This window comes from Neisseria bacilliformis, from assembly GCF_014055025.1.
GTDB classification, from domain to species: domain Bacteria; phylum Pseudomonadota; class Gammaproteobacteria; order Burkholderiales; family Neisseriaceae; genus Neisseria; species Neisseria bacilliformis.
The window spans coordinates 1,928,139-1,985,809 of record NZ_CP059571.1 but is presented as its reverse complement, the minus strand read 5'-3'; the positions used below and the strand labels follow the sequence as shown (position 1 = coordinate 1,985,809).

At 59.1% G+C, this 57,671-nt stretch carries 49 protein-coding genes and 2 pseudogenes (2 of these 51 cut by a window edge); 26 read left to right on the top strand and 25 right to left on the bottom strand.

Going from position 1 to position 57,671, the window contains the following annotated elements:
* From H3L91_RS09610 to H3L91_RS09595, 4 genes are all read left to right on the top strand, one after another.
* Window positions 1-3,169 carry the 3' portion of a DUF2339 domain-containing protein gene (locus tag H3L91_RS09610; RefSeq protein ID WP_182109830.1) on the top strand. Its footprint begins 263 nt before the window's first position, so the window shows 3,169 of its 3,432 coding nt (coding positions 264-3,432); the start codon falls outside the window, past its left edge; the stop codon is at window positions 3,167-3,169.
* The gene (gloB, locus tag H3L91_RS09605) at window positions 3,162-3,923 is read left to right on the top strand and encodes a hydroxyacylglutathione hydrolase (RefSeq protein ID WP_007343618.1); all 762 of its coding nucleotides are present in this window, start codon (window positions 3,162-3,164) and stop codon (window positions 3,921-3,923) included. Before H3L91_RS09610 ends, gloB begins: the two co-directional genes overlap by 8 nt.
* A 230-nt stretch (window positions 3,924-4,153) precedes the next feature.
* Window positions 4,154-4,876, top strand: coding sequence for an AzlC family ABC transporter permease (locus tag H3L91_RS09600; RefSeq protein WP_007343616.1), 723 nt, complete (start codon window positions 4,154-4,156; stop codon window positions 4,874-4,876).
* Window positions 4,873-5,172, top strand: coding sequence for an AzlD family protein (locus H3L91_RS09595; RefSeq protein WP_007343615.1), 300 nt, complete (start codon window positions 4,873-4,875; stop codon window positions 5,170-5,172). The genes H3L91_RS09600 and H3L91_RS09595 overlap by 4 nt, the downstream gene beginning before the upstream one ends.
* A 5-nt stretch (window positions 5,173-5,177) precedes the next feature.
* Here the strand turns inward: H3L91_RS09595 and H3L91_RS09590 are convergent, their stop codons facing one another.
* Window positions 5,178-5,816 (bottom strand): class I SAM-dependent methyltransferase, encoded by a 639-nt coding sequence (locus H3L91_RS09590; protein ID WP_007343614.1) that lies wholly within the window; start codon window positions 5,814-5,816, stop codon window positions 5,178-5,180.
* 186 nt (window positions 5,817-6,002) lie between these two features.
* On the opposite strand from H3L91_RS09590, the gene H3L91_RS09585 reads away from it, so the two are divergent.
* The 3 genes from H3L91_RS09585 (at window position 6,003) to H3L91_RS09575 (ending at window position 10,203) form a co-directional block, all read left to right on the top strand.
* A complete protein-coding gene (locus tag H3L91_RS09585; RefSeq protein WP_007343612.1) occupies window positions 6,003-8,186 on the top strand; it encodes a LysM peptidoglycan-binding domain-containing protein in 2,184 nt (727 codons plus the stop codon).
* 245 nt (window positions 8,187-8,431) lie between these two features.
* The gene (locus H3L91_RS09580) at window positions 8,432-8,788 is read left to right on the top strand and encodes a hypothetical protein (protein ID WP_007343610.1); all 357 of its coding nucleotides are present in this window, start codon (window positions 8,432-8,434) and stop codon (window positions 8,786-8,788) included.
* Window positions 8,789-8,826: 38 nt separating this feature from the next.
* On the top strand, window positions 8,827-10,203 hold the full coding sequence (locus tag H3L91_RS09575; RefSeq protein WP_007343609.1) for a phosphomannomutase/phosphoglucomutase: 1,377 nt from the start codon (window positions 8,827-8,829) through the stop codon (window positions 10,201-10,203).
* A gap of 583 nt (window positions 10,204-10,786) precedes the next feature.
* Here the strand turns inward: H3L91_RS09575 and H3L91_RS09570 are convergent.
* Window positions 10,787-11,353: an adenine phosphoribosyltransferase gene (locus H3L91_RS09570; RefSeq protein ID WP_007343606.1), complete on the bottom strand. Its 567-nt coding sequence runs from the start codon at window positions 11,351-11,353 to the stop codon at window positions 10,787-10,789.
* A gap of 106 nt (window positions 11,354-11,459) precedes the next feature.
* Between H3L91_RS09570 and gmk the strand changes: the two genes are divergently transcribed.
* The 3 genes from gmk to H3L91_RS09555 are packed head-to-tail and all read left to right on the top strand — an operon-like array spanning window position 11,460 to window position 14,510.
* Complete coding sequence (gmk, locus tag H3L91_RS09565) at window positions 11,460-12,080, top strand: guanylate kinase (protein WP_007343605.1); 621 nt, start codon at window positions 11,460-11,462, stop codon at window positions 12,078-12,080.
* 44 nt (window positions 12,081-12,124) lie between these two features.
* Window positions 12,125-12,331 carry a DNA-directed RNA polymerase subunit omega gene (gene rpoZ, locus H3L91_RS09560; RefSeq protein ID WP_007343604.1) on the top strand — a complete coding sequence of 69 codons (207 nt, stop codon included), beginning with the start codon at window positions 12,125-12,127 and terminating at the stop codon, window positions 12,329-12,331.
* Window positions 12,332-12,353: 22 nt separating this feature from the next.
* Window positions 12,354-14,510 (top strand): RelA/SpoT family protein, encoded by a 2,157-nt coding sequence (locus tag H3L91_RS09555; protein WP_007343603.1) that lies wholly within the window; start codon window positions 12,354-12,356, stop codon window positions 14,508-14,510.
* Between the two features lie 372 nt (window positions 14,511-14,882).
* Here H3L91_RS09555 and H3L91_RS09550 read toward each other — a convergent pair whose 3' ends face one another.
* Entirely contained in the window at window positions 14,883-16,061 is a 1,179-nt protein-coding gene (locus H3L91_RS09550) for a phosphoglycerate kinase (RefSeq protein WP_007343602.1), read from the bottom strand.
* A 395-nt stretch (window positions 16,062-16,456) separates the two neighbouring features.
* Here H3L91_RS09550 and H3L91_RS09545 point away from each other — a divergent pair, with 395 nt between their 5' ends.
* The 4 genes from H3L91_RS09545 (at window position 16,457) to H3L91_RS09530 (ending at window position 22,578) form a co-directional block, all read left to right on the top strand.
* On the top strand, window positions 16,457-19,537 hold the full coding sequence (locus H3L91_RS09545; protein WP_007343600.1) for a TonB-dependent siderophore receptor: 3,081 nt from the start codon (window positions 16,457-16,459) through the stop codon (window positions 19,535-19,537).
* A gap of 241 nt (window positions 19,538-19,778) precedes the next feature.
* Window positions 19,779-20,486, top strand: coding sequence for a L,D-transpeptidase family protein (locus tag H3L91_RS09540; RefSeq protein WP_007343598.1), 708 nt, complete (start codon window positions 19,779-19,781; stop codon window positions 20,484-20,486).
* A 184-nt stretch (window positions 20,487-20,670) separates the two neighbouring features.
* Complete coding sequence (locus tag H3L91_RS09535) at window positions 20,671-21,459, top strand: Cof-type HAD-IIB family hydrolase (protein WP_007343596.1); 789 nt, start codon at window positions 20,671-20,673, stop codon at window positions 21,457-21,459.
* Window positions 21,460-21,912: 453 nt separating this feature from the next.
* Window positions 21,913-22,578 carry a TenA family protein gene (locus tag H3L91_RS09530; RefSeq protein ID WP_007343594.1) on the top strand — a complete coding sequence of 222 codons (666 nt, stop codon included), beginning with the start codon at window positions 21,913-21,915 and terminating at the stop codon, window positions 22,576-22,578.
* Window positions 22,579-22,963: 385 nt separating this feature from the next.
* Here the strand turns inward: H3L91_RS09530 and metW are convergent, their stop codons facing one another.
* Window positions 22,964-23,548, bottom strand: coding sequence for a methionine biosynthesis protein MetW (gene metW / locus H3L91_RS09525; RefSeq protein WP_007343592.1), 585 nt, complete (start codon window positions 23,546-23,548; stop codon window positions 22,964-22,966).
* On the bottom strand, window positions 23,545-24,681 hold the full coding sequence (gene metX, locus H3L91_RS09520; RefSeq protein WP_007343591.1) for a homoserine O-succinyltransferase MetX: 1,137 nt from the start codon (window positions 24,679-24,681) through the stop codon (window positions 23,545-23,547). Before metX ends, metW begins: the two co-directional genes overlap by 4 nt.
* 90 nt (window positions 24,682-24,771) lie before the next feature.
* Here metX and H3L91_RS09515 point away from each other — a divergent pair, with 90 nt between their 5' ends.
* The gene (locus H3L91_RS09515; protein ID WP_007343590.1) at window positions 24,772-24,951 is read left to right on the top strand and encodes a protein MIGRI; all 180 of its coding nucleotides are present in this window, start codon (window positions 24,772-24,774) and stop codon (window positions 24,949-24,951) included.
* 79 nt (window positions 24,952-25,030) lie between these two features.
* Here the strand turns inward: H3L91_RS09515 and H3L91_RS09510 are convergent, their stop codons facing one another.
* The gene (locus H3L91_RS09510) at window positions 25,031-25,495 is read right to left on the bottom strand and encodes a hypothetical protein (protein ID WP_007343589.1); all 465 of its coding nucleotides are present in this window, start codon (window positions 25,493-25,495) and stop codon (window positions 25,031-25,033) included.
* A 69-nt stretch (window positions 25,496-25,564) separates the two neighbouring features.
* The gene (gene adk, locus H3L91_RS09505; protein ID WP_007343588.1) at window positions 25,565-26,212 is read right to left on the bottom strand and encodes an adenylate kinase; all 648 of its coding nucleotides are present in this window, start codon (window positions 26,210-26,212) and stop codon (window positions 25,565-25,567) included.
* 241 nt (window positions 26,213-26,453) lie between these two features.
* On the opposite strand from adk, the gene metF reads away from it, so the two are divergent.
* Window positions 26,454-27,299, top strand: coding sequence for a methylenetetrahydrofolate reductase [NAD(P)H] (metF, locus tag H3L91_RS09500; protein WP_040659649.1), 846 nt, complete (start codon window positions 26,454-26,456; stop codon window positions 27,297-27,299).
* 441 nt (window positions 27,300-27,740) lie between these two features.
* Window positions 27,741-28,106 (top strand): hypothetical protein, encoded by a 366-nt coding sequence (locus tag H3L91_RS09495; protein ID WP_007343585.1) that lies wholly within the window; start codon window positions 27,741-27,743, stop codon window positions 28,104-28,106.
* A 218-nt stretch (window positions 28,107-28,324) separates the two neighbouring features.
* Here H3L91_RS09495 and sbcB read toward each other — a convergent pair whose 3' ends face one another.
* From sbcB to H3L91_RS12385, 3 genes are all read right to left on the bottom strand, one after another.
* The gene (gene sbcB, locus H3L91_RS09490) at window positions 28,325-29,881 is read right to left on the bottom strand and encodes an exodeoxyribonuclease I (RefSeq protein WP_244958460.1); all 1,557 of its coding nucleotides are present in this window, start codon (window positions 29,879-29,881) and stop codon (window positions 28,325-28,327) included.
* Between the two features lie 170 nt (window positions 29,882-30,051).
* Window positions 30,052-30,258 (bottom strand): hypothetical protein, encoded by a 207-nt coding sequence (locus H3L91_RS09485; protein ID WP_154647219.1) that lies wholly within the window; start codon window positions 30,256-30,258, stop codon window positions 30,052-30,054.
* A gap of 191 nt (window positions 30,259-30,449) precedes the next feature.
* A complete protein-coding gene (locus tag H3L91_RS12385) occupies window positions 30,450-30,611 on the bottom strand; it encodes a hypothetical protein (RefSeq protein WP_244958459.1) in 162 nt (53 codons plus the stop codon).
* Window positions 30,612-30,775: 164 nt separating this feature from the next.
* Here H3L91_RS12385 and H3L91_RS09475 point away from each other — a divergent pair, with 164 nt between their 5' ends.
* The gene (locus H3L91_RS09475; RefSeq protein ID WP_007343580.1) at window positions 30,776-31,810 is read left to right on the top strand and encodes an ACP S-malonyltransferase; all 1,035 of its coding nucleotides are present in this window, start codon (window positions 30,776-30,778) and stop codon (window positions 31,808-31,810) included.
* Window positions 31,811-32,322: 512 nt separating this feature from the next.
* On the opposite strand, the gene H3L91_RS09470 is transcribed toward H3L91_RS09475, so the two are convergent.
* From H3L91_RS09470 to H3L91_RS09450, 4 genes and pseudogenes are all read right to left on the bottom strand, one after another.
* Window positions 32,323-32,730: an REP-associated tyrosine transposase gene (locus tag H3L91_RS09470; RefSeq protein ID WP_244958458.1), complete on the bottom strand. Its 408-nt coding sequence runs from the start codon at window positions 32,728-32,730 to the stop codon at window positions 32,323-32,325.
* Window positions 32,731-33,204: 474 nt separating this feature from the next.
* Window positions 33,205-34,628 (bottom strand): annotated as a pseudogene (locus tag H3L91_RS12640) (P-loop ATPase, Sll1717 family).
* 25 nt (window positions 34,629-34,653) lie between these two features.
* Entirely contained in the window at window positions 34,654-37,503 is a 2,850-nt protein-coding gene (gene uvrA, locus H3L91_RS09455) for an excinuclease ABC subunit UvrA (RefSeq protein ID WP_040659643.1), read from the bottom strand.
* Between the two features lie 179 nt (window positions 37,504-37,682).
* A complete protein-coding gene (locus H3L91_RS09450) occupies window positions 37,683-38,171 on the bottom strand; it encodes a dihydrofolate reductase (protein WP_007343573.1) in 489 nt (162 codons plus the stop codon).
* 135 nt (window positions 38,172-38,306) lie between these two features.
* Between H3L91_RS09450 and H3L91_RS09445 the strand changes: the two genes are divergently transcribed.
* The 7 genes from H3L91_RS09445 (at window position 38,307) to H3L91_RS09420 (ending at window position 44,213) form a co-directional block, all read left to right on the top strand.
* Window positions 38,307-38,765 (top strand): Fur family transcriptional regulator, encoded by a 459-nt coding sequence (locus H3L91_RS09445; protein ID WP_007343572.1) that lies wholly within the window; start codon window positions 38,307-38,309, stop codon window positions 38,763-38,765.
* The gene (locus tag H3L91_RS09440; protein ID WP_007343571.1) at window positions 38,756-39,688 is read left to right on the top strand and encodes a CobW family GTP-binding protein; all 933 of its coding nucleotides are present in this window, start codon (window positions 38,756-38,758) and stop codon (window positions 39,686-39,688) included. Before H3L91_RS09445 ends, H3L91_RS09440 begins: the two co-directional genes overlap by 10 nt.
* A gap of 108 nt (window positions 39,689-39,796) precedes the next feature.
* On the top strand, window positions 39,797-40,879 hold the full coding sequence (recA, locus tag H3L91_RS09435; RefSeq protein WP_007343570.1) for a recombinase RecA: 1,083 nt from the start codon (window positions 39,797-39,799) through the stop codon (window positions 40,877-40,879).
* Between the two features lie 92 nt (window positions 40,880-40,971).
* On the top strand, window positions 40,972-41,100 hold the full coding sequence (locus H3L91_RS12515; protein WP_256998607.1) for a hypothetical protein: 129 nt from the start codon (window positions 40,972-40,974) through the stop codon (window positions 41,098-41,100).
* 86 nt (window positions 41,101-41,186) lie between these two features.
* Window positions 41,187-41,591: an NfeD family protein gene (locus H3L91_RS09430; RefSeq protein WP_040659092.1), complete on the top strand. Its 405-nt coding sequence runs from the start codon at window positions 41,187-41,189 to the stop codon at window positions 41,589-41,591.
* 9 nt (window positions 41,592-41,600) lie between these two features.
* Window positions 41,601-42,566, top strand: a complete 966-nt coding sequence (locus H3L91_RS09425; protein ID WP_007343567.1) for an SPFH domain-containing protein — start codon at window positions 41,601-41,603, stop codon at window positions 42,564-42,566.
* Between the two features lie 324 nt (window positions 42,567-42,890).
* Entirely contained in the window at window positions 42,891-44,213 is a 1,323-nt protein-coding gene (locus H3L91_RS09420; RefSeq protein WP_007343565.1) for an MFS transporter, read from the top strand.
* Window positions 44,214-44,623: 410 nt separating this feature from the next.
* On the opposite strand, the gene H3L91_RS09415 is transcribed toward H3L91_RS09420, so the two are convergent.
* The 7 genes from H3L91_RS09415 to H3L91_RS09385 form a co-directional block, all read right to left on the bottom strand.
* Window positions 44,624-45,445 (bottom strand): symmetrical bis(5'-nucleosyl)-tetraphosphatase, encoded by an 822-nt coding sequence (locus tag H3L91_RS09415; protein WP_007343564.1) that lies wholly within the window; start codon window positions 45,443-45,445, stop codon window positions 44,624-44,626.
* A gap of 62 nt (window positions 45,446-45,507) precedes the next feature.
* Complete coding sequence (gene recX / locus H3L91_RS09410; RefSeq protein ID WP_007343563.1) at window positions 45,508-45,987, bottom strand: recombination regulator RecX; 480 nt, start codon at window positions 45,985-45,987, stop codon at window positions 45,508-45,510.
* A gap of 213 nt (window positions 45,988-46,200) precedes the next feature.
* Window positions 46,201-46,917, bottom strand: coding sequence for a phosphoglycolate phosphatase (locus H3L91_RS09405; RefSeq protein ID WP_007343561.1), 717 nt, complete (start codon window positions 46,915-46,917; stop codon window positions 46,201-46,203).
* A gap of 80 nt (window positions 46,918-46,997) precedes the next feature.
* Window positions 46,998-47,702 (bottom strand): 5'-methylthioadenosine/adenosylhomocysteine nucleosidase, encoded by a 705-nt coding sequence (locus H3L91_RS09400; RefSeq protein ID WP_007343560.1) that lies wholly within the window; start codon window positions 47,700-47,702, stop codon window positions 46,998-47,000.
* Window positions 47,699-48,151, bottom strand: a complete 453-nt coding sequence (locus H3L91_RS09395) for an S-ribosylhomocysteine lyase (RefSeq protein WP_040659641.1) — start codon at window positions 48,149-48,151, stop codon at window positions 47,699-47,701. Before H3L91_RS09395 ends, H3L91_RS09400 begins: the two co-directional genes overlap by 4 nt.
* A 136-nt stretch (window positions 48,152-48,287) precedes the next feature.
* Entirely contained in the window at window positions 48,288-48,815 is a 528-nt protein-coding gene (locus H3L91_RS09390) for a cytochrome b (RefSeq protein WP_007343558.1), read from the bottom strand.
* A gap of 764 nt (window positions 48,816-49,579) precedes the next feature.
* On the bottom strand, window positions 49,580-50,446 hold the full coding sequence (locus tag H3L91_RS09385) for an ATP-binding protein (protein WP_007343555.1): 867 nt from the start codon (window positions 50,444-50,446) through the stop codon (window positions 49,580-49,582).
* 115 nt (window positions 50,447-50,561) lie between these two features.
* Here H3L91_RS09385 and H3L91_RS09380 point away from each other — a divergent pair, with 115 nt between their 5' ends.
* Window positions 50,562-50,963, top strand: coding sequence for a hypothetical protein (locus H3L91_RS09380; RefSeq protein ID WP_040659089.1), 402 nt, complete (start codon window positions 50,562-50,564; stop codon window positions 50,961-50,963).
* A gap of 85 nt (window positions 50,964-51,048) precedes the next feature.
* On the opposite strand, the pseudogene H3L91_RS09375 reads toward H3L91_RS09380, so the two are convergent.
* The 4 genes and pseudogenes from H3L91_RS09375 to alaS all read right to left on the bottom strand — a co-directional run.
* A pseudogene (locus H3L91_RS09375) lies at window positions 51,049-51,545 on the bottom strand (YbhB/YbcL family Raf kinase inhibitor-like protein).
* Window positions 51,546-51,670: 125 nt separating this feature from the next.
* A complete protein-coding gene (locus H3L91_RS09370; RefSeq protein ID WP_007343552.1) occupies window positions 51,671-52,492 on the bottom strand; it encodes a CPBP family intramembrane glutamic endopeptidase in 822 nt (273 codons plus the stop codon).
* Between the two features lie 420 nt (window positions 52,493-52,912).
* Complete coding sequence (locus H3L91_RS09365) at window positions 52,913-54,715, bottom strand: GmrSD restriction endonuclease domain-containing protein (protein WP_040659637.1); 1,803 nt, start codon at window positions 54,713-54,715, stop codon at window positions 52,913-52,915.
* 80 nt (window positions 54,716-54,795) lie between these two features.
* Window positions 54,796-57,671 carry the 3' portion of an alanine--tRNA ligase gene (alaS, locus tag H3L91_RS09360; RefSeq protein WP_040659087.1) on the bottom strand. It continues 13 nt past the right edge of the window, so the window shows 2,876 of its 2,889 coding nt (coding positions 14-2,889); the start codon falls outside the window, past its right edge; the stop codon is at window positions 54,796-54,798.

The window sequence follows — 57,671 nt, the reverse complement described above, 5'->3', positions numbered from 1 at the left end:
TGCGGGCAATCCGCCCGAGCCCGCCGCCGCCAGGGCGGACGCGCCGCAATCCGCGCCGCAGTCGGCATTGGCGCGGCTGCGGGCGGCGCGAGAAAACACGGCTTTGCCGCAGGCACGCGGGGATGACGTTTCCGAAACCTTTGCCGCACCGGCGCAACAGGGTTTTCAGACGGCCTCCGAGCCGCAAACACGCGGGGCGGATGCTGCCGCGCAGCAAGGTTTGCAACAGGATTTTCAGACGGCCTCTGCGCCTGCGCGTGAAACGGCTGCGCTGTCTGACGGCGCGGATTTTGCCGCAGCCGCCGAAGCCGCTGTTCCGCAAGGTTTTCAGACGGCCTCCGAGCCGCAAGCGCGCGGAGCGGATGCTGCCGCGCAGCAGGATTGGCAACGCGGTTTTCAGACGGCCTCTGCCCCGCGCAGGCCGTCTGAAAACGTGCCCACCGCGCCGCAGGATGCCGGAAACACGCTTTGGGCGTGGTTTGTGCGCGGCAATCCGCTGTTGAAAACGGGCGTGGTGGTGCTGTTTCTCGGCCTGGCCTTTCTGCTGCGCTACGCTTCGGAGCGGGTGCAGATTCCGGTGGGGCTGCGTTATCTGACAGTGGCGGGGGCGGGTTTGGCCGCCGCGCTTGCGGGCTGGAAGCTGCAAGGCCGCCGCCGCGAGTACGGCTTGGTGCTCGAAGGCTTCGGCATGGCGGTGATGTACCTCACCGCGCTGGCGGCTTTGAAGCTGCATCCGCTGTTGCCTGCGCCGGTGGTGTTTGCGGCGATGGCGGCTTTGGTGGCGGCTGCGGCGGCGATGGCGGTGAAACAGGATGCGCAGCCGATGGCGCAGGCCGCGCTGGTCGGCGGTTTGGCCGCGCCGCTGCTGGTGTCGGACGGCAGCGGGCAGTATGTGGTGCTGTTTTCCTATCTCGCGCTGTTGAACGCGGGCGTGGCGGCGGTGGCGTGGTTTAAGGCGTGGCGGCCGCTGAATCTGACCGGTTTCGCGGGCACGTTTCTGATTGGGGCGGCGTGGGGGCTGCGCGATTACGCGCCGCCGCTGTTTGCTTCTGTCGAACCGTTTTTGCTGTACCACTGGCTGTTGTACACGCTGGTGGCCTTGTTTTTCGCCCGCCGCCGCCTGCTGGATGCGGAGGCGGACGACGCGCCGCCGCTGGCCGACAATGCGACGCTGGACGAAATCTTCACGCGCATCGCGGCGCACGGGATGCGTGTGCCGCTGCCCGACCACACGCTGCTGTTCGGCACGGCCTTTGCCGCCTTCGGCCTGCAATGGGCGATGGTGAAACACTGGCCGCACGGGGCGGGCTGGTCTGCGCTGGGCTTTGCCGCCGCCTACGCGCTCTTCGCGCTGCTGCTGCGCGGCGAAGGCGGGCTGCGGCCGCTGCGGCAGGCGTTTGCCGCGCTGGCTCTGGTGTGGGCGACGCTGGCGGTGCCGCTGTTTTTCAACGGCGCGGATACGGCTTCGCTGTGGACGCTGGAAGCCGCGCTGGTGTATTGGTTCGGCCTGCGCCAAAGGCTGCCGCATCTGCGCCTGAGTGCGCTGGCGGTGTATCTGCTCGCGGCTCTGGCGCAGCTTGCCGCGTTCCGCGTCGGCGCGGGTGTTTCCGGCGGCCTGATACAGGGTTCGCCCACCGCCGCGCTGCTGGCGGCGGCCGGCGGCGGGCTGCTGTATTTTTCATGGGCGCAATACCGCCGCGAGGGTTCGGCAGCGTGGGAACGCGGTTTTCAGACGGCCGCTGCCGCCGCCGCTCTGTTTTACGCCTCGCTGCTGCCGCTGTTGCTGTTTGCCTCGGCCAAGCCGCTGATGACGGCCTACGCGCTGCTTGCCCTGGCGTGGGCGGCCTGCCGCTACCGGCAGGGGCAGGCCGTGTTCGCCGTGTTTGCGCTCTTGTGCGCGCTGGTGCTGCCGCTGGCGTATCTGGCCGACCCGTTCTGCTGTTTCGCCTTTCTGCCGCTGGGCGCGAGACACGCGCTGCCGCTTTTTGACGCGGCGCATTATCTGCTGCTGTCCGCCGCGCTGGCCGCCGCCGCGTGGCTGTTGTCGCGCCCGCAGCGGGGCGGGGCGGGGCAGGCGGCGGGCGCGGTGGTGCTCGCCATTGCGCTGGCTCTGGCCGACGCGGCCTGGCGCGGGGTGTTGTGGCCGTCTGAAAACGCCGCCCGCTGGCTGCATCCCGTGCTGCTGCTCGCGCCTTTCGTGTTTGCCGCCCGCTACCTGCGCCGGCGCGGGGCGCAGTATCTGCTGCTGGCCGCCGCGCTGTTTTACGCCGCGCTGCTGCTGCCGGAAAACTTCCGCGCCGCGCCGTTTGCCGCGTGGGGCATCCTTGCGGCGCACACCGCGCTGGCGGCGTGGCTGCTGTCGGACGAAGGCGCAGACACAGAGGACGCGGATGGTGGTTTCACCGCCGCCGTGCACGCCGCCGCGCTGCTGCTGTTCGGCCTGCTGTGGCAGAAACTGGTTTTTCAGACGGCCTCTTTATGGCTGGGCGGCGTGTGGCTGCAACTGACCTGGCTGGCCGTGCCTGCGGCTTATCTGCTGCTGTCGGCCAAAGCCCGCCCCGCGCTGTTTGCACGCCATCCGTCGGCCTACCGCGCCTTCGGCGGCGCGGCCTGCGCGCTGGCCGCCGCCGCGTGGCTGCTGTGGGCGAACTTCTCCGCGCCCCACGCGCCTTCGCCGCTGCCCTATCTGCCCGTGTTCAACCCGCTGGAACTGGCCGCCGCCGCGCTGCTGTGGTTCGGCTTCGCCGCCCTGCCGCGCCTCGGCCGGAACGAAAACGCGCGGCGGGCGGGGTTTTACGCCCTCTGCGCCGCCGCCTTCCTCACCATCAGCGCGGGCGTGATGCGCCTGTGGCATTTCTACGGCGGCACCGCATGGCGCGCCGACGCGCTGCTGCGCTCGGTGGGCTTGCAGGCCGGCTTGTCGGTGGTGTGGGCGCTGGCCGCCATCGTGCTGATGGTGTCGGGCAACCGCAGCGGCCGCCGCGCGCGCTGGATGGCCGGCGCGGTGCTGATGGGCGTGGTGGTGGTCAAACTCTTTTTGGTCGAGCTGGGCAACAGTGGCGGCATCGAACGCATCGCCTCGTTCATCATCGTCGGCCTGCTGCTGCTTCTGGTCGGCTGGTTCGCCCCCGTACCGCCGCGCGAAGGCGAAGGAGGCGGCGATGAATAAACCGCTTGCCGTCGTCCCAATCCCCGCCCTGTCCGATAACTACATCTGGCTGCTTTCAGACGGCCGAACCGCCGCCTGCGTCGATCCGGGCGAAGCCGCGCCCGTGCTCGATTTCCTCAACGCACACGGCCTCGCCCTCGCGCAAATTTGGATCACCCACCACCACGGCGACCACACCGGCGGAGTCGCCGAACTCAAACGCCGCTTCCCCAAATGCGCCGTCTATGGCGGCGGCGACGTCCCCGCAGCCGACATGGCGGCAGGGGAGGGCGGGATAATCCGCTTCGCCGGACGCACCGCCCGCGTCTGGCACATCCCCGGCCACACCGCCGGCCACCTCGCCTACCTGCTCGAAGACGGCGGCAGAACGCACGTTTTCTGCGGCGACACCCTGTTTTCCGCCGGCTGCGGCCGCGTCTTCACCGGCACGATGGAACAGCTCGCCGCCTCCTGCCGCCGCCTTGCCGCGCTGCCCGACGACACCCTGCTGTACCCCGCCCACGAATACACCGCCGCCAACCTCGCCTTCGCCGAGTGCGTCGAACCCGGCAACCCCGACATCCGCGCCGCGCGGCAACAGGCCGCGCACCCGCCCACCCTGCCCGTTACCCTCGTCCACGAAAAACGCATCAACCCCTTCCTGCGCACCGCCCACCCCGCTGTTGCCTGCCGCGCCGCCGAAGCCGCAGGCCGCCCCCTGCCCGACGAAACCGCCGTCTTCGCCGCCCTGCGCGAATGGAAAAACAGGTTTTGAGGCCGTCTGAAAACCGCAGGGTGGGTCTTGACCCGCCAAAATATCGAATGTTCGGCAAACGGCGGGTCGAGACCCGCCCTGCTTAACCGCAGAGGCCGTCTGAAAACGCAGTTTCGGCGCCGCCGAAAAGCAAAACCCGCTTTTCAGACGGCCTCTCTCTATTCCGCCGCCGCCGTCCGCTATAATCCGCCCCTTTTCCGAGTGCCGTTTCAAATAAGGACAATGACGATATGGACGCTTTGCACGCTGCCACGCCCGCGCGGGAGTTCCGGCGCGGGATGAAAGACTGCCTCCCCATCATCATCGGCCTCCTGCCCTTCGCGCTGATTTTGGGCGTCCAGGGGGCGCAGAAGGGGATGAGTGTGTTGGAGATGCCGCTGATGACGGGGCTGAATTTTGCCGGCGGTTCGGAGTTTGCCGCTGTCGGGTTGTGGCAAAAGCCGCTGCCGGTGCTGCTGATTGTCGGCGTTACCTTTATGATCAATACGCGCCACATTCTGATGGGGGCGGCCTTCGCGCCCTATATCCGCCATCTGCTGCCGCGCAGGCTGTTTCCCGCGCTGTTTCTGATGACCGACGAGAGCTGGGCGATGGCGATGGCGGACATCCGCCGGCGCAAAGAGGCGGGGCTGCCGGCGTTCAGCCTGCACTACTATATGGGCGTGAGTCTGACGCTGTATGTGGTGTGGGTGGCCGCGTCGGCGGCGGGGGCGGCCGTCGGGCCGGTGCTGGGGGACGTGTCGGCGTGGGGCTTCGGCATGGCGTTTCCCGCCGTGTTTCTGGTGCTGCTGCGCGGGATGTGGAAGGGTTGGAAGCCCGCGCTGCCGTGGTTTGCCAGTTTGGCGGCGGCTGCGGTGGCGTACCGCGCGGCGGGCGGGGCGTGGTATGTGCCGGCGGGGGCGGCGGCGGGGCTGCTGACGGCGTTTTTTACCGCTTCGGAGGATGAATCGTGATTTCGTGGGACGCACTGCTGGTAGTGCTGGGGATGCTGACGGTTACTTACGCCACGCGGCTGACGGGGTTTTTCGCGCTGCGCAACCGCACGCTGGGCAAACGCGCAGCGAAGGTGATGGATGCCGCGCCCGGCTGCGTGCTGGTGGCGGTGATTGCGCCGTATTTTGTTTCGGACAAGCCGCACGAGCTGATTGCCGCCGTGGTGGCGGTGCTGGCCGCCAGCCGCCTGCCGATGCTGCCGACCGTGCTGCTGGCGGTGGGCACGGCGGGGCTGCTGGGGCAGTTTTTCGCTTAGGCGGTTTACGCGCCCTGCAAGTCCCATGCGGGTTCGGGCGGTACGGGCGCAATCAGGCCGCCCAGCGGGTGCACGCCCGCCTGCCGTTTGGCCAGCACCACAGCGTAAACCAGCGCGGCGGCCGGCCAGCCGTGTTTTGCGGCGTCGGCCGTTTCGTCCGCCGGCGGCCAGCACACCAGCCATTCGGTGCGCTCCGCCTCAAAGCCCGCGTCCTGCCACAGGGTTTTCAGACGGCCTATCGGGATGCTGTTTCCCCCGTCGGGAAAGGGTTTGCGCTCGGCGCGGTAGAGCAGCCGCCACACCGAATGCGGGTTGAAGCCGCTCAGCACCAGCCGGCCTTCTGCCGCCAAAACGCGGTAGGCTTCGTGCAAAACGCCCGCGCGGCAGGGGGTTTCCAGGCCGTGCGGCAGCAGCAGCAAATCCATGCTGTCGGCCGCGAAGGGCAGGGCGTCGGCGGCCAGCATACAGTCCCTGCCCGCACGCACCGCCGCGCCGTGCGTCAAATCCCATTGCGGCCTGCCGAGCTGTAAGGCCGTCTGAAAAGGCAAATCGGCGGCGGCGCGGCGGAAAAAATCCTGCTCGCACGCGGCGGCGCGCAGCCCGACGGTGCTGCACTCGAAACGGCCGGACGGTTGCGTGTCCATAGCCTTTCCTCCCGTTCAAAAAAAACGACAAATGCTTATTTTGCCATTGTCTGCCGCCCGCAAACAGCGGCGCGTCAAACGGACAAGCGGTTTAACATGTTGAAAATTTTTACACTTGGATAACCTTGACGCGTCTGCGGGTATCAAGTTAGTATGCGCCGTTGTTACCAGCCGAAAACCAAAAACATGTCTTCGATAAAAACCCTTGCAGTAGCCATTACGGGGCTGTCTGTCTTCTCCGCCGCGCACGGCCAGAGCTATCAGAACAACCATTACAGCAAAAGCCAGATCGGCATGGCACTGATGCGCGCCAACACCGTCTCCCTCGACCACGGCAAAATCAAACACGGCCACAACAGCGTCTGGGCATACCTGCGCAGCGATTTCCGCATGGCCGAAGTCAATCCCGAACTCGTGCGCCGCCACGAAAGCAAATACGCCTCCTCGGCCGCCTACTTCAACCGCACCATCGAGCGCAGCCGCCCCTATATGTACCACATCAGCCGCGAAGTGGCCAAACGCAACATGCCGGCCGAAATCGCCCTGCTGCCCTTTATCGAAAGCGCGTTCGTTACCAAAGCCAAATCCGGCGTCGGCGCGTCCGGCCTGTGGCAGTTCATGCCCGCCACCGGCCGCCACTACGGCCTCGAACAAACCCCGCTCTACGACGGCCGCCACGACGTTTACGCCGCCACCGACGCGGCTCTGAACTACCTCGAATACCTGCACGGCCTCTTCGGCGACTGGTCGCTCGCGCTGGCCGCCTACAACTGGGGCGAAGGCAACGTCGGCCGCGCCGTCAACCGCGCCCGCGCGCAAGGCTTGGAGCCGGTGTACGAAAACCTCAAAATGCCCGCCGAAACGCGCAACTATGTCCCCAAGCTCCTGGCCGTGCGCAACATCGTCAACAACCCCGAATATTTCGGCATCAGCTTCTCCGACCTCGACAACAAGCCCTTCTTCAAAGCCGTAGACATCGACCAGCCCATCGACCTGAACGCCGCCGTGCGCCTGGCCGGCATCAGCCGCAGCGAGTTCGACGCGCTCAATCCTGCTTTCAAATCGCCCGTCTACATGCCCAAGCTCGGCCGCAAACTGCTGCTGCCCGTTGCCGCCGCCGCCAATTTCGAGCGCAACTACAAAAAAGCCGACCGCGCCACCCTGCTTTCCTGGGACGTGTACACCCCCTACGCCAACACCACCCTCTCCGCCATCGCTGCCGAAACCGGCATGAACACCGCCGAACTCAAACGCCTCAACGGCCTGAGCAAAGACAGCATCGCCGCAGGGCGCAGCATTTTGGTGGCGAAAAACAGCTTCGGCGGAAAAGGCGGCGACGCGCTCACCAACTTCATCGCCCTTGACAAAGACCTCAACCCGAACGACAACAAGCTGCAAAGCGTGCCCGAAATGGGCGTCGCCACCGCCATCGCCAGCGCGCAGCCGAGTTTCACCGCGCCACCGCAGCCGGCCAACGCGCCCGCCCTGCCGCCGCAGTCGGCCTTTGCCGCCGCGCAGCCTGCGGCCAGAACCGACATTGTTCAGACGGCCTCCGTCCAAACCACCCTGCCGCTGGACAAACCCGCCACCCCCGCCCCTGCGGCCTTTGCCGCCCAAGCTGCCGCCGTCAAAGACACCGCCGCACAACCCGCGCCGGTACAGACCGCCGCCGCACAAACGGCATCCGCCCCCGTCTCCATGCCCGCGCAGGCGCAAACTGTCGCCGCGCAGCAAGCCGCAACACCGCCGCAAGCCGCCGCGCAAACGCAGCCGGGCGTGCAAACTGCCGCAGCGGAAAACGACGGCAACGGCGACCCGCTGATGGATTTCGTCCGCCAAACCGCCTCCGCCGAACAGTCCGCGCCGCCCGAAGCCGCCGCGTCTTCCGAACGCATCCCGACACAGGTCGAAGTTCTGGCATTGGCCGAAGCCACCGCCCGCGAAGCCGCCGAGCGCAGCCGCCAGGCCAAACTCGCCGCCGAACGCGCCAAACAGCAGAAAGCCGAAGCCCGCGCGCTGGCCGCCGCCAAACCCGCCGCGCCGCCCGCCACCCACAAAGTCGCCCACGGCGACACCCTGTTCAATATCGCCAAACGCTACGACATGAACGTGGCCGACCTCGTGGCAAACAACGGCATCAAAGGCAACACCATCCACGAAGGCCAGATATTGAAAGTGGCCGCCGCCCAAACGGCCAAAGGCAAAACCGGGCAGAACAACATCCGCCAGGTTTCCTACACCGTCCGCCAAGGCGACACCCTGGCCGGCATCGCCCGCCGCTTCAACGTCGATGTCAAAGACGTGCGCCGCTGGAACAACAACAGCACCGTCCTCAAACCCGGCCAAAGCATCAAACTGCAAGGCAGCTAGTGTCTGTTTGCAATTGGTTTGCGCAGCGGGTTTTGCTTTGACACCGGCAGATGCGAGGCGCAAACCGCAGCAAGGTTTGGACACCTTGCGAGGATTTGCAACGCGGCAGATGCCGTTTTATGGCGCAAAAACCGCCGTAATACCAAATGCAAACAGACCCTAAGCCGCCTTCCCCCGTTTTTCAGACGGCCTGTACCGCCAACAGGCCGTCTGAAAACATTTCGCCAACCCGATAAGCGCATATAATGAAACGTCCCCTGTTTTTGATCATGCTCATTGCCGCCTGCCGCCTCGCGGCACAGCCCGATATGCCCATGCTTGCCATTACCGGCCACACCGCCGAACCCGCCGCGCTTTATTCCGTATCAATCAACAATGATGTGCTTGCCGTCTATGAAACTGCCGAGCCGCTGTCCGCCGCGCAGGCCGTCCGGCTAAATATCGCGCCCGAAAACAGGCCGGTCAGAAGCGTGTCCTTGGAACTGCTGTACCGCAACCGATACATCACCGCGCAATGCGCACCTGCGCCCGCACCGGCAGGAAAAACCCTGCTGATCGCCTCCAACGGCACGGAAAAACCGGATTGCCGCTGGCAGGATTGATTTCAGATTTGCCCATTACCCCGCAAAGGAGCCTCCGCATGGCACACGCCGCCCCCGAAATCTTCAAAGCCTACGACATACGCGGCATCGTCGGCCGAACCCTCACGGAAGACACCGCCTACCTCATCGGCCGCGCCGTTGCCGCACGCGCTGCAGCACAGGGCATCGGCAGCATCGCCGTCGGCCGCGACGGCCGCCTCAGCGGCGCGGCACTCTCCGCCGCCCTCGGCCAAGGGCTTACTGACAGCGGCATCGCCGTAACCGACACCGGCACCGTCGCCACCCCCATGCTCTATTTCGCCGCCCTGACCGAATGCGGCGGCAGCGGCATCATGATTACCGGCAGCCACAACCCGCCCGAATACAACGGCTTTAAAATCATGCTCGGCGGCGACACCCTCGCCGGCGAAGACATCCGGCAGCTGCGCGACCTGATCGAAAACGAAGCCTTCACCGACGGCAGCGGCAGCATTCGGCACCTCGACATCGCCGCCGCCTACCAAACCGCCATCACCTCGCACATCACCCTTGCCCGCCCGATGAAAATCGCCATCGATGCCGGTAACGGCGTGGCCGGAGCCTATGCCGGCAGCCTCTACCGCGCACTCGGCTGTGAAGTGCAGGAACTCTTCTGCGACGTGGACGGACGCTTCCCCAACCACCACCCCGATCCCGCCAAACCCGAAAACCTGGGCGAGCTGATTGCCGCCGTGCAAAACGGCCCCGCCGAAGTCGGTCTTGCCTTCGACGGCGACGGCGACCGCCTCGGCGTCGTCAGCAAAAGCGGCAGCATCATCTACCCCGACCGCCAGCTCATGCTGTTCGCCCGCGACGTCCTCAGCCGCAGGCCGCAGGCCAAAGTCATCTACGACGTCAAATCCACCCGCCTGCTCGCCCCCTGGATACGGCGGCACGGCGGCGAACCCGTTATGGAAAAAACCGGCCACAGCTTCATCAAAGCCGCCATGAAGCGCAGCGGCGCGCTGCTGGCCGGCGAAATGAGCGGCCACACCTTCTTTAAAGAACGCTGGTACGGCTTCGACGACGGCATGTACGCCGGCGCGCGCCTGCTCGAAATCCTCTCCCGCAGTGCCAACCCCACCGCCGAACTCGACGGCCTGCCCCAGGCCGCCGCCACCCCCGAAATCAACATCCCCCTGCCCGAAGGCGCAAACGGCAGCCAAACCGTTGCCGAACTGGCCGCCGCCGCCCGCTTCGACGGCGCGGAGCAAACCATCACCATCGACGGCCTGCGCGTTGAATTCCCCGACGGCTTCGGCCTTATCCGCGCCTCCAACACCACCCCCGTCCTCGTCCTGCGCTTCGAGGGCGACACCCCCGCCGCTCTCGAACGCATCCGCGCCCAATTCCGCGCCGCCCTGTCCGCCAAACCCGAACTCGTCTGGCCGCAGTAGGGCGTATCGCCCCATTAAGCGGCGCACGCATTCCTGCCGCACCGGTACAGGCCGTCTGAAAACATGGTTTCGGCAGGCTGCGCACAATAGCCGGGACTACGCCGCACGCCTACCCGAGTCCGCCCATGCCGAACCCGATGTAGGGTATGTCGCTCCGCGACGCACGCGGTTTCGGCTGCACGGCGGGCGTTTGGGGCTGCCGTGAACAGGCCGTCTGAAAACCGGAAATCCGGTTTTCAGACGGCCTTTTGCACCGACAACACAAATGCGGCTGATAAAGCAGGGTGTGCCGCCCGAAATAGCGCACGCGGTTTCAGACGGCCTGAATGGCAAAGAACGCGTACCGCCTGCCATGCAAACAGCGGAACGGATGTTTCCGTTATAGTGGATACAGATAAAAAGTATTCTGTGTAGGCCGGGCTTCAGCCCGGCAAAATATCGGATCAATATCGATTTAGCCGGGCTGAAGCCCGGCTTACGATGGGTGTCCTTTATTTTGTTCTACCATACCCTGCTGCACAAAAAGGCCGTCTGAAAACCGAAAATCCGGTTTTCAGACGGCCTTCTGCGCTTTGCCGCCGCCTTATCGCGGCAGGCAGCCTTCGTTTTGGTAGAGCGTAAACAGCGGCACGCCCGCGTCGCGGATGCGTTGGCCGCCGGGCAGGTCGGTGAATTCCAAAATCGCCGCCGCTTCCACCACCTTCCCGCCGAGCCGGCGGATCAGTTCCGCGCCCGCCAGCATCGTGCCGCCTGTGGCCACCAAATCGTCCACCAGCAGTACCTGCGCCCCCGGTTCGAGCGCGTCGGTGTGGATTTCCACCACCGCCTCGCCGTATTCCAGCGCGTATTTCTGCGACACGGTGGTAAACGGCAGCTTGCCTTTCTTGCGGATGGGCACGAAGCCCACATTGAGCTGGTAGGCCAGAGCCGCGCCGATGATGAAGCCGCGCGCGTCCAAGCCCGCCACCGCGTCGATTTTCTGCCCCATGTAGCGGTAAACCAAAAGATCGACCAGCAGGCGGAAATACTGCGGGCTTTGCAGAATCGGCGTAATGTCGTGAAACAAAATCCCTTTTTCCGGCCAGTCGGGTATCTTGCGCATTTTTTCAAACAGGGCTTCCACGCCCATCACTTCGGGATGAACCAGCATCGCCGCGTCCTCACTGTAAAAAGCAAAACACGCATTTTAACAAATTTTCTATTCCACAGTGGTTGCGCTATAATCCGAAGCCTTGATTCTCCGCGTTTTCCGCATCATGACCGCAAAAACCCCCGGCAACGTCTTCATCATCTCCGCCGCCTCCGGCACAGGCAAAACCACGCTGGTTTCCCGCCTGCTGTCCGCCCATGCCGACGTGCGCGTCTCCGTCTCGCACACCACCCGCGCCCCGCGCGAAGGCGAGCGGCACGGCGAACACTATTATTTCGTCGGCACGGCCGAATTTGAAGACATGATAGACGGCGGCGGTTTTCTCGAACACGCCAATGTGTTCGGCAACTATTACGGCACCAGCATGAGCGGCCTCAAAGCCCTGCAACACCAAGGCTTCGACGTGATATTGGAAATCGACGTGCAGGGAGCCGCCCAAGTGCGCCGCGCCCTGCCCGAAGCCGTCAGCATCTTCATCCTTCCGCCCAGCTTCGCCGTGTTGGCCGAACGCCTGCGCGGGCGCGGCACCGACACGGCCGAAGTCATCGAAACCCGCCTGCGCCAGGCGCGCGGCGAAATCGAACAGTCGCTGCTGTTCGACTACATCGTCGTCAACCGCGACCTGCCCGCCGCAGAAGCCGAACTCTCCGCCATCATCCGCGCGCAGCGGCAAACCCAGGCGCGGCAGAAAAACTTTATCGAAGCATTGTTGTCCGAAAAATTCTGAACCCATCCGATCTGTTGTTTTAACTTTCAAAAAGGAACAAACCCATGGCACGCATCACCGTAGAAGACTGCGCCGACAAAATCCCCAACCACTTCGACCTGACCCTCGCCGCCGCCCGCCGCGCCCGCCAGCTCGAAAACGGCACCGCCCCGCTGGTGGACGACGTGCGCCACGACAAACCCACCGTTACCGCCCTGCGCGAAATCGCCGCCGGCGAAGTAACGGCGGAAATCCTCAACCGCAGCAAATAAACCCGCCGTAGGCCGTCTGAAAATGTCCGCCCCAGCCCCCGCCGCCGCCTACGACCCGCTCACCGCCGAAGCCCGCACCCGCCTGTTTCAGACGGTCTCCTACCTGCCCGACGACGACTTGCAGCGTCTCGAACAAGCCTGCGCCTACGCCTTCGCCGCCCACGACGGCCAAACGCGCAAAAGTGGTGAACCCTACATCACCCACCCCATCGCCGTCGCCACCGAGCTGGCCAAATGGCACATGGACATCCAAACCCTCAGCGCGGGGCTGATGCACGACGTGCTGGAAGACACCGGCACCACCAAAGCGGAAATGGCGGCCGAGTTCGGCGACACCATCGCCGACATGGTCGACGGCCTCTCCAAGTTGGAAAAACTCAAATACGACGACCAAACCGAACACCAGGCCGAAAGTTTCCGCAAACTCATCCTCGCGATGACCAAAGACATGCGCGTCATCATCGTCAAACTGTCCGACCGCCTGCACAACATGCGCACCCTCGGCTCCATGCGTCCCGACAAACGCCGCCGCATCTCGCAGGAAACCCTGGAAATCTACGCCCCCATCGCCAACCGCATCGGCCTGAACCCCGTCTACCGCGAATTGCAGGACCTGGCCTTCCAAAACATCCACCCCGCCCGCTACCGCACCCTGCAAAAAGCCATGCACAACTTCCGCCGCAACAGGCGCGACATCGTCGGCAGAGTGCTGGCCGCCTTCGCGCAGCGGCTGGTCGGCGCGAACATCGAAGCGCAAATCAAAGGCCGCGAAAAAAAACTGTACAGCATCCACCAGAAAATGCGCAACAAACACCTGCGCTTTGAAGAAGTAACCGACATCTACGGCTTCCGCGTCATCACCGACAGCATCCCCGCCTGCTACGCCGCCCTCGGCGCACTGCACAACCTCTACCAGCCCAAGCCCGGCAAATTCAAAGACTACATCGCCATCCCCAAAAGCAACGGCTACCAAAGCCTGCACACTACCCTCACCGGCCCGCACGGCCTGCCCATAGAAGTGCAGATCCGCACCCGCGAAATGAACGCCGTTGCCGAAAACGGCATCGCCAGCCACTGGGCATACAAATCCGGCGACGACAGCCCCGACCAGGCCACCCTCAACGCCAACAAATGGCTGCAAAACATCCTCGACTTGCAGGCGCGTTCGGCCAACGCCGTCGAATTTCTCGAACACGTCAAAATCGACCTCTTTCCCAGTGAGGTTTACATTTTCACCCCCAAAGGCCGCATCCTAGTCCTGCCCGAAGGCGCCACCCCCATAGATTTCGCCTACGCCGTGCACACCGACGTCGGCAACCGTGCCGTCGCCGCCCGCATCAACAACGCCGCCGTCCCCCTGCGCACCCCGCTCAAAACCGGCGACACCGTCGAAATCATCACCTCTCCCGCCGCCCGCCCCAACGCCGCCTGGCTCAACTTCGCCGTTTCCGGCCGCGCCCGCAGCGCCATCCGCAGCTACATCAAAAACCTGAACCGCCAGGACGCCGTCCGTCTCGGCGAAAACCTGCTGCAAAAAGCCCTCTCCGGCCTGCTGCCGCGCGACGTGCTCCTCTCGGAAGAACTCAAAGAAGCCTACCTCGCCGACCTCACCGAAAAACAAACCAGCTTTGAAGACGTTTTATACAGCGTCGGCATGGGGCACATCCTGCCCGTGTCCGTCGCCATGCACATCGCCGCCCTCGCGGGCGAACACCTCGGCGGCGAAATCCGCCTGAGTCCCCTCAAAATCAGCGGCAACGAAACCGGCCGCGTCCAACTCGGCCCCTGCTGCAACCCCATCCCCGGCGACACCGTCCGCGCCGTCCTCATCAAAGACCAGGGCCTCATCATCCACCGCGAAAACTGCCCCAACCTGCTCAAAACCGACCCCGACCAGCAGCTTGATGCCGACTGGGAAGCCATCGCCGGCCAAACCTACCACACCTCCCTGCTCGTCGCCTCGCAAGACAGCCACGGCCTGCTGGCCGCCATGGCACTGGCCATGTCCGAACAGGGCGCGGACATCGAAGCCGTCGAAACCCCCTCGCAAAGCCAGTCGGGCACAGAAGGCTTCATCGAATTCAAATTCCGCATCAAAACCAAAGACCTCGCCCAGCTCAACAACATCATTCAAGCCCTCAAAGACATCCCGCAGGTACAGCGCGTAACCAGGGTTTGAACAGCGCGTAAAACACAAAAAAGCCGTCTGAAAAACGTTTTTCAGACGGCCTTTTTGTGTGTTTGCAGCCCGATCATCCGCCCCGAAGCTGTCCGCTTTGCCGGTCGAACCCCCGCACGGCCTGCCGCACAACGGTGCATACGGTTTCCCACGCACGGCATATAGTCGGTACAGATCAAAAGTATCCGATGTAGGCTGGGCTTCAGCCCAGCAAAATATTAGGAAAATAGTGATTTAGCTGGGCTGAAGCCCAGCCTACGATAGGTAGTTTCTATTTTGTCTCACTATATTGCCGCAAAGAAAGCAAAAAGGCCGTCTGAAAAACGTTTTTCAGACGGCCTTTTTTCTGCTTGTCGCCCTTCGGACAGGGTATCACGCCCCGCGTTTTTCCAGCGCGGCCACGGCGGGCAGTTCTTTGCCTTCGAGAAACTCGAGAAACGCGCCGCCGCCGGTGGAGATGTAGCCGATTTGCTCGGTAACGCCGAATTTGGCCACCGCAGCCAGCGTGTCGCCGCCGCCTGCGATGGAGAAGCCGCTGCTTTGGGCGATGGCTTGGGCGAGTTCTTTCGTGCCGTTTGCAAACTGGTCGAACTCAAACACGCCCACCGGGCCGTTCCACACGATGGTGCCGGCCTGTTTCAACAGCGCGGCCAGCTCGGCGGCGGATTTGGGGCCGATGTCGAGAATCATGTCGTCGGCGGCTACGTCGTCGATGTTTTTAACCGTGGCTTCGGCGTTTTCGGCAAATTCTTTGGCCGCCACCACATCAACGGGCAGGGGCACGCTGCCGCCTTTGGCCGCCATTTTCGCCATGATTTTTTTCGATTCTTCCACCAGATCGTGTTCGGCCAGCGATTTGCCGATGGGTTTGCCCGAGGCCAAGAGGAAAGTGTTGGCGATGCCGCCGCCGACAATAAGCTGGTCCACCTTGTCGGCCAGCGATTCGAGAATAGTGAGCTTGGTGGAGACTTTGCTGCCCGCCACCACCGCCGCCATCGGGCGGGCGGGGTTTTTCAGGGCTTTGCCCAGCGCGTCGAGTTCGCCCGCCATCAATACGCCCGCGCAGGCCACCGGCGCGGCCATCGCCACGGCTTCGGTGGAGGCTTGGGCGCGGTGCGCCGTGCCGAATGCGTCGTTGACAAACACATCGCACAAAGCGGCGTAGGCTTTGCCCAGCTCGGCATCGTTTTTCTTTTCGCCTTTGTTGATGCGCACGTTTTGCAGCATGACCACTTCGCCCGCCTGCAAAACGGGTTTGTTCTTACGCCAGTCGTTCGATACTTTCACTTCTTTGCCCAGCAGGCCGCCCAAATGCGCGGCCACGGGGGCAACGTCGTCTTCGGGGTGGAACTCGCCCTCGGTGGGGCGGCCGAGGTGGGTCATCACGATCACGGCCGCGCCCTTGTCCAAGCAGTATTGAATCGAGGCGAGCGAGGCGCGGATGCGGGTGTCGTTGCTGATTTTGCCGTCTTTGAAAGGCACGTTCATGTCGGCGCGGATCAGCACGGTTTTGCCGGAGACGTTTTGTTCGGTGAGTTTCAGAAAGCTCATGGGACTCCTTGGGGGAAACGGGTAGGGAAGGGCACATTATCCGCCTGTGTAAAGGCTGCGTAAAGGTTGAGGCCGTCTGAAAAACGGTTTTGCGCGGCGCGGCGGTACGATTGCTGCGCGAAACGGCTTTTCAGACGGCCTTTCTGCCCCGCGAATGCTGCTTCGGCATATTTTCGGCTGCGTTTGCGTGCCGAACGAATGGAAATGGTTTTGCCGCTTTTCTTTTCACGCGCAGCGTACTAAAATTAACGATTTTTAGAATATTATCCGTTTATCAGGCAAACCGTTTGCACAATTTAATGCGAAATAGTACAAGCGCATTGATTTTCGCTGCGCCTGCGCCGTTTTAAGGTTTTCAGACGGCCTTTTGCCGCTTTACCCCATCCGAGGATTCCATGAAAAACCGTTTTGATTTCAAACTGAACACCGCCGCCCTTACCGTATCGCTGGCCTGCCTTGCCGCCGCCCATGCCGAAAACGCGCCCGCCGAACCCGGTTCGGCCGAAAACGCGCTGGAAACCGTGCATGTGAAAGGCAAATCCAAAAGCGGCAGAACCGAAAACACCGGCAGCTACACCACCGGCAGCATGTCCACCGCCACCGGCATGAAGATTTCCGCCAAAGACACGCCGCAGTCGGTGAGCGTCATCACCCGCCGCCAGCTCGACGACAAAGCCATTTCCACCCTCGAAAGCGCGATGAAAAACACCACCGGCGTCAACGTCGTGCGCGATTCCGGTTTGCAGACGCGCTTTTTGTCGCGCGGCTTTTACGTCGACCAAATCGGCGAAGACGGCATCACCAACAACGTGGCAGGCCGCTCCGGCTACACCGCCAAAATCGACACCTCCCCCTCCACCGACCTGGCCGTGTACGACCACATCGAAGTGGTGCGCGGCGCGACGGGGCTGACCCAGTCCAACTCCGAGCCGGGCGGCACCATCAACCTCATCCGCAAAAAACCGACCGCCAATTTCCAACACTCCGGCGAACTCACCGCCGACCAGCGCGGCAGCGTGCGCCTCGGCCTCGACGTTTCCGGCAGCCTGAACGCGGAAAAAACCCTGCGCGGCCGCCTGGTCGGCGTGGGCGAGCGCAAAAACTCCTTCAAAGACCGCGTGTGGGGCAAAAAACACATGCTCTACGGCGTTATCGACAGCAACATCGGCGAAAACAGCGTCTTCACCCTCGGCGGCCTCTACCAGCAAAGCAAGGAAGTGCCCGACTTTGCGGGCGTTATTCTGCCCTGCCAAAACCAGAAAGTGGCAATGTTTGTCGCCGACCCCGCCTGCAAAGACCCCGTCACCCTGCCGCGCAACACCTGGCTGGGCGCCGACTGGTCGCGCATGAAAGCCGACAAATACAATATTTTCAGCAGCTTCAAACACATTTTCGACAACGGCTGGGAATTGAAGGCCGAAGCCGCCTACACCCGCAGCAAAACCGACGCCAAAGTCGGCCAGTTTTTCCTGCGCAACGAACACGCGGCGGGGCTGTCAGGAGCCGATGCCGACAGCTTCCGCACCGAAAAAGGCGAAGAAATCCCCTTCGAGCCCAAAGACAAAGCCCTGGAAAAACTCAAGGAATACCGCGAACAGGCGCAACGCGAATACGACACCGCCAAAGACGACTACCTCAAAAACAAATTCGACAACGCCGCCTTCGGCAAATTCCGCGCCGGCCGCCTCGTCCAACGCGAAGAGGAATACCAGCAGTGCATACGCGACGGCGGCTTCTTCTGCTTCCGCAACGACCCCGGCGAAGCCTTCGACAAAGGCGAATACGTCGAAATCGAACTGAAAAAACTCGGCCTGTACAACAACGCCTCACAACGTTTCCGCAACGGCCTGTACGACTTCGCTTTCAACCGCAGAAGCACCTTCAACCGCAAATACAACTACATGCCCATGCGCTACACCAAAGACGACGCGCAATACGGCTTCAAGCTCGACCTCACCGGCCAATACGGCCTCCTCGGCCGCAGCCACGACTTCTATGTCGGCTATTCCTACAAAAAAGAGCGGGTACACTCCACCTATCTGGAAATCTACCAAAACAAGTACTACCCCAAACCCTTTACCGGCGGCACCCACTACGCCTACTACCGCACCTGCATCCCCGCTCCCGAAGGCAGCGAACTCTCGCCCTTCGACACCGACCAGCGCCAACCCGACTGGGACAAATACAGCGAAAAAGGCAACGTCAAAATCTACGAACCCGGCTGCAAAGACGCCGTCATCACCAAAACCGTGCCCAAACTCGACGCCAACGGCAAGCCTATCTTCCGCGTAGACCCCGACACCGGCCGCCGCGTTCCCGTCGTCGAAGACGTCCTCAAACGCGACGCCAACGGCAACCTCATCCAAGCGCGCGACCCCAATACCGGCGAGTTGCTGTGGACGGGCTGGAACGGCGACGTTCCCGTGTGGGAAACTGAAAAAATCCCCGACGACCACGTCTCGGCGAAATACAACTACGCCAAATACCTCAACACCAACAAAACCCACTCCCTCACCGCCAGCACCCGTTTCAACGCCACATCACGCCTGCACCTCCTGGGCGGCCTGCACTACACCCGCTACGAAACCGGCCAGAGCAAAGAAATGCCCGTCTTCTACGGCGAGCCCGAATCGCAATTCTCCACCGAAAGCAACAGAAAGGCCGACAAAGACCACTACACCACCAAACTCGCCAGCCACAAATTCACCCCCTACGCCGGCATTACCTACGACCTTACCCCCAACCAAAGCGTCTACGCCAGCTACACCCGCATCTTCAAGCAGCAGGACAATGTCGACGTCACCCACAAAACCGCCCTGCCGCCGCTGATCGGCACGAATTACGAAATCGGCTGGAAAGCCGCCTTCTTCCGAGGCCGTCTGAACGCCGCCGTCGCCCTGTTCAACCTCGAACAGAAAAACCGCACCGTCACCGACTTCGGCTACGTTCCCGGCGACAACGGCCGTCAGGGCTACTTCCAAACCATCGCCCGCCCCATCGGCCGCGTCGTCAGCCGCGGTGCGGAAATCGAACTGGCGGGCGAAGTGAGCGAAAACCTGAAAATCAGCGCGGGCTACACCTACAACAAGAGCAAATACAAAAACGCTGCCGAAGTGAACGCTGAGCGTCTGCAGAAAAACACCAGCGCCGACCCCTACAACTTCAGCAACTTCACCCCCGTGCACATGTTCCGCCTGAGCGCGAGCTACCGCATCCCCAACACCCGCCTCACCCTCGGCGGCGGCGTGTCGGCGCAAAGCAAAGTGTCCAGCCTCTACAACATCAAACAGGGCGGCTACGCGCTGGTCGACGGCCACGTCCAATACGAAATCAACGACCACGCCAAACTCAGCCTGATCGGCACCAACCTCACCGACCGCACCTACTTTGAAAACAACTACAACCGCACGCGCGGCCAAAACAACTTCTACGGCGAACCCCGCACCCTCAGCCTGAAACTGGATTGGAAGTTCTAAACCGCAAACAGGCCGTCTGAAAAACAAAACCCGTTTTTCAGACGGCCTTTTGCCGTTCACGTAGGGTGTGTGGCGCAGGCCACGCACGCGGTTTGCGCCGTTTGCAGGCCGTCTGAAAACGCAGCCGTAGCAGCCGTAGGTCGGGCATTTATGCCCGACAAACACCGGCAACAGAAAAACGTCGGGCATAAATGCCCGACCTACGGAAAGCGTTATTACGTCGTGCCGAACCTGTTGTAGGGTGTGCCGTCCCGAGGCAACGCACGCGTTCCCCGCCGCATACAGGCCGTCTGAAAACGCAGCCGAAAACCGTTTTGCCGCTTTTCAGACGGCCTCACGCTATAATCCGCGCCTCCCGCACCTTCCCGAGCGTCCCATGAAAAAAGCCCTTGCCGCCCTGTTTCTCGCCCTGATCGCCGTTCCCGCCGCCGTCTGGCTCTACCTCACCCGCATCGCCAACGACAACGGCCTGAGCCCCCGCCGGCAAACCCTGCTGCAACAGCCCGCCCTGCCGCCCGATACCGAAATCGCCAAACTCGTCGTACGCAAAAGCGCGCGCGAAATGGACGCCTACGACCACTCCGGCCGCCTGCTCAAAACCTACCCCGTCGCCCTCGGCCGCGCGCCCGTCGGACACAAACAATTCGAGGGCGACGGCAAAACCCCCGAAGGCCGCTACACCATATCCGGCCGCAACCCGCACAGCGGCTACCACAAAAACCTCGGCGTCTCCTACCCGAACCGCGCCGACCGCGCCCGCGCCGCCGCGCAAGGCCGAAGCCCCGGCGGCGACATCAAAATCCACGGCCTCAAAAACGGCCTCGGTGCCATCGGCGCGCAACACCTGCGCCGCGACTGGACCGACGGCTGCATCGCCGTAACCGACCGCGAAATCGACGAACTCTACGCCCTGGTAGAACCAAACGCCCCCATCGACATCCTGCCCTGACACACAGGCAGGGACGGCCTCCGATATTCAGGCAGGGTGTGCCGTCCCAAGGCGACGCACGCGTTTTCTGCCGCACAGCGAATCCGCGACTTTGCGCCAAACAAAAACCGCATATCCCGCATACGCCGTTTTCAGAAACGTCATCCCCGCGTAGGCGGGGACGGCCGCCAACCCGGAAAAAACCATGACCCGCCCGCCCAAAATCATCTTCTTCGACATCGACGACACCCTGCTGCCCAAACGCAGCGGCCGCATCCCCGACAGCACCCGCCAAGCCTTAGCCCGTCTGAAACAGCAGGGCATCGCCGCCGCCGTTGCCACCGGCCGCCCGCCCTGCCTCATCCCCGCACCCGTGCGCGAACTGATGGCCGCCACCGGCAGCGACATCCTCGTCGCCATCAACGGCCAATACGCCGAACGCGGCGGCAAAGTGCTGGCCGAACACACCCTCCCCGCCGCCGACACCGCCACAGCCGCCGCCCACCTCGACCGCCTCGGCATCGCCTGCGCCTTCGTCGCCCCGCACCGCGTCGCCGTCCCGCGCGACGACCCCCGCATCCGCGCCGCCCTCGGCGCACTGGCCATCCCCTACCGCGCCGGCGACCCCGCCCCCGACACCGTCTGCCAGCTCCTCGCCTTCTACGGCCAAGAGCAGGCCGCCGAAGCCGAAGCCGGCCTGCCGCACGGCCTGCGCGTTACCCGCTGGCACGAATACGGCGTGGACATTCTCGCCGCCGAAGGCTCCAAAGCGCGCGGCATACAGGCCGTGCTCGACAGCCTCGGCCTCACCCCCGCCGACGCTATGGCCTTCGGCGACGGCCCCAACGACATCGAAATGCTGCGCGCCGTCGGCTGCGGCGTCGCCATGGGCAACGCCTGCCCCGAACTCAAAGCCGCCGCACACCACACCTGCCCGAGTGCCGCAGAAGACGGCATCCTGCGCGGCCTGACCGAACTGGGCGTGTTATCGTGAACCACAGGCCGTCCCCGCCTACGCAGAGATGACGTTTCTGAAAACGCAGTTTCGGCGCAGCCGAAACGCAACTTTCAGATGGCCTCCTCTGTTAGGCAGCAGCCGTAGGTGTCGGATACTTGTATCCGACACCCCGCACGGAGGGAGGACGCTGCGGGAAAACGTCGGATTCAAGAATCCGGCCTGCAACTGCGCCGAAGCCATACTTTCAGACGGCCTCCGCTGTTCACGTAGGGTGTGCGACGCAGCCACGCACGCGGTCTGCGCCGTTAAGGCAGGGTGTGTTGCCCCAAGGCGACGCACGCGTTCCCTGCCGCATAACGGCAGCCAAGCCGGCTTGGGTCAAGCCCCGACACCCGCGCAAGCAAGCCGCCAATGTCGGGTTTGCAACCCAAGCTACCCGCTGTTTTCAGACGGCCTCCGCCGCCAGTTCCCCAACCCAAAGGAGTTCCCATGACCCAAATAAACCAAAACTTTTGCGACACCCTGCACCACGAAGCCGCCGCCGACTGGCAGGCCGCCACGCGGCACCGCTTTGTCGACGAAATCTTCGCCGGCACTTTGTCCGACGCGCACCTGCGCCGCTATCTCGTGCAGGACTACCAGTTTATCGACCGCTTCACCGCCCTGCTGGGCGCGGCTATTGCCGCCGCCGACCGCTACCCCGCCCGCGTGCGCCTGTGCCAGTTCGCCGCGATGATCACCGGCGACGAAAACACCTATTTCCAACGCTGCTTCGACTACTTGGGCGTGCCCGCAGCCGAACGCGCCGCCCCCGCGCTGCTGCCGGTAACGCGGCAGTTTCAGGAGCTGATGCAGGAAGCCGCCGACAGCCGCCGCTACCTCTGCGCCCTTGCCGTGCTGTGCGTGGCCGAGGGGCTGTACCTCGACTGGGCCAACCAAGCCGGACGGGAGCTGCCGCAGAGCGGTTTCCACCACGCCGAGTGGATTACCCTGCACGCCAACGATTATTTCCGCGACTTCGTCGGCTGGCTGCGCGCGGAACTCGCCCGCACCGGCGCGGCCGCCTCCGCAGTCGAGCGCGAACAGGCGCGCGCCTTCTTCCGCCGCGCCGTCGCGCTGGAACGCGCATTTTTCGATGCGGTTTACGAAGATTGAGGCCGTCTGAAAAACAGTAGAGGCTGTCTGAAAATGCGTAAAACGGGTTTTCAGACGGCCTCCGAACGGCCGAAACCGCGTGCGTGGCTTGCGCCACACACCCTACCTCGGTGGCCGAAATCCGCTGCCTGCTGCGCTATGTCAAACCATCCGTAGGGTGTGTGGCGCAGCCACGCACGCGGTTTGGGGGTTTGTGGGCGGCACGGATTTTGCGATGCGGCAGAGAAAGCGTGCGTCGCCTTGGGGCGACACACCCTACCTAATGGCGGAGGCCGTCTGAAAGCGCAGCTTTTGGCACGGTTATGCAATGATAGAAAGAGGCCGTCTGAAAACCGGTAAAACGGGTTTTCAGACGGCCTTTCTGTATTTCCGCGCTGTCTGCGGTTCAGCCGACGCGGTAAAACGCGAGGCTGCCGAGGAGGTTGGGCAGGGTGCGGATGCGTTTGCCGCCGGTCATGACGGCGCGTTCGAGGATGCGGATGTTGTTTTTGGCGCAGAGGGCGTCGAAGTCGGTGAGGGTGCACCAGTGGATGTTGGGGGTGTTGTACCACTGGTAGGGCATGCGTTCGGATACGGGCATTCTGCCGCCGAGGGCGATTTGCAGGCGGTTGCGCCAGTAGCCGAAGTTGGGGAAGGAGACGACGGCTTCGCGGGCGACGCGGGTGAGGTCGCGCAGGATGGTTTCGGTGTTTTGCATGGACTGGATGGTTTGGCTCAGTACGATGATGTCGAAGCTGTCGCTGTCGAAGTCCTGCAAGCCTTGTTCGAGGTCGGCCTGGATGACGCTGATGCCGGCGGCGATGGAGGCGAGTACGCCTTCGGTGTCGATTTCCACGCCGCAGCCGCTGCATTGTTTGTCGCGCACGAGGGCGGAGAGGAGTTCGCCGCGCCCGCAGCCGAGGTCGAGGACGCGGCTGCCTTGGGGGATCCAGTCGTAGATGAGGCGCAGGTCGTCGCGCAGGGTGTTCATGGCTGCAATTCCTTGTAAACGTTGTCCATGTAGGCGGCAACGGCGGCGGTGTAGGGGGGATCGGCCATGAGGAAGGCGTCGTGGCCGTGGTGGGATTCGACTTCGATGTATTGGACGGGGCGGCGGGCGCGGACGAGGTGTTTGACGAGGGCGCGGGAGCGGGCGGGGGCGAAACGCCAGTCGGTGGTGAAGCTGGCGACGAAGAAGCCGGCCTGTGTCTGGCGCAGGGCGGCGGTGAGGTCGTTGCTGAAGGCGGCGGCGGGGCTGAAGTAGTCGAGGGCTTTGGTCATGCGCAGGTAGGTGTTGGCGTCGAAGCGTTCGGCGAATTTGTCGCCCTGGTAGCGCAGGTAGGATTCGATTTCGAATTCGACGCCGTAGCCGTACTGTATGCCGTCGTGCAGGCTGCGGCCGAATTTTCTGCCCAGTCCTTCTTCGGCGAGGTAGGTGATGTGCCCCATCATGCGGGCGATGCGCAGGCCGCGCCGTGGGATGGTGTCGAAGCGGCGGTAGTGGCCGCCGTGGAAGTCGGGGTCGGTGATGATGGCTTGGCGGGCGACGTCGTTGAAGGCGATGTTTTGCGCCGACAGGCGGGTGGCGGAGGCGATGACGAGGGCGTGGCGCACGCGTTGGGGGTAGTCGATGGCCCATTGCAGTGCCTGCATGCCGCCGAGGCTGCCGCCGACAACGGCCGCCCAGCGGGCGATGCCGAAATGGTCGGCCAGCAGAGCCTGGCTGTTTACCCAGTCTTTGACGGTTACGACGGGGAAGTCCGCGCCGTATTCTTGGCCGTTTTCGGGGTTGGTGCTTAACGGGCCGGTGCTGCCGGCGCAGCCGCCGAGGTTGTTGAGGCCGATGACGAAGAAGCGGTTGGTGTCTATGGGTTTGCCGGGGCCGACCATGCTGTCCCACCAGCCGGGGTGTTTGTCGTCGGGGTGGTGGCGGCCGGCAACGTGGTGGTCGCCGGAGAGGGCGTGGCAGACCAATACGGCGTTGGATTTGTCGGCGTTGAGCGTGCCGTAGGTTTCCACCATCAAATCGAAGCGCGGCAGGGTTTGGCCGTTTTGCAGGACAAGCGGCTGTTCGAACGGGATTTTTTCGGGCGTTACCAGCCCGATGCTGTCGGTGGCGGTCATGGGGAGGGGCTGCGGCGGTGGAAAAAAGGCCGTATTATAACGGCTCGATTTTGTTTGTGCATGGCCGTTTCAGACGGCCTTTCTTGCCGGATGCATGTTTCTTTTTTATTGAAGTTCTTTTTATTTGCCGCTTTGGCCGCTTTGGCGGTTGTGCGGCTGTTGCCGGACGGTTACCGGCAGGCGGTGCACAGGGCGGCGAAAACCGCGGCCTGGGTTTGCGTTTCGGTGTCGCTGCTGTTGGCGGCGTTGCGCTATTGGTTGGCCGTCTGAAAACATCTGGGCAGCCGCCGTCGGAATGAACGGCGGGCTGCCCGGATGTTTTCTCAATCTTTTCAGACGGCCTTTTGGTTTATTTCACCCGTTTGGCGCGGCGGAAAAATTCGTCGGGCGCGGTGGTACTGCGTAGGGCGTTGTTTTTGTCGAGCTGGATGAAGGATTCCATGCCGTCGCTGCAACTGAGTGCCACGTCGATGCGCAGGTATTTTTTATTGGGGCGGATGGTTTTCAGCACTGCATGCATTTCGCTGCCGTATGCTTTATTGTCCGAGTCTTCGATTTCGATGCTTTCGCGGATGCTTTTGGCCAGTTCTTTGCCGCTTATCCAAGAGCTTTCATGCACATAACCTTTGCTTTTTTGGCCGCATTCGGCGGATACATGGGCAAATTCTTTAAAGCCGTTTTTGTTAATGACGAAGTTTCCGCCGTCCGCATCGTGCCAGGTGCCGAAGCTTTGCGGATGCGGATTGACGTCGGCGGCTTGCGCGGTGGCAATGGCCAGGCTTAACAGCAGGGGGACGGTTTTTAAGAGTTTCATAGCGGTGCTTTCTTTAGGTTGAGGTGGAGGGGTAAAACGGGCCGGGTTTTCAGACGGCCTTATTGCCGCTTATTTGCCCAATGCGGCCAATACTTCGGCTTTGACGGCTTCCACGGCCTGCGTGCCGTCCACCTTGATGTATTTGGGCGCGGACTCGCCTTCCAGTTTGCTGTAATAGCCCACCAGCACTTCGGTTTGCTCGTGGTAAACGGCGAGGCGTTTTTTCACGGTTTCTTCTTTGTCGTCGTCGCGCTGGATCAAATCTTCGCCGGTTACGTCGTCTTTGCCTTCGGTTTTCGGCGGATTGTAAACCACATGATAAGTGCGGCCGGAAGCCAGATGCACGCGGCGGCCGCTCATGCGCTCGACAATCGCGCTGTCGGGTACGTCGATTTCCACCACGGCATCGAGCAATACGCCCGCCTGCTGCATGGCTTCGGCCTGCGCCAGCGTGCGAGGGAAGCCGTCAAACAGAAAACCGTTGGCGCAATCGGCCTGTGCAATGCGCTCTTTCACCATGCCGATGATGATGTCGTCGCGCACGAGGCCGCCTTCGTCCATGATTTTTTTCGCTTCCAAGCCCAGCGGCGTGCCCGCTTTGATGGCGGCGCGCAGCATGTCGCCGGTGGAGATTTGCGGAATGCCGAATGCGGCGGTGATGAACTGCGCCTGTGTGCCTTTGCCTGCACCGGGTGCGCCCAACAGTAATACTTTCATGGTGGTTCCTTATGTTAAGAAAATGTAATTGCGGCACATCTTAATACTTTACAGGCCGTCTGAAAAGCGCGGCGGGTTTGCACAAGCCGTTTGCAAAATCCCCAAACAAATCAAACGGCACAAATCCCGCTCATGCACCGGCGGGGTATTTTTCATAACACGGTGCACTTTTTCGGATTATTATCAAACATTTGAAAACCAAACAGGCCGTCTGAAAAAATACGGCGCGCAGGAACACGCCATGAACACCGCCAACAAAACCCTCAGCTTTGAATTTTTCCCCACCCGCACCCCCGAAGGCCGCGACAAACAAACCGCCGTGCGCGAAAAACTGCGCCGCTTCAACCCCGCCTTTTTCTCTTGCACCTCCGGCGCGGGCGGCTCCACCCGCGAAGGCACGCTGCAAACCATCGCCGATATCCTCGCCGAAAACACCCCCGCCGCGCCGCACCTGCCCTGCATCGGCATGAACGAAGCAGAAATCCACACCCTGCTCGACACCTACCGCGACATGGGCGTGCGCCGCATCGTCGCCCTGCGCGGCGACATGCCCTCCGGCATGGGCGCGTCCGGCAGCGGCCTGCGCTACGCCGCCGAGCTGGTCGAACTCATCCGCCATCGCTACGGCGACCTGTTCCGCATCGAAATCGCCGCCTACCCCGAATACCACCCGCAAGCGCGCAGCGCGGCCGAAGACACCGCCCACTTCGCCGCCAAAGCCCGCGCCGGCGCAGACTCGGCCATCACCCAGTATTTCTACAACGCCGACGCCTACTTCCGCTTCGTTGACGACGTGCGCACCCTCGGCTGCACCATCCCCGTCGTGCCCGGCATCATGCCCGTTACCGGCTTCGCCAAACTCATGCGCTTCTCCGACACCTGCGGCGCGGAAATCCCCCGCTGGCTGCGCCTGAAACTGCAATCCTACGCCGACGACACCGAATCCGTGCAGGCCTTCGCCCTCGACGTGGTAACCGACATGTGCGCCCGCCTGCTCGAACAGGGCGCGCCCGGCCTGCACTTCTACACCATGAACCAGTCCGCCCTGCCGGAGGAAATCTGCCGCCGGCTGGGGTTTGGCGCGTAGAGCGGCACACTGGTTTTATTGCATTAAGGCGCAAAATCCGCTGTAAAAGTGGAATGTCAACGCGCCCTAGAACAAAGGCCGTCTAAAAACGGGTTGTACCGGTTTTCAGACGGCCTTTTATTGTTTTTCAGACGGCCTCAAAAGATGATACTGCATGTGCCGGATGCAGCCTGCGCGGTTTGCCGGTTTGATTTCCGTTGGTACGATTGTTCATATGGCAAGATTTTTAAAATAAAGGAAAAAGAGAAACAGCCGGACTCGAGACGTACAGTCTGGCTGCTTTGGAGTGGCGGATGCTAAAACGCTTTGGGCGGTACATTAAATCGGTGGGGAGAAGCAGCCTGAAAAAGAGAGATACGGCAACATCAAGTTGAATGTAAATGCCCAAGCCTCTGCTAAAATCTTGCCAATACCAAACCCTTTTACAACAAGGAAATCAAAATGTTCTCTTGGAAAAATAAGGCAGACCGAAAAGCGGCGCATGCGCTGTTGGAAAAAGCCGCGGGGCGTGAATTTGCCGCAGCCAAACGCCGTCTAGCCGAACAGGTTGAAGCCTTGGAAAACATGGACGATGTGTGGGCTTTATCCAAATCAGCCAAGGAAATCTGTAAAGATCTTGATTGGTGGTATACATCTAGGTTCAGCGATATGGATGAGAAATTGAGCCGACATCGCAATTACGGCTATCTTGCAGACGAGGATTTTGCTGTGTTCTCTGAGCAGATCCAAGCCGATTTTGCCCAATGGTGGGAAAGGTGCGATAGGATAAGGGCGACTTTGAAGAAAGAGGGAAATGATGAAGAGTAGCGGCGGATGGGGATAATGCCTGTTTTGGTTTTTCAGGCTGCCATGCTCGGGGATTGAAAGGCAGCCTGAAAATTGGAATGTGCGGAGTGTTTGGTAAAACCACGTATGTTGCAGATCCGAACACTCTATTTGTTGTTTTGTTTTGATTTCACTATAAAAAGGCCGTCTGAAAAGGATAATTACGTTTTCAGACGGCCTTTTTGGGCTTTTCAAGCAACTCAACCCAACAACCGCTCCGCATACTGATAAACCGCCTGCAACAGCAGCAGTTTGTCGGGATTATCGGCGTTTTGTTCCGCCAGATTTTGCAGGCTTTGGCTGAAATCGGGGAGCGCGGCTTCCAGTTTTTTGCGGCGGTATTTTTGCCATTGAATTTGTTCGGCGCGGGTGAGGGTTGGGTAGAAATGGCGGGCGCGGTAGTGGAACAGCAGTTGGGGGATGCGCGGGTCTTGGAATGGCAAGCCGTGGTTGGCGAGTTGTTCGGGCGGCAGGGTGCGCAGGGTGGCGAGGTTTTGTTTGTCGGCGGGGCTGAAAAAGCCGTTGTACAGTTCGGTTTCTACGTTGTCGCTAGGCGCAAATTGGCGGGTTTCGCGGAAGATTTGTTGTACTTTTTGGCGGATTTCGGGCGCGTTTTGCAGGGCGGCTAGGTTATTTTGGCAAATCGTGTTGTCTATGCCTAAACGTTCGGCATCTTCGTCTCGCAAAACATTGCGCGGGGTGAGGATAGGGCATTTGTTGATGTGGACGAGTTTGAGCGGCACGGGCAGCGCGCCTTGTGCGAGCAGGGTTTCTTTAGGGGTGTAGAGGCGTTCGCGCAGGGTGTCGGCATTCAGGTTTAACAAATCGCGCAAATCGGCGGACAGGTCGCAGGCGATGACGGCGTTTTTGTTGCTCGGGTGCCATGAGAGCGGGGCGATGAGCGCGGTGTTGCGACGGGCATTGCCGAACATGCCAGAGATGTGCACCAGCGGGGTGTGGCGGCGGATGTCTATCATGGCGGCGAGTGGGGCTTTGCCTCGGTTTTCAAAGAAGAAGCGGAACAGGCGCGGCTGTTTTTGTTTGATGAGTTTCGCCAGCGCGATGGTGGCGTACACGTCGGAGAGCGCGTCGTGGGCGTGGGCGTGTTCTATACCGTTGGCGGCGGTGAGTTGTTCCAAGCGGAACACGGGCAGGCCGTTTTCATCGCGCGGCCATTCTATGCCCTCGGGGCGCAGGGCGTGGCAGGCGCGGACGACGTCGAGCAAGTCCCAGCGGGAGTTGCCGTTTTGGTAGCTGTATTCGTAGGGGTCGAGGAAGTTGCGGTAGAAGGTGTGGCGGGTGATTTCGTCGTCGTAACGGATGTTGTTGTAGCCCATGATGCAGGTGTTGGGCTGGGAAAATTCGGCGCAAATCCGCGCGGCAAATTCGGGCTCGGGCACGCCTTTTTGGTTGCACTCTTGCGGGGTGATGCTGGTAATCAGCACGGATTCGGGCGAGGGCAGGTAGTCGTTGGTTTGTTTGCAATAGAGTGTGATTGGGTCGGCGACGGGGTTGAAATCGGGGTCGGTGCGGATACCGGCAAATTGGGCGGGGCGGTCGCGGGCGGGGTGGATGCCGAATGTTTCGTAGTCGTAGATGAAGAAGGTGGGTTGGGGCATGGTTTTTTGGGGTTGGTGATGGTTGGGCAGCCTGAAAACGGAGGATTGGGTTTTCAGGCTGCTTTTGGGTTGTCGGGGTTTCAGACGACGTTTGAGATCGTCTGAAAAGCGGGTTTCAGCGGTAGGTTGGGTTGCCAAATCCAACAAAACGGGGGGGGATTTTACGGTTTTGTTGGGTCGCGACCCAACCTACGCTTGCTTGCTCGGTGGAGAGATTGGGGTTTCAGACGGCGTTTGAGGCCGTCTAAAAATTTGTAGGTTGGGTTGTAAACCCAACAAAACAGATGGATTTTACAGTTTTGTTGGGTCTAGACCCAACCTACGCTTGCTGTTTGGCGCAGCACCAGCGCGTTAATCGCACCGCTAATGTGTTGATTAAAATAAGTGGGGATAAGTTGAATACGAGAACACAAGGGCAAGGCAAGCAAAGGTTCGCCATTGTCGTGTACCGCAATTTGAGCAATGGCTTGCCAGTTGAGTGGTTTGGTCGCTTGAACAATGGGATAAGTCGTCATTTTTAAGCTCCTTGTTGGCGAAAAATTAGCATTGTTTGTTGATTTATGTCAATACAGGCAATAACAAAATTTAACATTGAGTAGATAAAAAAGCAGCTTGTGAGGTGGATGAACTGGTTTTCAGACAGCGAATTGTTAATGAACCGTAAAATACTGTAAAGTGGAAGAAAAAATCAAGCGGATTGACGGATTTATGCAATTGAAAAATCTGAACGCGGCGATAAGAAAAGCAGCCTGCACGTTTGAATATCCCAAGTGCAGGCTGCTTTTTGTGGCAGCGCGGCCAGCAGGGTTACGGCCAGCAGGGTTTGTGCGGCGGCAAATTTTTCGGGGGCGGTGATAACGGCGGGCATGGGGTTTCCCTTCAACCATCCAACGGAAGGGTAACGCGAAATCAATAAGGCCGTCTGAAAACCATGTTTGATTTGAGTGCGTGGCACAAGCGCGTTATTCGTCATACAATCATCACATTAAGTTTTGCAAACCGTTCAACACCGATTACGGAGGGAGTGAAACCATGAGCCAACTGCAACAAAACCGCCTGCCGGAACATTTTTATGACGAACAGTTTGCCCTCTGCTTTTCCGGACAGGGCTTTGATTGGATAAGCAGCCTGCGCGAGGCTTTGGCTGACGGGGCGCGGGACAGGGCAAACGAAGTGGCCGCCGCTGCCGCCCGAATTTTGGCACCAGTCGCGGAGCAGCTTGCCACCGCCCGCCCGCAGGGTTTCGAGCCGATCAAATGGGCGGAAAACGGCGCGGACGGCATTGATTTGGTGCGTGCCGCCGTGAGCGCGCCTGGCATTTTTCTCTCGCAAATCGCCAATCTGCACACGCTGGAAACGCGCGGCTTGGACAGCGGCAAGGCGGCGGGCGTTATCGGGCATTCGCAGGGCATACTCGGGCGTTATCTGATACGCGAGCCGCAGCATGCCGCCGAACTGCTGGCCTTGGCCGAATTGATTGGCGCGGCGGCCACGCTGCAAGGGCGCGCAACGGGCATGTATCTGCACGACGGCAATCATCCGATGGTGATGGTGCAGGGCGTGAGCCGCGGGCAGCTTGCCGCCGTGATTGACGAACTGTTCCCCGCCGATTCGGCCGACCGCCCGTGTATCGGCTTGCAGAACAGCGCGGACGGCTTTGTCGTCAGCGGCAAGCCCGAATCGGTGGCGCGCGTGTGCGGCGTGTTGTCGGACACGGTGAAAGACGAAAATGGCCAAACGCCCGAAAACTTGCTGTGGCGGCTGGACGTGGAAGTCGGTTTCCACCACCCTGCCATGCTGCCCGCCGTGGCGCAAGTGGCCGAATGGGCGGCCGCCTGCGGTTTGGATGCGGAACAGGCGCGCAGCATCGCGCAAAATGTGTTGGTCAATCCCGTGGACTGGGTGGCCGAATGCCGCAGCATGGCCGCGCTGGGCGTGCGGCGGATTTTGGAAATCGGCCCCTCCGGCGGCGTGGCCATGTTGACGCAGGCGGTGCTGGACGGGGAAGGAATTGAAGTGCTGGATGTTTCCGGCGCGGAAGGCAAGGCGGCGTTGTTTGGCGGATAACGGCGGCTTCTGATTTTTGAAACTGTGGCTGCCGCCAAGTAAGAAAAGGCTACCTGAAAAATATTCGGCTTTGTTGAGTCGGATATTTTTTAGGTAGCCTTTATTGATAGGATCTTTGAATGGCAGCTTGCCGAAAACGGAGTTTCTGCGAAGCTTCAACGAAGTTGAAAAGCAGCCTGCACATTGGTTTGTTTTGGGTGGGTGGTTTGGGGATTGACGGATAGGCTGTATGGGTATTTGAGGCCGTCTGAAAAGTGGCAGCTTCAACGAAAGTAAATTTGAAAACGGCAAAACGTCAATTAAGTAACCGCGTGCGTGCGTACCGCACCCCTACGCGTTGGTTTTGAAGTTCCGCGTGATTTACAGGTAGGGTGTGTGGCGCAGCCACGCACGCAGTGGGTAGTTTTTTATAGCATTTACTCCCCAAAACTCATTACCGCCGTTTCTTTTGTGCCGCCCCAATCCAACGGCAGCCATCCATCCCGTACATAACGGTGAAACGACGAAAACGCCTAATCGCGGACATTGCCGCACAATCCATGTTTGACGGGATTGAAATGGATATAGTCCGCGCAACGCTGCAAATCCGTTTCGTCACGCACGGTGTGTTCATAAAAACGCCGTTGCCAAATACCGCGTTCGTTCCGCCGCTGTTTGCTTGCAGACAGGTTTTCGGCACGAGGGAAATGGGCGGAGAATTTGGTTTTAATCAGCCGCCAGCGCAGGGAATAATCCGCATCATCGGGCGGCAGCGTCCAAATGGTGTGAATATGGTTCGGCAGCACGCATATGGCGACGGTTTCAAAGGGATATTGTTTTTGCACATCCATATAAGCCGCACGCGAAGTCGATATGTTCGACAAGCAGGCGCGATTTTGGGTCGGCGAGTTTGACGGTGAAAAAGAATGTGCCGCCGGCAATGAAGTTTCTGCGATAACGCGCCATAGGATTTTTGTTTGTGGTTTGGGTGTTGGAGAAGGAACGGTTTGTTGCTTAAGGTTTTAACTTTGTTGAAGTTGATGTTTTCAGACGGCATTGGAGGCCGTCTGAAAGCGCTAGCTTCAACGAAGTTAAAAGTTGAAACGGCAAACCGTCAATCAAGCAACCGCGTGCGTGCGTACCGCACACACCCTACGCGTTGGTTTTTAGTTCCGAGTGATTCATCGGTAGGGTGTGTGGCGTAGCCACGCACGCGGTCGGCTGGGTATGCGGGCTACGGCTTGCTTTGGTGGTCGATGTTTTGGGGCATGGGGTTTCTCGGTGGGCGGTGTGGATTTTCAGACGGCGTTTGAGGCCGTCTGAAAGGGTTGTAGGTTGGGTTGCAAACCCAACAAAACAGATAAGTTTTACGGTCTTATTGGGTCTTGACCCAACCTACGCTTGCTGCTAAGGAGTTATATTAAATTTAATGCCTTCCATAATCCTTTGTGTAAAACAACTGTATAAGTAGAATTAAAGTGTGAATTTTTATTTCTAAATTTAAATTCATATCTATTAGATGTTCCATTGCTCCACTTATTTCCGATTGCCCCACAATCGTATAAAACATTCATCAACTTTTTCAGATTATCTTCAGTTAATTTGGAAACTTCACTTATTTCTTTTAATTTACTATAGGGAAATTCTCTTTGTTTAATTTTGCTTATTATTTCATAGAACCTTTCATAATCATGAATATCGATGTAACCAACAATTTCATCACGTATCTCAGGTTCAAAATAGTCTATTGAATATCTTTTTAGTCCTTGCATGATAAGGTTTTCTGTGAATTTTCCATTTGTCTCAATTTCTTTTAAGCAGTTCATCATGCTAATAAAGTCTCGAGGTGTATGTCTTGTCATCTCTAGTAAATATTGCAGAGATGGCTTTCCTTTAATAGTATCAGGAAAAAAATTCTTAAAAATATCAATTTCTTTATTAAAAGATAATTTTGCTCTTAAGTTTACTAGTTTTACTAAGTTAGACCCTTCGGCATAATCAGTATCTTGATACCAGTTTAATTCAAATCCAAAGTCTTTTCTTAATTTATTTTTATTTGGGTTTGGTAGTTTTTCATATAGTTCAGTTCGACAAAGGATAACGATATGAATTTTTTTTTGTTAGAAAAAAATAATAAATTAAGCTTCTCAGCTTCAAAAATTAGTGCTGATAGAGCTTGATATTGTACTTCTCTAGAAGTTAGAATATCATCTAAACCATCAATTATTAGAATTAGACCACCCTCAGTAGAATAACTGATAACTAATTCTTTTAAAAAAGAAACTAAATCCGTAAAAATTGTTTCATATGAGTTGCTTTGAGTTGAACCAGCGGTAGAATACTCTAAAATTTTAGGGATTTGAATTTTAAATTCTTTTTTACTAGATTTTACCGCAACACTTTTTAAATCTGATGATGAAAGAAGTCCAAACTCATCAAGTTTATCAATAGCTTTATTGTACTCAATATTTACTGCATCTCTTGCCCCATGATCATGTCTTAGTTCATCAATTATTGCCAATAGAAGTAGCCAAGACCAAGATGTTGGGTATTTGGCTTCTGGTTCAGCTTGACCTGAAAAAATCTTTCCAAAAGATTTAAAAGGGAATTCTTGCAATCTAATGACAGAAACTCGTTTTTCTTTTGCTTCTAAACGTAGTTTTTCTGCAATGGCTGATTTGCCGCATCCTTTATGACCTAATACAAGGAAATTGTTACCAGATTCAATTTCTTGGTATATGTTTTTATAATCTAAATAGGCTTTTTTTAGCAATTCTGGATAACGAGATCCCTCTGTTTCTCCTGATGCTTTGCCAAATTCGATATCCTTAAATTCCATTTATGTTTCCTTATCAATATTGAAATTATAAAACCACTTTCAAATACTTCCCAGTATAACTCCCCTTAACCTTTGCCACCTGTTCAGGGCTACCTGAAGCAATAATTCTTCCCCCTCCATCGCCGCCTTCCGGTCCTAAATCCACAATATAATCAGCTGTTTTTATAACGTCAAGATTATGCTCAATAATCACAATCGAGTTGCCTTTGCCTTTCAGACGACCTATGACTTCCAGCAGCAGGGCGATGTCGGCGAAGTGCAGGCCGGTGGTGGGTTCGTCGAGGATGTAGAGTGTTCTGCCGGTGTCGCGTTTGGAGAGTTCCAAGGCGAGTTTGACGCGCTGGGCTTCGCCGCCGGAGAGGGTGGTGGCAGACTGGCCGAGGCGGATGTAGCCCAGGCCTACGTCCATCAGGGTTTGCAGTTTGCGCGATACGGTGGGGACGGCGTCGAAAAATTCGCGGGCTTCTTCGACGGTCATGTCGAGGACTTGGCTGATGTTTTTGCCTTTGTATTGGATTTCGAGGGTTTCGCGGTTGTAGCGTTTGCCGTGGCAGACTTCGCAGGGGACGTACACGTCGGGGAGGAAGTGCATTTCGACTTTGATGACGCCGTCGCCTTGGCAGGCTTCGCAGCGGCCGCCTTTGACGTTGAAGGAGAATCGGCCGACGTTGTAGCCGCGTTCGCGCGAGAGGGGTACGCCAGCGAAGAGTTCGCGGATGGGGGTGAACAGGCCGGTGTAGGTGGCGGGATTGGAGCGCGGGGTGCGGCCGATGGGGGATTGGTCGACGTTGATGACTTTGTCGAGGTGTTCGAGGCCGTGGATGTCGTCGTATGGGGCGGGTTCTTCTTGGGCGCGGTTGAGTTCGCGGGCAGTGATTTTGGCGAGGGTGTCGTTAATCAGGGTGGATTTGCCGCTGCCGGATACGCCGGTGATGCAGGTAATCAAACCGAGCGGCAGTTCGAGGGTAACGTTTTTAAGGTTGTTGCCGCGCGCGCCTTTGAGGACGAGCATTCGGTTGGGGTTGACGGGCGTGCGTTCAGACGGTACGGCAATGGATTTTTTGCCGCTGAGGTATTGTCCGGTAACGGATTTTTCGCATTTGGCGACGTTTTCGGGCGTATCGGCAATCAATACGTTGCCGCCGTGTTCGCCCGCGCCCGGGCCCATATCGACGACGAAATCGGCTTCGCGGATGGCGTCTTCGTCGTGTTCGACCACAATCACGCTATTGCCCAAATCGCGCAGGCGTTTGAGGGTGGCGAGCAGGCGGTCGTTGTCGCGCTGGTGCAGGCCGATGGAGGGTTCGTCCAATACATACATTACGCCGGTCAGGCCGCTGCCGATTTGGCTGGCGAGGCGGATGCGCTGGGCTTCGCCGCCGGAGAGGGTTTCGGCGGAACGGGAGAGATTCAGGTAATCCAGCCCGACGTTAATCAGGAAGCCGAGCCGCTCGGTGATTTCTTTGAGGATTTTTTCGGCGATTTGTTTTTTGTTGCCGTCCAAATCAAGGGTTTCAAAGAACTGGTGGGTTTGCGTAAGCGGCCATGCGGAGATTTCGTGCAGCGGCTGTTTGCCGACATACACATAACGGGCTTCGCGGCGCAAACGCGCACCGGCGCACGACGGGCAGGCGCGGTGGCTTTGGTATTCGGCAAGCTGCTCGCGCACGGTGGGCGAGTCGGTTTCGCGGTAGCGGCGTTCCAGATTGGGGATGATGCCTTCAAAGGCGTGGCTGCGGTTGAATGTGGTGCCGCGCTCGGAAAGGTAAGTGAAATCAATGCTTTCTTTGCCCGAGCCGTGCAACACGATTTTGCGGATTTTTTCAGGCAGCTTTTCAAACGGCGTGTTCACGTCAAAATCATAATGCCGCGCCAGCGACTGAATCATTTGGAAATAGAACTGGTTGCGCTTGTCCCAGCCCTTAATCGCGCCCGCCGCCAGCGACAATTCGGGGTGGGCGACAACTTTGCTGTCGTCAAAAAAATTCATGCTACCCAAGCCATCGCAGCTCGAGCACGCGCCGACGGGGTTGTTGAAAGAAAACAGGCGCGGTTCAAGCTCAGGCAGGCTGTATGAGCAGACGGGGCAGGCGAAGCGGGCGGAAAACCAATGCTCTTCGCCGCTGTCCATTTCCATTGCCAGCGCACGCTCGTTGCCGTGGCGCAGCGCGGTTTCAAAACTTTCGGCAAGCCGTTGTTGAATATCGGCTTTCACTTTTACGCGGTCGATAACCACATCAATATTGTGCTTGATGTTTTTTTCCAGCTTCGGCACTTCGTCCAAACTGTACACCGCGCCGTCCACGCGCACGCGGGCAAAGCCCTGCGCCTGCAAGTCGGCAAAAAAATCCACAAACTCGCCCTTGCGCTCGCGCACAGCGGGGGCCAGTATCATCACGCGCGTGTCTTCAGGCAGCTTTAAGACGGCATCCACCATCTGCGACACGGTTTGGCTCGCCAACGGCAAATCATGCTCTGGGCAATACGGCGTGCCGATGCGGGCGTATAAAAGGCGCAGATAATCATGGATTTCCGTAACCGTGCCCACGGTGGAGCGCGGGTTGTGGCTGGTGGATTTCTGCTCAATGGAAATCGCCGGCGACAAGCCCTCAATCAAGTCCACATCGGGCTTGTCCATCATCTGCAAAAACTGCCGCGCATAGGCGGACAAGCTCTCTACATAACGCCGCTGCCCCTCGGCATACAGCGTGTCAAACGCCAGCGACGACTTGCCGCTGCCCGATAAACCCGTTACCACCACCAGCCTGTGGCGCGGAATGTCCAAATCGACGTTTTTCAAATTATGCGTGCGCGCGCCGCGGATGCGGATGGTGTCGTGGTCGCGGGTGGGGTGTGGGTGGTTGTGGTTGCACATGATGAAGCCGGAAAACTCGAATAAAAAGAAACCGCGCATTGTAGCACTTTCCCTTGCGCGGCTTGACGGCGGGAGCGGCGGGAAAACGCACGGAGGCCGTCTGAAACAGCGTTCCGGCAAAGCCAAAACGGTTTTTCAGACGGCCTTTATATGCTTTTCAGACGGCCTCAAAGCGTATTTCACCCTCTGCGCACATAATGCACGAAGGCATAGCGCACGCCGTCTGCTGTCGTGTGCGCCTCGCGGCTGCATTCCCGCCACAGCGCGGCATCGATTGCAGGGAAAAACGCGTCGCCCTCCGGCCGCAGCGCGATTTCCGTGATGCGCAAATCGGTGGCCTGCGGCATGGCCTCGCGGTAAATCTCGCCGCCGCCCATCACCACGATTTCGTCCGCATCCGCGCACAAAGCCAGCGCGGCGGCGAGCGAAGGGGCGGTTTGCGCGCCGTCTGCGGCATAGTCCGCCTGCCGCGTAACCACAATATTGCGCCGGCCGGGCAGCGGTTTTTTCGGCAGCGACTCCCAGGTTTTGCGCCCCATCACCACCGGTTTGCCCAAAGTATAGGCTTTGAAAAAGGCGAAATCCTCGGGCAGGTGCCAGGGCATTTTGTTGCCGATGCCGATCACGCCGTTTTCGGCGCGGGCGGCGATGAGGGTGGTTTGGCGCATAACATTCCTTGCAGACTGGTTTTTCAGACGGCCTCATTATAGCCTTTTTCGCGCCGCCGCCGTTTTCAGACGGCCTTTCGGTTATAATTCCCGCTGCGGCCGCAAAGGCCGTCTGAAAACAAAACGGACACCCATATGAAACAGAAAATCATCGATCAGACCCGCGCCAACGGCGCACAGGTAACCGCCCTGCGCGAACACGTTTTAGACATCGTGTTGCAGCAGGAAGGCGTGATCAAAGCCTACAACGTGCTCTCGCTGATGCAGCAGCAAAGTGCCACGCCCGTCGCCCCGCCCACCGCCTACCGCGCCCTCGATTTCTGGGTGGATCAGGGTGTTTTGCACAAAATCGCGGCGGTGAACGGCTACGTTTTGTGCAGCCACGCGCGGCACAACTGCCGCGAACACGGCCACGAAGACCACGCCGGCCACAGCCACAGCGCGTTCATCCTCGTCTGCACCAAATGCGGCGCAGTGGACGAACAGTCGCTGAGCAAACAATGGGAAGAGTTGCAGCGGGCTCTGGGCGACACGGGCTTCGAGATGACCGAAGAACATCTGGTACTGACCGGAGTGTGCGCCAAATGCCATTAAAGAAAACCAAAGTCCACCTGATTTCCGGCTTTTTGGGCACCGGCAAAACCACCGCGCTCAAAAGCCTGATGACGCAGAAAAATCCCGATGAAAAATGGGTGATTATCGTCAACGAGTTCGGCGAAATCGGCATCGACGGCGCGGTTTTGAGCGACAACGGCATTCCCGTGGCCGAACTTGCGGGCGGCTGCCTCTGCTGCACCGCCGGCGCGCAAATGGGCGCAACCGTGCAGAAAATGCTGCGCGACGCACAGCCCGACCGCCTGATGATCGAAGCCAGCGGCCTCGCCCACGCCGCCAGCGTGATTGACGAGCTCAAAGCCAAGCCGCTGGGCGACCTGCTCGAAATCGCCGCCGTGTTTACCGTGGTCGATCCGCGCCAGTTTATCAACCCCGATTATGCCAATCAGGCTCTGTATAAAGACCAAATCGGCGTGTGTGATGTGCTGGTGGCGAGCAAAACCGATTTGTGCACGCCCGAGCAGCTTGCCGAATTTCACGCCAAAGCCGCCAAGCTGTTCCCGCCCAAAGCCAAAGTGGCCGAAGTGCAAAACGCGCAGCTCGATATTCGGTGGCTCGACATTCCCGTGATCGAAAAACCACGCTACCGTCTAAAAACCGAATCGCTGCCCGACAATACAATGGGTTTCCAATCCGAAGGCTACACCTTCCCCGCCGGACGCGATTTCGACGGCGAAAAACTCACCGATTTTTTCAACAAGCTGCCGCAAATGACCGAAGGGCTGGTGCGCGCCAAAGGCGTGTTCCAAGTGCTCGGCACATGGGTGTGGCTCAACTGGGTGGACGGCCAATGGGGCGCAAACCAGGTCTCATGGCGGCGCGACAGCCGTTTTGAACTCATCGCCAAATCGTTTGACGCGGATTTGATTGAAAAAACGCTCAACGATGCCCTAGAAAAATAAGCCGCGCACAGGCCGTCTGAAACCCGTTTCCCGTTTTCAGACGGCCGCCGCTTATGCGATAATGCGCCCGATTTTTTACCCGCAACAAACAACGAAAGTACCGACGACATGGCAGAAGAAAAAAGCAAAGACAAAAGCAGCAAACCGGAAGACAAAGGCAAAGCCCTTGCCGCCGCGCTGGCGCAAATCGAAAAACAGTTCGGCAAAGGCTCCGTCATGAAAATGGACGGCAGCAGCGAAACCGAAGACCTGCAAGTCATCTCCACCGGCTCGATCGGCCTCGACCTCGCCCTCGGCGTGGGCGGCCTGCCGCGCGGGCGTATCGTCGAAATCTTCGGCCCCGAATCATCCGGCAAAACCACCCTCTGCCTGGAAACCATCGCCCAATGCCAAAAAGGCGGCGGCGTGTGCGCCTTCATCGACGCGGAAAACGCCTTCGACCCCGTCTATGCCCGCGCCCTCGGCGTGAAAGTGGAAGAGCTTTTGGTGTCCCAGCCAGACACCGGCGAGCAGGCACTGGAAATCTGCGACATGCTGGTGCGCTCCGGCGGCGTGGACATGGTGGTGGTCGATTCCGTGGCCGCCCTCGTGCCCAAAGCCGAAATCGAAGGCGACATGGGCGACAGCCACGTCGGCCTGCAAGCCCGCCTGATGAGCCAGGCTCTGCGCAAACTCACCGGCCATATCAAAAAAACCAACACCCTCGTCGTCTTCATCAACCAGTTGCGCATGAAAATCGGCGTGATGTTCGGCAATCCCGAAACCACTACCGGCGGCAACGCGCTCAAATTCTATTCCTCCGTGCGCATCGACATACGCGGCACGCAGCAGATTAAAAAAGGCGACGAAAGCCCCATCGGCAAAGAAACCAAAGTCAAAGTCATCAAAAACAAAGTCGCCCCGCCGTTCCGCACCGCCGAGTTCGACATCCTCTACGGCGAGGGCATCAGCTGGGAAGGCGAACTCATCGAAATCGGCGTCAAGCTGAAAATCATCGAAAAATCCGGCGCGTGGTATAGCTACAACGGCGCGAAAATCGGGCAGGGCAAAGACAACGTCCGCATCTGGCTGAAAGAAAACCCCGAAGTCGCCGCCGAAATCGACAAAAAAATCCGCGCCGAAGCCGGCACCGACCTCAAAATCACCGAAGGCACACGCGACGAAACCGACGGCGAAGAGCCGGAAGAATAAGGCGCAAAGGCCGTCTGAAAACGGCGTGGCAACAAAGTTAAAGCCATCCCGCCCTTTTTTCAGACGGCCTGCCGCAACACACGGAAAGCACCATGCAGAACTTCCTCTTCATCTTTACCGCCGTTACCGTCTGCGCCTTCATCGCCGCCGGCATCCATTTCCTGGTCGGCGCGATTAAAGAAGGCCGCGAAGAACGCGAACGCAGCCGCAGCAAAAATTGAACACAGGCCGTCTGAAAAACGCATTCCCCGTTTTTCAGGCGGCCTTTTTTCCCACCCGATTGCCGCTTGGGCAGAAAGGAGCAGCCGTGTACTGGTTTGTCGCCGCCGTGGCCGTATTCGTCTTGGAAATGTTTGTCGGCACACTCTATCTGCTGATCGTCGGCGCGGCACTGGCCGGCGCGGGCGTTGCCTCCTACCTGTTTGAAGGACAGGTCGCCCCCATCCTCACCGCCGCCCTGCTTGCTGCCGCCGGCCTCTTCTGGCTGCACAAAAAACTGCAAGCCCGCCGCCCCGCAGACACCGCCGCCAACGACCTCGACATCGGCCAAACCGTGAAAATCCTGCGCCGCCTGTACGGCGCGGAATACCAAGTTTCCTACCGGGGCACCGTCTGGCACGCCCGCAGCGACGGCGGCGAACCCGAATCCGGCTTTGCCCGCATCACCGGCAAAGACGGCAACACCCTGATTATCCAACCCCGCCAACCCTAAGGAGCCGCCATGGGACTTTTAAGCCTGCCACTGATCATCCTCATCGCCGTCATCGTCTTCGGATTCAAAGCCATCTGCATCGTCCCCCAGCAGGAAGCCTACGTCGTCGAACGCCTCGGCAAATTCCGCGCCATCCTCGAACCCGGCCTCAACTTCCTCATTCCCTTTTTCGACCGCGTCGCCTACAAGCACACCCAAAAAGAAATCCCGCTGGACGTGCCCAGCCAGGTCTGCATCACCCGCGACAACACCCAGCTCACCGTCGACGGCATCATCTACTTCCAAGTAACCGACCCCAAGCTCGCCTCCTACGGATCGAGCAACTACATCATGGCCATCACCCAGCTCGCGCAAACCACCCTGCGTTCCGTGATCGGCCGCATGGAATTGGACAAAACCTTTGAAGAGCGCGACGAAATCAACCGCATCGTCGTCGCCGCCCTCGACGAAGCCGCCGTCTCCTGGGGCGTGAAAGTGCTGCGCTACGAAATCAAAGACCTCATCCCCCCGCAGGAAATCCTGCGCTCCATGCAGGCACAGATTACCGCCGAACGCGAAAAACGCGCCCGCATCGCCGAATCCGAAGGCCGCAAAATCGAACAAATCAACCTCGCCGTCGGCCGCCGCGAAGCCGAAATCCAGCAGTCCGAAGGCGAAGCACAGGCCGCCGTCAACGCCTCCAACGGCGAAAAAACCGCCAAAATCAACCTCGCCCAAGGCGAAGCCGAAGCCATCCGCCTCGTCGCCCAGGCCAGCGCGGACGCCATCCGCACCGTGGCCGAAGCCATCCGCACCGAAGGCGGCAACGAAGCGGTCAAACTGAAAGTGGCCGAACAATACGTCGAAGCCTTCGCCAAACTCGCCAAAGAAAACAACACACTCATCCTGCCCGCCAACGTCGCCGACATCGGCGGCCTCGTCGCCGCCGGCCTGAAAATCGCCGAAGGCAGCCGGATTGGCGCGAAAGCGGAATAACACGGCAGGCCGTTCCCGCCAGTACGCTTTCAGAGCATAAACGGGGGGATGACGGCGGGTTGTGGCGGCTTTGCAGGGTGTGTCGCCCCGAGGCGACGCACGCGGTCTGTGCCGCTTCAACCAAGCCACACACCATACATAACGGCAGAGGCCGTCTGAAAAACGCAAATACGATTTTCAGACGGCCTGTTCTCCGACACGCCCATGTTGAACCCGACGTAGGGTGTGCCGCCCCAAGGCGGCGCACGCGGTCCGTGCGGCACAGCCAATCCGCGCGTTTCCCCGCCAATCCAAACCGCGTGCGTCGCGGGAAAGAGGAACGATATGACAGATATTCTGACACGGCTGCGCACGCTGGATGCGGGCAGGGTCCACTACAGGCTGCTGGTGCTGGCCGGTATCGGCTGGATGTTTGATGCGATGGACACCGGCATGGTGTCGTTTGTGCTGCCCGTGCTGGCGCAGGACTGGAATCTTCCGCCCGCGCAGTTGGGCTATATCGTCAGCATCGCGTTTGCGGGCATGGCGGCGGGGGCGGTGGCGGGCGGCTGGCTGGCCGACCGTTTCGGCCGCAAAACCGTGTTTGCCGCCGCGATGCTGGTTTACGGCACGGCCACAGGGCTGTGCGCACTGGCGCACAATATGGAAACGCTGCTGTTTTACCGCTTTTGGGTCGGTGTCGGGCTGGGGGCGCAGCTTCCCGCTGCCGTTGCGCTGGTGGGCGAGTATGCGCCGCCGAAAGTGCGCGGGCGGTTTATCGTACTGCTGGAGAGCTTTTGGGGACTGGGCTGGCTGGTCGCCGCGCTGGCGGCGTATTTTCTGATTCCGAAACTGGGCTGGCAGGCGGCCTTTGCCGTCGGCACACTGCCTGTTTTGTATGTGCCGCTGGTGTGGAAATACATTCCCGAATCCGTGCCTTATCTGGTGTCGCGCGGAAAAATCGAAGAGGCGCACCGGCTGGTGTGCCGTCTGGAGCGAGAAGCGGGGCGCGAACCGGCTGCGGCGGCAGAGGCCGCGCCTGCACCCGTGCCCGAGCGGCCGCGTTTCGGTATGCTGTGGCAGCCGCCGTTTGCCCGCCGCACGCTGATGCTGTGGGCGGTGTGGTTCGGCATCATGTTTTCTTATTACGGCATTTTTACCTGGCTGCCGAAACTTCTGGTAGCACAGGGACATACCGTGGTCAAAACGTTCGAGTATGTGCTGTGGATGATTGTCGCCCAGCTTCCGGGCTATCTGGCGGCGGCCGCGCTGGTGGAAAAAATTGGCCGCAAGGCCACGCTCGCGGGCTTTTTGGCGGCCTGCGCCGTGTGCGCGTGGCTGTTCGGACGAAGCGCTTCGCCTGCGGAACTGGTGGTGTGGGGCGGGCTGATGTCGTTTTTCAATTTGGGCGCGTGGGGCGTTCTGTACACCTATACGCCGGAGCTTTACCCGCTGCGTTTCCGTGCTTTTGCTTCGGGATGGGCGGGGTCGGCAGGGCGTATCGGCGGCATCGCCGCGCCTGCCGTGGTGGCTTCGCTGATGGACGCGGGCGGCGGTTTCGGCCTGATATTCTTTATGTTTGCCGCCGTGATGATGTCTGCCGCCGCACTGATTGCGTGGCTGGGCGAGGAAACCAAAGGACGCGATTTGGAAGAAATCAGTTCCTGAAAATCCGGTTCTCTGATGGACTAGGGATATGCGGACAGTCAAAAGGTTCTCCTACACGAAGGCCGTCTGAAAATCTCCAACATGATTTTCAGACGGCCTTTTGTTTTTCGGCATCCAAGCAACCCTGCAACCCGAAAACCACGTGCGCCACACACCCTACGTTAGCGGCGGAGGCCGTCTGAAAAACGCAAATACGATTTTCAGACGGCCTGTTCTCCGACACGCCCATGTTGAACCCGACGTAGGGTGTGTCGCCCCGAGGCGACGCACGCGGTCTGTGCCGCTTCAACGAATCCGCGTGTTTCCAACAATCCAACCGCGTGCGTGGCTGCGCCACACACCCTACATAACGGCAGAGGCCGTCTGAAAAACACAAATACGATTTTCAGACGGCCTTTTGCCTTTGTACCTTATTTTTCTTTGCGCCGGTGGGCGGCTTCTTGGGTAACGGTGTGGGTGGCGAGGTCGGCGGCGGTGAGGCTGCCGCCCCAGAGTGCGCCGGTATCGAGGGAGAGGATGTTTTTTTCGGAGTCGTCGATGAGGCCGAGTGCCGACCAGTGGCCGAAGACGACGGTTTTTTCGGGGCGGGGGCGATGCGGTGCGTCGAACCAGGCGCAGAGGCCGGGGGGGAGGTCGGCGAGGGTGCTTTTGAAGTCGAAGTCGAGGCTGCCGTCGGCGTTGAGGGCGCGCATGCGGGTGAAGGCGTTGGTGATGAAGCGCAGGCGGTCGCTGCCTTCGAGGCTGTCGCGCCAGGCGGCGGGGCGGTTGCCGTACATGGCGGCAAAGAAGGCGGCGGGGTCTGCGCCGCGCAGGCGGTGTTCGACTTCGGCGGCGTAGGCGGCGGCTTGGGGTATCGTCCATTGCGGCAGCAGGCCGGCGTGGGTCATGAGGTGGCTGTCGGTTTGCAGCAGCAGGGGGCGGCTGCGCAGCCAGTCGCGCATTTTGGCGGCGTGTTTGTGGCGGATAATGGCATCGAGGGTGTCGCTGCGTTTGCTGCGGCTTTGGCCGTAGAGGACGGCGAGCAGGTGGAGGTCGTGGTTGCCGAGCACGGTGTGGACGCTGCTTTCGTGCTTCATGCAGAATTTGAGGGTTTCGAGGGATTTGGGGCCGCGGTTGACGATGTCGCCGGTGAGCCAGAGGGTGTCGCGGCCGTGGGTGAAGCCGGTTTTGTGCAGCAGGGCTTGGAGTTCGTCGAAGCAGCCCTGGATGTCGCCGATTGCGTAGTGTGCCATGTGCTGATGCCTTGTTTTTTGGGGTTTGAGGCCGTCTGAAAAACGGGTTTTCAGACGGCCTGTTATGTCCGGTCGTCTGTGCCGTCGTATTCGGTGTATCCGTCTGTCCAGGCTTGTTTGAGGGCGCGGCGGACGGTGTCGCCGTCGAAGCCGCGATAGGCGAGAAAGCGCATTTGTTTTTGTGCGGCGGCGTAGTCGGCGGGTGGGGTTTTGAATTTTTTGCGCACGACGGACACGGCGGCGGCCAGTTCGGTGTCGGCGTCGGGCAGTAGGGCGCGGACGGTTTCTTCGTCCACGCCCTGCCGTGCGAGGTCGTGGCGCAGGCGCAGGCTGCCGTGTTTGCGGCCTTTGCTGTGGATGTAGGCTTCGGCGTAGCGGGTGTCGGACTGCCAGCCGCGCGCGGCCATTTCGTCGAGCACGGCTTCGAGTTCGTCTTCGCTGGCGGCGTGGGGGGCGAGTTTGCGTTTGAGGGCGGCGCGGCCGGTTTCGCTGCGGGCGAGGATGTCGAGGGCGCGGGCGCGGAGGGATTTTTGCTGGGTCATGGGCGGGTTCGGGGCGGTTTCCGTTCGCCCGGGGAGGGCGTTTCTGAAAAAACGGTTTTCCGTTTTGGTGCAGATGTATTTTCAGACGGCCTTTTTAATAAGCCGCTCTGCCTGCCTTGAAAACCGCGTGTGTCGGGGAAGGCCGTCTGAAAATCGGCAAATCCGGTTTCGGCCATGCCGAAGCGGGGGTTTAACTGCGTTGAAGCTGCGTTTTCAGACGGCCTCTGCGTCCTGTTCGCGCTGCGGGCGCAGGTGTTCGTAGATTTCGGGCAGTGAGGAAACGACGAGGTCGGGGCGGGTGGCGGGGTCGCGGGAGAGGGCGGCCATGTCGCCGTAGCCGTAGGAGACGCCGACGGCAGGGCAGCCGGCGGCGCGGGCGGCGAGGATGTCGTTGCGCGAGTCGCCGACCATGAGCATGTTTTGCGGCGGCACGCCGAGGGTTTCGGCGGCATAGAGCAGCGGGGCGGGCGCGGGTTTCTTCTCGCTCAGGGTGTCGCCGCCGACGATGAGGCTGAAATGGTCGGCCAGGCCGAGGGCGCGCAGCAGTTTGACGGCGAGGGTTTCGCTTTTGTTGGTAACGACGGCCAGCGGGATGCCGAGGGATTTGAGCAGTTCGAGGCCGGCGGCAACGCCGGGGTAGGGGCGGGTGGCGTCGGCGATGTGTTCGGCGTAGTGGCGCACGAAGAGGGTGTAGCCTTGTTCCCATTGTTTTTCTTCGGCTTGGCCGTCGAAATCGGCGGTGAGGGTACGGTGGACGAGGGCGGCGAGGCCGTCGCCGACGTAGCTTTCCACGGTGTGCTGCGGCAGTTCGGCCAGGCCGAGGGCGCGGCGCACGGCGTTGGCGGCGGCGGCGAGGTCGGGGATGGAGTCGCAGAGGGTGCCGTCGAGGTCGAAGGCGGCGGCTTGGACGTGGTTTACGGCGGGCTGCATGGGGTTTCCTTTTGGGTTTGAGGCCGTCTGAAAAACGTTTTGGCTGCGCCGAAGCTGCGCTTTCAGACGGCCTTTGGGGTTTACAGCGCGGCAATGATGCGTTCGACCATTTCGGCCGAGTGGGCGGCGGCGGTTTGCAGGAACTGCTCGAAGCTGGTGTCGGCTTTTTCGTCGGCGGTGTCGGACAGGGCGCGGATGACGACGAAGGGAATGCCGAACTGGAAGCAGGTTTGCGCGATGGCGGCGGCTTCCATTTCCACGGCCTGCACGGCGGGGAAGGTGGCGCGGATGGCGGCGGCGGCTTCTTCGCTGTGGACAAACTGGTCGCCGCTGGCAATCAGGCCGCGCGTTACGGCGGCGTGCGGGAAGGCTTGGGCGGCGGTTTCGGCGGCGGACATTAGGGCGGGGTCAGCGGGGAAGGTCGGGGGGAGCTGCGGGATTTGGCCGGGGGCGTAGCCGAAGGCGGTGGCGTCGGCGTCGTGGTGGACGGTTTCGCTGCCGATGACGACGTCGCCCACTTTCAGGCCGCTGCCGAGGCCGCCCGCGCTGCCGGTGTTGATGACGCAGTCGGGGGCGAATTGGAGGATGGCGGCGGCGGTGGCGGCGGCGGCGTTGGCTTTGCCGATGCCGCTCAATGTGAGGACGATTTGTTTGCCGTGCAGCTGGCCGGTGTGGATTTCAAACGCGCCGAAGCGGTGGGTTTGCAGGCCGTTCAGACGGCCTTTGAGCCGCTCGATTTCGGGCGGCATCGCACCGATGACGGCGATGGTGCGCACAGGTTTCATGCGAACACCTCTTCCCATTCGCCGCGTTTTTCCAGCAGGTAGCGGGCGATTTTCTGTGCGCCTTCGAGGCTGTGGCTGGCCGCCCAGCCGCATTGGACGACGTTGCAGGCGGGCACTTCGGTGGCGGCGGTTACGTCGTGCAGGGTTTTTTCGATCAAATCCAGCGCGTCGCGGTATTCGGGCAGGTTGAGCAGGGTAACGTAAAAGCCGGTTTGGCAGCCCATCGGGCTGATGTCCACAATCTTGTCGGAATGGTTGCGCGAGAGTTCGGCCATCAGGTGTTCGAGCGAGTGCAGCGCGGGCATGTCCATGTGGTCTTGGTTGGGCTGGCACACGCGCAGGTCGTATTTGTAGATGATGTCGCCGTGGTCGCCGTCGGTGATGCAGGCGAGGCGAACATAGGGGGCTTTGACTTTGGTGTGGTCGAGGTTGAAGCTCTCGACGTTCATTTTTTTTTCGGCGGTGATGGTGTTCACGGCGGCTTTCCTTGTGTTTTCAAAGGCGCGGATTATAGCGGTTCGGGGTGGCGGCGCATAGGAAAGGCCGTCTGAAATAGTGTTTTCAGACGGCCTGTGCGCTGCGGCCTTATTTCTGCGTGCCGATCATGCGCGGCAGTACGTCGTGGCCGCGCATTTTGTGCACCGCCACCATCACAATGTGGCCGAACACCAGCGCATAGAGCAGCCAGGCCGCGCTGCCGTGCCACTGGTTGCCCAGATTGGCCATCCATTCGATTTTTTCCGGCGCGCCCTGCATCACTTGGATGCCGAACACTTTCAAAGAGCCGCGCCCGCCGCCGTATTGGCGGATCATGCCGATCAGCGGCACGGCGAACATCAGGACATACAGCGCGATGTGGCCGAGTTTGGCCGCCGCGCTGTCGGAGGGCGGGCGTTTGGCGGCGTTGGCCAGTGCCCACAAAATACGCAGCACAATCAGCACCATCAGGATGAAGCCGAAGGATTTGTGCACGCCGTAGAGGCCGCCGACCCAGTCGGCGTCGGTGAGGTTCCAAATCACGGCGGTGGCCAGCATCACGGCGAAACAGGCGGCCATCAGCCAGTGCAGCAGGCGGGTAACGGTGCCGTAGCGCAGGGGGGTATCGGGGGTCATGATTGTGTTCCTTTTGTTTGTTTTTTATGGTGAAAACGGTTTCTAGGGTCTGCTGACAATCAGCCTTGCGGCGGTGTTTTTGGTAAAAAACACCCGCCTGCCGCGTCAAAAATGCTCGCAAGGTGTCCAACCTTGCTGCGCTTTTTTCCTTGCATTCGGGCATTTTTTTCCTCAAAAAACTGTCTCGCAAGCTGATTGTCAACAGACCCTAAGGCTTGAAACCGCACAAGAAAGCGGCGCAGTGTAGCGCAAAGCGGCGGAGGGGCAAAACGCGGGCGGGAAAAGCGGCGTTTCCTGCGGGGAAACGGCAGAGGCCGTCTGAAAGCTGTTTTCAGACGGCCTCTGCCGTTGAAGCAGGGTGCACACGCGGTCTATGCTGTACAGCCAATCCGCGTGTTGCTACGCCAATCCAAACCGCGTGCGTCGCGGAGCGACACACCCTACCTAAGGGCAGAGGCCGTCTGAAAATCGGATTTTGTTTTTTTGGCTGCGCCGAAGCTGCGCTTTCAGACGGCCTGTTTCCCATCCAGCCCATGCCGAATCTAAGGTAGGGTGTGTCGCCCAAAGGCAACGCACGCGTTCTCTGCCGCACAGCCGATCCGCGCGGTTTCCAAAAGCCGAAACCGCGTGCGTGGCTTGCGCCACACACCTTACCTGTGGGCAGAGGCCGTCTGAAAGCACAGCTTCGGCGCTGCCAAAACTGTAAAACGCGATTTTCAGACGGCCTCTGCTGCCGGATAGCGGCGCGGGTGCAGACGCGCCGTTCAGTCGGCCGTCCGCTCCTGCGGCAGTCTGCCCGCCCAGTCGCAGGCAAACTGCCAAGCGGTGCGGCCGGAGCGGCTGCCGCGCATCTGCGCCCAGTTCAGCGCGGCGCGGCGGGCGGTGTCGTCGAAGGGCAGGCCGTAGTGGCCGAGCCAGTTGGCGGCGGCGGCGAGGTAGTCGTCCTGGTCGAAGGGGTAGAAGCTGAGCCACAGGCCGAAGCGGTCGGACAGCGACACTTTTTCTTCCACCGCTTCGCTTTGGTGCACTTCGCCGCGCGTGCCGGTGTGCCCTGCGTTGTCGGCCATGTATTCGGGCATCAGGTGGCGGCGGTTGGAGGTGGCGTAAACCAGCACGTTGGCGCAACGCTGCGACAGCCCGCCGTCGAGCGCGGTTTTCAGGGCTTTGTAGCCGCCTTCGCCTTCATCGAAGGACAAATCGTCGCAGAAAACGATGAATTTTTCCGGACGCGCCGCCAAGAGGGCGAGCAGCGGGGGCAGGGCGGCAAGGTCGCCCTTGTCCACTTCGATCAGGCGCAGGCCGTCGTCGGCGTATTCGTGCAGCAGGGCTTTGACGAGCGAGGATTTGCCCGTGCCGCGCGCGCCGGTGAGCAAAACGTTGTTGGCGGGGCGGCCGGCGAGGAACTGGCGGGTGTTGCGCACCAGTTTGGCGGCCTGCGTGTCAACGGCGGCCAGGCGTGAGAGCGGGAAGGTGTGCGGCTCGGGCAGGCTTTCCAGCACGCCGCCGCCGACGGTTTTGCGCCAGCGGAAGGCTTTGGCGTTCCAGTCGGGCTCGCGCGGCTCGGGCGGCAGCCATGCGTCGAGGCGGTTTAACACGGAAGCGGCTTGGTGCAGAAAGGTTTTGAGTTTCACGGCGTTGTCCTTGCAAACGGTAAAGGCGGCATTTTAACCCAACGGGTGCGCCGTATCCATGAAGGCGGTTTTGCGGTATATTCCGCGCCGGTTTTTTCTGAATTGTGGAGCGAAGATGTTCAAACGTCCTGAGGAATTTATCGTGGCCGTGCTGGCCGCTTTGTGGGTGGCCGCCAGCTATTTCGCCGCCGCCTGGTTCGGCGCGCCGGCGCACACCGCGCTGCTGATCGCCGTGCTGACGCTGCTGTGGGTGATTGTGTTTTTCCTGCTGTGGCAGCGCGAACGCACGCGCCTGCTGTGGCCGCTGTTCCTCGGCCTGCTGGTGGCCTGCTGGTGGCCGATGCTCGACTGGTACGCGGTGCGCGGCATCGTGCCGCCGGAAACGGCGGGCGAGATGATCGTCATCGCCAAGCCGTGGTATGCGTCGTGGACGTTCAAAACCATCCTCGCGCTGATTCCGGCGGCGGCAGGCTACGCATGGATGTTCAAAACCGCCCGCCGCGATAGGGGGCTGTGATTCCGCTGTTGCGGCATAGTGGCATAGTGTGGAATAAAGAGGCCGTCTGAAAACCTGTTTTCAGACGGCCTCTTTGCATCATGTGTTACGCGTCATACGTCCCCATCACCGACGCGCTGGCGAGGATGTGGCCCTGCATGGCGAAGTGGAGGTCGTTGAAGCGGAAGCCCTTTGGTAGATTGAGTTTGGTATCGAGCGCGTAGACGATGAGTTCGTAGCGGGGCGGCAGTTGGGCGGTGCCATGCCGCCGTAGCGGGAGGCTTCTTCGATGCTGAGTTTGCCCAGCACGCTTGCCCAGCTGTTCGCGCCCTGCACATAATCTGTGGCCGAAATACTGTCGTTTTCCGCCACCGAAGTACGCTCCAAATCCGCTATCAGCCAATGTATCCACACAAAACCGCTCGCCGTAATCGCATCCTTGTCCTCCAACACCACCGCAAACGATTTCGTCCCCTCCGGCGCACCGCTGATCTCAAACGGCACCGAATAAGTCGGCATCCCGTTCGGACTAAACTGCCCGCCCCGCTTGCCGTATTTATCTTCAAACTCACCATTAACAATGGCCGCACTCGTTACTCTCATGGTTTTCTCCTGTCCGGTTACAAACGAAACAATCCTATTCTAACCCAAGGCGTGCCGTCATAGGTTGGATTGATAAATCCCAATATCTTGGCAGGATTGAAGGTTTTGTTGGAATATGGCTCGGCCTACGCCTGCTTGCTATCAGATGAACACATCGCCTTACGCCAAAAACCCATCACAATTGCCGCCGCGATGATGATAATTCCATATGGAATCATCCCATCTCCGTTTTCATATGCTGCCCGTCCGCCCGGGAAGCCTGTGCGCGCGGTATTGGCAACCGTGTGACACGCGATCAATACAAATACCGAGCCGCCACTGCCGTTATACAGCCATACATAGATAATCCTCACGGCAACCGTCCCTGCCAGCCCCCATGCGATCAGTTCGGCAGATTGCCCCACGGCAATCATGGACGGCAAATGCCACAATGCCCACGGCACCCCGATAATCAGCGCCGTAATGAGCGGGGTAAAACACCGTTGCAGACTTTCCGTGGCGTAGGCGGCATAGCCCAATTCCTCGGCAACTGCCGCGATAAAGAACATGACGAATGCCCCAGCGAGCGGCGCAAACGATACGGAGAAGGCAGGTATGGTTTGTCCTGTTTGGCGTATCACAACATAAGTCAGCAGATAAAGCAGGGGGAAAATCAGTATTGCCGTCCAAAAATAGGCAGAATGCTTGATCCGCCCGTAATCAAACACACGTCCAAACAGTCCGCGCACCGCCGCCATTCCTCCCTCGCGGTAACGCAACAATGCGGCGGTAACCGTCGGGGTGAGCGCCGCGCCGATGTCGGTCAGCGGCAGATTATCAGGCAGAGGACTGTGTTTGAGAAACAAAGACAGCAACCAAAACGGCGCACTCATAGCGTACACCAGCAGAAAGTATTGCCACGGATGCGAATAACCGGCTGTCGGTTTTTTTGAAGAGAGGTTCTGCATGTTATTCCTGTTCGTTCAGTAAATAAGTTGGCAGGAGAGCAGGTATGGCCTGCTACATGATGTACAGTATAAAAATATTGCGCGTTTTTTTCTAATTTTTATAATTATTATAAAAAACAGCCTGCACTTCGATTTTTGAAAGTGCAGGCTGCTTTTGATAGAGAGAGGTCGTCTGAAAATTATTTTTCAGGCAGCTTTAATATTACAAGTGATATGAGGATTTCGTTGGGTCATGGATCAAGCTGCGTTGCTGCCGACTGAATTACGGCATGGTTTGAAATCATTCGGTAGCAACAAAAAACGTGTGCGTGCGTACTGCACACATCCTACACCTCAATCTTAAGGTTTGCGTCGCCCGCAGGTAGGGTGTGGGGCGTAGCCACGCACGCGGTTGGCAGGGGTGCGGGCTACGGCTTGCTATTACAAGCTGTCATAAAAAGAATGGATTTTCTCCGCCATAAGTTTACGCCGATCCGATAAAAATTTTGGGTATGAATCACTATTGAAATCCTGATAATTTTCAGGAATGCAATTTTCTGTCAGATTTTTTTGCAAGGCATCAAGGGAAGCCAGTGAAGTATAGTGTTTATTACCCGTTTCTATATCTTCTTTAATTAATTTGAAATATTCGTCAGGAGCTTTATCGGAAAGGCGGACATTACTCTGCTGTTCGGTAAATACATAATTGGCAACCTGATTATATTCGCTTTTTTTATAACCAGCTGCACTCAGGTAAGCTTTAGGGAATAAGTGGTGTTCGTCGCCACGATGTTCCAATAGATGGGAAATTTTAACGCTGTCCGATAAAAACGCACATTCTTGGTTTTTGCATTGCGCGGCAAGATAACATAAATAAGCGTTGTTTGTGCTGCTTGACGAGTCAAGCTGACTGACCAATCCGTGTTCCCAAAATCCTTCATTAAGTTCTGCCAACTCGATTTGTTCTAGACAGGCTTCAATGCCTTTTTCCGAAATTTGGCGGATATCGCGTTCAAAAGCGGTTTCTGCCGAACCGGAATAACGCCCAGTCAATATGGACATGACCAGCCATTTTTTAACCCATTGTTGTATTTGATGCTCGCTTATTTTTAGTCCGCTCAAATGGAGATATATGGCATAAGTCATATTCAGGCTGTTTTGTGAATTGAGCAGTTTTTTATGAATAAACCCAGCCGACTTAACCACCATCAAGAAACGTTGGTAATGGGTTTGATTGAAAAATGCCTGTAAACCATCATGCAGCATTCGGTAGCTTTTCTCGGCAATTTCTTCTGTATTTGTCCGCTTTTCAAAATCACGACCGGAAAGTAGGGCAACCAAATCACTGAATTTCCCACGCTTGAATGCGTAAGTATAAGCTGTCCTTAATACATCAATGTAGTCTGGACAGTAGAGATTGTCTGGTTTGTTGGCAATCCATTTCATAAGTCGATAATTTGAGGATTGGGAAAATTCAACATCATTTGTTTCAATACTATTGAGAAATTCCTTATCGTTCAAAAGGTGGCAGAAATAATCAATCATTTTCCGCAATATATTGCCCCCGTACTTTTGATCTGCGGCAATCTTGGACATCACAAAATCTGCATTACTGAGAACTACACCTTTTTGATTGATACGGATAAATATCTCGGTTACGGTGTCAATATCTAAATCATCGTTCAATTCGATAATACCGATCTGCCGATTTTTAATTGACTGCAAGGCGTTGATTTTCTCTTCCACTTCGTCTTCATCAACTTGGGGATTGGTTGCCATATAGTTTCGTCTGGCATCGCGAAGAGAGATTGCCCCGTTAAGGATAGGGGAAACATCAGTAATCCATATAGGATTACGTTCAATGGCGGAATTGGCTACTTCAAATACGGGCTGCCCAGCTTCTGCCAGAGGATTATAGGCAATACGGATTTTGGTATGTTTATAGTCCTTATTGAGAATTTCTTGTCCAACAATGGCTGCTGTCAATGCGGTAATCCGCTGCTGCCCGTCTATTAACACCCGTTTCCCTTTGGATAATGTGCCATCTTTTAGGCGGACATCAGGGTTACGCCAAGTAATAATATATCCGACAGGATAGCCTTTATAAAGTGAATCGAGTAAATCACGCACTTTGCTGTTATTCCAAACAAAAGGACGCTGAATTTCGGGAATAGCAATTTCTCCCGATTTTATCCAAGAGAGTAACGTTTCAACTGGATATTGGTTTACTGAATATTTAGCCATTTTCATCCCTTAATATAACTTTCCAAATATGATTACAGGCTGCCTGAAAACCTACTTTCAGGCAGCCTGCACTTTTCTAACTACAGCTTCTCTCTAACCCAGCCTTCTGCCGAATCCAGCATCGTGCCGACTTGGGAAGCATCCGTACCCCCCGCCTGCGCCAAATCCGGTCTGCCGCCACCTTTGCCGCCGACTTGTTCGGCTGCGAATTTGACCAAGTCGCCGGCTTTTACTTTGTTTGTCAGCGGCTTGGATACGCCGGCGCACAGGGAGACTTTGCTGTTGTTCACTGCTGCCAAAAGAATCACGGCGTTGTCGGATTTGCCGGTTAAATCGGTAACGATTTCGCGCAGGGCGGCTGCGTCGGCTTCGATTTGGGCGGCGACGAGTTTGGCTGTGCCCAAGTCTTTGGCGTTGTCCAGGAGTTTGGCGCCTGCGTGGACGGCGAGTTCGGCTTTGGCTTTTGCCAACTCTTTTTCCAAGGCTTTGGTGTTTGCGGCGTTGGCTTGGATTTTGGCGAGTACGTCTTTTTCGGTTTGGGCTTTGACTTCGGCGATGATGTTTTTCATCAGGCTTTCTTGGTTTTGCGCCCATGCCAGCGCAGCAAGGCCTGTGATGGCTTCTACGCGGCGGATGCCTGCGGCGATGCCGCCTTCGCTGATGATTTTGAAGAAGCCGATGTCACCGGTGCGGGTGACGTGGGTACCGCCGCACAGTTCGATGGAGTAGTCGCCCATGGTGATGACGCGGACGAAGTCGCCGTATTTTTCGCCGAAGAGCATGACTGCGCCTGATTTTTGCGCGTCTTCAATGGACATGGTTTCCACTTTGACGGGCACGTTGGCGATAATCGCGGCGTTGACGCGGCGTTCGACTTCGGCGATTTCTTCCGCGCTGATGCCTTGCGGATGGGAGATGTCGAAGCGGGTCAGCTCGGCGTTTTGCAGGCTGCCTTTTTGTTCGACGTGTGTGCCCAAAACATCGCGCAGGGCTTTGTGCATCAGGTGGGTCACGCTGTGGTTGCGCATGATGGCTTCGCGCACGGCGTTATCCACTTCGGCGCAAATGCTGTCGCCGACTTTCAGGCTGCCTGAAACCAGCGTGCCGAAATGTCCGTGCACGGCGGCTTTGATTTTTTGCGTGTCTTCCACTGCAAAGCGGTTTTTGCCGCTGAAAATAAAGCCGACGTCGCCGACTTGCCCGCCCGATTCGGCGTAGAACGGAGTATGGTCGAGCACAACAATGCCTGCTTCGCCTGCGTTCAGTTGGTTTACGGCTTCGCCATCGCGGTAGAGTGCCAGCACGGTTGCGTCAAGGCTGCGTTTGTCGTAGCCGTGGAACTGGGTTTCTGCGCCGTCATACGCCACTTGTGCGTTGGCTTTGAAGTTTTGCGCGGCGCGGGCGCGGGCGCGTTGGGCTTCCATTTCGCGCTCAAAGCCTTCTTCGTCCAACTCGATGCCCAATTCGCGCGCCATGTCGGCGGTTAAGTCATAGGGGAAGCCGTAGGTGTCGTAGAGTTTGAAGATGTGTTCGCCCGACATAATCAGCTTGCTGTTGGCGATATTGTTTTTCAGGTAGCCTTGCAGGGCTTCGCCGTAAGCGCGGTGGGCTTCGGGTTTTTCTTTGGTGATCACGTCTTCCATATTAAAGGCGAAACTTTCGTTCAGGCTGCCTGAAACCTGCGGGCGCACCACGATTTGTTTGCCGTTGCCCGCATTGCGCGAAACCACGGTAAACGCTACACCGTCTGCGGTGGTCAATCGCAACGGCTCGCCCACGCCGTCCATCGGCAACAGGCTTTCCAATTTGGCGAACTGCATCGCGTCCCACACTTGGTTGAACAAGCCCATGCCTTTTTCCAGCGTTTCGCCGAAGCGCATTTCTTCGCCGCGCAACACTTCCATAATATGCGTTTGTTTTTCTTTCAACTCGGGATACGCGCCGCCCATTTCTTTCACCAAATCGGGCACGAGTTTGTAGAAAAAGGCGTTTTTCTGACCGAGTTTGTAACCGTGGCGCACGGCGCGGCGGATAATGCGGCGCAACACATAGCCGCGCCCTTCGTTGCTGGGCATCACGCCGTCGGCAATCAGGAAGGAACACGAGCGGATATGGTCGGCAATCACTTTCAGGCTGGGCTCTTCCATGCTGAACGCCGTGCCAGTTTCGCGGGCAACGGCTTTGAGCAGGTCTTGGAACAGGTCGATTTCATAGTTGCTGTGCACGCCCTGCATCACCGCGGCCATGCGCTCCAAACCCATGCCGGTATCGACAGAGGGCTTGGGCAGCGGATTCATATTGCCTTGCTCGTCGCGGTTGAACTGCATGAACACGCAGTTCCAAATCTCAATCCAGCGGTCGCCGTCTTCTTCGGGGCTGCCCGGAATGCCGCCCCAGATTTCTTCGCCGTGGTCGTAGAAAATCTCGGTGCAGGGGCCGCAGGGGCCGGTGTCGCCCATCTGCCAGAAGTTATCCGAAGCGTAGCGGCTGCCTTTGTTGTCGCCAATGCGGACAATGCGCTCGGCAGGCACGCCGATGACATCGTGCCAAATGTTGTAGGCTTCATCGTCTTCGGCATACACGGTTACCAGCAGTTTTTCTTTGGGAATGTTGAGCCACTCGGGCGAAGTGAGAAATTCCCACGCGAACGGAATCACTTCTTTTTTGAAGTAGTCGCCAAACGAGAAATTGCCCATCATTTCAAAGAAGGTGTGGTGGCGGGCGGTGTAGCCCACGTTTTCCAAATCGTTGTGCTTGCCGCCTGCGCGCACGCATTTTTGCGCGGTGGTGGCGCGGGTGTAGGGGCGTTTGTCGAAGCCGAGGAACACGTCTTTAAACTGGTTCATACCGGCGTTGGTAAACAGCAGCGTCGGGTCGTCGTGGGGCACTAATGACGACGAGCGCACGGCGGTGTGGCCTTTGGATTGGAAAAAATCGAGGAATTTTTGGCGCAGTT

Coding starts and splice junctions, on each gene's coding strand:
- H3L91_RS09395 (WP_040659641.1), bottom strand. CDS start 48,151: ATGAACGTCGAGAGCTTCAACCTCGACCACACCAAAGTCAAAGCCCCC.
- H3L91_RS09405 (WP_007343561.1), bottom strand. CDS start 46,917: ATGCAGCCCGCCGTAAACCACGTCCAAGCCGCCGCCTTCGACCTCGAC.
- H3L91_RS12385 (WP_244958459.1), bottom strand. CDS start 30,611: ATGCCCGCCGTTATCACCGCCCCCGAAAAATTTGCCGCCGCACAAACC.
- metF (WP_040659649.1), top strand. CDS start 26,454: ATGAACACCGCCAACAAAACCCTCAGCTTTGAATTTTTCCCCACCCGC.
- recA (WP_007343570.1), top strand. CDS start 39,797: ATGGCAGAAGAAAAAAGCAAAGACAAAAGCAGCAAACCGGAAGACAAA.
- H3L91_RS09475 (WP_007343580.1), top strand. CDS start 30,776: ATGAGCCAACTGCAACAAAACCGCCTGCCGGAACATTTTTATGACGAA.
- rpoZ (WP_007343604.1), top strand. CDS start 12,125: ATGGCACGCATCACCGTAGAAGACTGCGCCGACAAAATCCCCAACCAC.
- H3L91_RS09590 (WP_007343614.1), bottom strand. CDS start 5,816: ATGGACACGCAACCGTCCGGCCGTTTCGAGTGCAGCACCGTCGGGCTG.
- H3L91_RS09370 (WP_007343552.1), bottom strand. CDS start 52,492: ATGCAGAACCTCTCTTCAAAAAAACCGACAGCCGGTTATTCGCATCCG.
- H3L91_RS09440 (WP_007343571.1), top strand. CDS start 38,756: ATGCCATTAAAGAAAACCAAAGTCCACCTGATTTCCGGCTTTTTGGGC.
- H3L91_RS09450 (WP_007343573.1), bottom strand. CDS start 38,171: ATGCGCCAAACCACCCTCATCGCCGCCCGCGCCGAAAACGGCGTGATC.
- adk (WP_007343588.1), bottom strand. CDS start 26,212: ATGAAAGTATTACTGTTGGGCGCACCCGGTGCAGGCAAAGGCACACAG.
- H3L91_RS09545 (WP_007343600.1), top strand. CDS start 16,457: ATGAAAAACCGTTTTGATTTCAAACTGAACACCGCCGCCCTTACCGTA.
- H3L91_RS09485 (WP_154647219.1), bottom strand. CDS start 30,258: ATGACGACTTATCCCATTGTTCAAGCGACCAAACCACTCAACTGGCAA.
- H3L91_RS09515 (WP_007343590.1), top strand. CDS start 24,772: ATGCATGTTTCTTTTTTATTGAAGTTCTTTTTATTTGCCGCTTTGGCC.
- H3L91_RS09510 (WP_007343589.1), bottom strand. CDS start 25,495: ATGAAACTCTTAAAAACCGTCCCCCTGCTGTTAAGCCTGGCCATTGCC.
- H3L91_RS09535 (WP_007343596.1), top strand. CDS start 20,671: ATGACCCGCCCGCCCAAAATCATCTTCTTCGACATCGACGACACCCTG.
- H3L91_RS09390 (WP_007343558.1), bottom strand. CDS start 48,815: ATGACCCCCGATACCCCCCTGCGCTACGGCACCGTTACCCGCCTGCTG.
- H3L91_RS09400 (WP_007343560.1), bottom strand. CDS start 47,702: ATGAAACCTGTGCGCACCATCGCCGTCATCGGTGCGATGCCGCCCGAA.
- H3L91_RS09420 (WP_007343565.1), top strand. CDS start 42,891: ATGACAGATATTCTGACACGGCTGCGCACGCTGGATGCGGGCAGGGTC.
- gloB (WP_007343618.1), top strand. CDS start 3,162: ATGAATAAACCGCTTGCCGTCGTCCCAATCCCCGCCCTGTCCGATAAC.
- H3L91_RS09530 (WP_007343594.1), top strand. CDS start 21,913: ATGACCCAAATAAACCAAAACTTTTGCGACACCCTGCACCACGAAGCC.
- H3L91_RS09365 (WP_040659637.1), bottom strand. CDS start 54,715: ATGGCTAAATATTCAGTAAACCAATATCCAGTTGAAACGTTACTCTCT.
- H3L91_RS09580 (WP_007343610.1), top strand. CDS start 8,432: ATGAAACGTCCCCTGTTTTTGATCATGCTCATTGCCGCCTGCCGCCTC.
- H3L91_RS09570 (WP_007343606.1), bottom strand. CDS start 11,353: ATGCTGGTTCATCCCGAAGTGATGGGCGTGGAAGCCCTGTTTGAAAAA.
- H3L91_RS09550 (WP_007343602.1), bottom strand. CDS start 16,061: ATGAGCTTTCTGAAACTCACCGAACAAAACGTCTCCGGCAAAACCGTG.
- H3L91_RS09415 (WP_007343564.1), bottom strand. CDS start 45,445: ATGGCACACTACGCAATCGGCGACATCCAGGGCTGCTTCGACGAACTC.
- uvrA (WP_040659643.1), bottom strand. CDS start 37,503: ATGTGCAACCACAACCACCCACACCCCACCCGCGACCACGACACCATC.
- gmk (WP_007343605.1), top strand. CDS start 11,460: ATGACCGCAAAAACCCCCGGCAACGTCTTCATCATCTCCGCCGCCTCC.
- H3L91_RS09380 (WP_040659089.1), top strand. CDS start 50,562: ATGTTCAAACGTCCTGAGGAATTTATCGTGGCCGTGCTGGCCGCTTTG.
- metX (WP_007343591.1), bottom strand. CDS start 24,681: ATGACCGCCACCGACAGCATCGGGCTGGTAACGCCCGAAAAAATCCCG.
- H3L91_RS09445 (WP_007343572.1), top strand. CDS start 38,307: ATGAAACAGAAAATCATCGATCAGACCCGCGCCAACGGCGCACAGGTA.
- H3L91_RS09425 (WP_007343567.1), top strand. CDS start 41,601: ATGGGACTTTTAAGCCTGCCACTGATCATCCTCATCGCCGTCATCGTC.
- H3L91_RS09495 (WP_007343585.1), top strand. CDS start 27,741: ATGTTCTCTTGGAAAAATAAGGCAGACCGAAAAGCGGCGCATGCGCTG.
- metW (WP_007343592.1), bottom strand. CDS start 23,548: ATGAACACCCTGCGCGACGACCTGCGCCTCATCTACGACTGGATCCCC.
- H3L91_RS09600 (WP_007343616.1), top strand. CDS start 4,154: ATGGACGCTTTGCACGCTGCCACGCCCGCGCGGGAGTTCCGGCGCGGG.
- H3L91_RS09575 (WP_007343609.1), top strand. CDS start 8,827: ATGGCACACGCCGCCCCCGAAATCTTCAAAGCCTACGACATACGCGGC.
- H3L91_RS09585 (WP_007343612.1), top strand. CDS start 6,003: ATGTCTTCGATAAAAACCCTTGCAGTAGCCATTACGGGGCTGTCTGTC.
- recX (WP_007343563.1), bottom strand. CDS start 45,987: ATGACCCAGCAAAAATCCCTCCGCGCCCGCGCCCTCGACATCCTCGCC.
- H3L91_RS09555 (WP_007343603.1), top strand. CDS start 12,354: ATGTCCGCCCCAGCCCCCGCCGCCGCCTACGACCCGCTCACCGCCGAA.
- H3L91_RS12515 (WP_256998607.1), top strand. CDS start 40,972: ATGCAGAACTTCCTCTTCATCTTTACCGCCGTTACCGTCTGCGCCTTC.